Source organism: Sphingopyxis sp., from assembly GCF_041916015.1.
GTDB lineage: Bacteria > Pseudomonadota > Alphaproteobacteria > Sphingomonadales > Sphingomonadaceae > Sphingopyxis.
In genome coordinates this window covers 1-53,596 of record NZ_JAYSAH010000076.1, presented here as the reverse complement: position 1 = coordinate 53,596, position 53,596 = coordinate 1, and the positions used below count along the sequence as shown (strand labels likewise).

General features: G+C 65.7%; 58 protein-coding genes and 2 tRNA genes (1 of these 60 cut by a window edge). 37 read left to right on the top strand and 23 right to left on the bottom strand.

Translation table 11 applies throughout. From position 1 onward, the window contains the following. The 5 genes in view from glyA to ACE3SL_RS11105 are tightly spaced (at most 28 nt apart) and all read left to right on the top strand, a layout consistent with a single transcriptional unit that may run on beyond the window. A protein-coding gene (glyA, locus tag ACE3SL_RS11125; protein WP_374525804.1) for a serine hydroxymethyltransferase crosses the window boundary here: on the top strand, positions 1–1,301 show its 3' portion. It extends 7 nt beyond the left edge of the window; only the last 1,301 of its 1,308 coding nucleotides appear in the window; its start codon lies beyond the left edge, outside the window; its stop codon occupies positions 1,299–1,301. Between the two features lie 5 nt (positions 1,302–1,306). Continuing rightward, positions 1,307–1,525: a hypothetical protein gene (locus ACE3SL_RS11120; RefSeq protein WP_374525803.1), complete on the top strand. Its 219-nt coding sequence runs from the start codon at positions 1,307–1,309 to the stop codon at positions 1,523–1,525. 3 nt (positions 1,526–1,528) lie between these two features. Beyond that, positions 1,529–1,996, top strand: coding sequence for a transcriptional regulator NrdR (nrdR, locus tag ACE3SL_RS11115; RefSeq protein ID WP_374525802.1), 468 nt, complete (start codon positions 1,529–1,531; stop codon positions 1,994–1,996). Next, a complete protein-coding gene (locus ACE3SL_RS11110) occupies positions 1,993–2,721 on the top strand; it encodes an RNA methyltransferase (protein ID WP_374525801.1) in 729 nt (242 codons plus the stop codon). Before nrdR ends, ACE3SL_RS11110 begins: the two co-directional genes overlap by 4 nt. Before the next feature lie 28 nt (positions 2,722–2,749). Continuing rightward, positions 2,750–2,986 (top strand): hypothetical protein, encoded by a 237-nt coding sequence (locus tag ACE3SL_RS11105; protein ID WP_374525800.1) that lies wholly within the window; start codon positions 2,750–2,752, stop codon positions 2,984–2,986. 7 nt (positions 2,987–2,993) lie between these two features. Here the strand turns inward: ACE3SL_RS11105 and ACE3SL_RS11100 are convergent, their stop codons facing one another. Beyond that, complete coding sequence (locus tag ACE3SL_RS11100; RefSeq protein WP_374525799.1) at positions 2,994–3,302, bottom strand: chorismate mutase; 309 nt, start codon at positions 3,300–3,302, stop codon at positions 2,994–2,996. Between the two features lie 187 nt (positions 3,303–3,489). Here ACE3SL_RS11100 and rpsD point away from each other — a divergent pair, with 187 nt between their 5' ends. The 5 genes from rpsD (at position 3,490) to ACE3SL_RS11075 (ending at position 8,589) form a co-directional block, all read left to right on the top strand. Continuing rightward, a complete protein-coding gene (rpsD, locus tag ACE3SL_RS11095) occupies positions 3,490–4,101 on the top strand; it encodes a 30S ribosomal protein S4 (protein ID WP_374525798.1) in 612 nt (203 codons plus the stop codon). Positions 4,102–4,220: 119 nt separating this feature from the next. After that, on the top strand, positions 4,221–5,909 hold the full coding sequence (locus tag ACE3SL_RS11090; protein WP_374525797.1) for a M28 family metallopeptidase: 1,689 nt from the start codon (positions 4,221–4,223) through the stop codon (positions 5,907–5,909). Positions 5,910–6,030: 121 nt separating this feature from the next. Further along, positions 6,031–7,014 (top strand): agmatine deiminase family protein, encoded by a 984-nt coding sequence (locus ACE3SL_RS11085; protein WP_374525796.1) that lies wholly within the window; start codon positions 6,031–6,033, stop codon positions 7,012–7,014. Positions 7,015–7,073: 59 nt separating this feature from the next. Continuing rightward, positions 7,074–7,925, top strand: a complete 852-nt coding sequence (gene aguB, locus ACE3SL_RS11080) for an N-carbamoylputrescine amidase (RefSeq protein ID WP_374525795.1) — start codon at positions 7,074–7,076, stop codon at positions 7,923–7,925. A gap of 19 nt (positions 7,926–7,944) precedes the next feature. Further along, positions 7,945–8,589 (top strand): FABP family protein, encoded by a 645-nt coding sequence (locus ACE3SL_RS11075; RefSeq protein WP_374525794.1) that lies wholly within the window; start codon positions 7,945–7,947, stop codon positions 8,587–8,589. Between the two features lie 3 nt (positions 8,590–8,592). Here ACE3SL_RS11075 and ACE3SL_RS11070 read toward each other — a convergent pair whose 3' ends face one another. After that, positions 8,593–9,219, bottom strand: a complete 627-nt coding sequence (locus ACE3SL_RS11070) for a PilZ domain-containing protein (RefSeq protein WP_374525793.1) — start codon at positions 9,217–9,219, stop codon at positions 8,593–8,595. Between the two features lie 328 nt (positions 9,220–9,547). Between ACE3SL_RS11070 and ACE3SL_RS11065 the strand changes: the two genes are divergently transcribed. Together ACE3SL_RS11065 and ACE3SL_RS11060 are read left to right on the top strand one after the other, a co-directional pair. Next, positions 9,548–10,855, top strand: a complete 1,308-nt coding sequence (locus tag ACE3SL_RS11065) for a dicarboxylate/amino acid:cation symporter (RefSeq protein ID WP_374525907.1) — start codon at positions 9,548–9,550, stop codon at positions 10,853–10,855. Positions 10,856–11,008: 153 nt separating this feature from the next. Continuing rightward, positions 11,009–11,971 (top strand): patatin-like phospholipase family protein, encoded by a 963-nt coding sequence (locus tag ACE3SL_RS11060; RefSeq protein WP_374525792.1) that lies wholly within the window; start codon positions 11,009–11,011, stop codon positions 11,969–11,971. A 40-nt stretch (positions 11,972–12,011) separates the two neighbouring features. Here the strand turns inward: ACE3SL_RS11060 and ACE3SL_RS11055 are convergent, their stop codons facing one another. After that, a complete protein-coding gene (locus tag ACE3SL_RS11055) occupies positions 12,012–12,320 on the bottom strand; it encodes a hypothetical protein (RefSeq protein ID WP_374525791.1) in 309 nt (102 codons plus the stop codon). Between ACE3SL_RS11055 and ACE3SL_RS11050 the strand changes: the two genes are divergently transcribed. After that, entirely contained in the window at positions 12,307–12,528 is a 222-nt protein-coding gene (locus ACE3SL_RS11050; protein WP_374525790.1) for a hypothetical protein, read from the top strand. The genes ACE3SL_RS11055 and ACE3SL_RS11050 overlap by 14 nt on opposite strands. A 191-nt stretch (positions 12,529–12,719) precedes the next feature. Here the strand turns inward: ACE3SL_RS11050 and ACE3SL_RS11045 are convergent, their stop codons facing one another. After that, positions 12,720–14,174, bottom strand: a complete 1,455-nt coding sequence (locus tag ACE3SL_RS11045) for a coniferyl aldehyde dehydrogenase (protein ID WP_374525789.1) — start codon at positions 14,172–14,174, stop codon at positions 12,720–12,722. A gap of 87 nt (positions 14,175–14,261) precedes the next feature. Next, a complete protein-coding gene (locus tag ACE3SL_RS11040; protein WP_374525788.1) occupies positions 14,262–16,388 on the bottom strand; it encodes a TonB-dependent siderophore receptor in 2,127 nt (708 codons plus the stop codon). Between the two features lie 231 nt (positions 16,389–16,619). Between ACE3SL_RS11040 and ACE3SL_RS11035 the strand changes: the two genes are divergently transcribed. Together ACE3SL_RS11035 and ACE3SL_RS11030 are read left to right on the top strand one after the other, a co-directional pair. Further along, positions 16,620–17,807 (top strand): acetyl-CoA C-acyltransferase, encoded by a 1,188-nt coding sequence (locus ACE3SL_RS11035; protein WP_374525787.1) that lies wholly within the window; start codon positions 16,620–16,622, stop codon positions 17,805–17,807. Between the two features lie 303 nt (positions 17,808–18,110). After that, positions 18,111–18,578 carry an RcnB family protein gene (locus tag ACE3SL_RS11030; protein ID WP_374525786.1) on the top strand — a complete coding sequence of 156 codons (468 nt, stop codon included), beginning with the start codon at positions 18,111–18,113 and terminating at the stop codon, positions 18,576–18,578. Between the two features lie 52 nt (positions 18,579–18,630). Here the strand turns inward: ACE3SL_RS11030 and ACE3SL_RS11025 are convergent, their stop codons facing one another. Together ACE3SL_RS11025 and ACE3SL_RS11020 are read right to left on the bottom strand one after the other, a co-directional pair. Then, positions 18,631–19,620 carry a phosphatase PAP2 family protein gene (locus ACE3SL_RS11025; RefSeq protein ID WP_374525785.1) on the bottom strand — a complete coding sequence of 330 codons (990 nt, stop codon included), beginning with the start codon at positions 19,618–19,620 and terminating at the stop codon, positions 18,631–18,633. A 76-nt stretch (positions 19,621–19,696) separates the two neighbouring features. After that, positions 19,697–20,155, bottom strand: a complete 459-nt coding sequence (locus tag ACE3SL_RS11020) for an SH3 domain-containing protein (RefSeq protein WP_374525784.1) — start codon at positions 20,153–20,155, stop codon at positions 19,697–19,699. A 127-nt stretch (positions 20,156–20,282) separates the two neighbouring features. Here ACE3SL_RS11020 and ACE3SL_RS11015 point away from each other — a divergent pair, with 127 nt between their 5' ends. Further along, positions 20,283–21,281, top strand: coding sequence for a 2-hydroxyacid dehydrogenase (locus tag ACE3SL_RS11015; RefSeq protein ID WP_374525783.1), 999 nt, complete (start codon positions 20,283–20,285; stop codon positions 21,279–21,281). Between the two features lie 111 nt (positions 21,282–21,392). On the opposite strand, the gene ACE3SL_RS11010 is transcribed toward ACE3SL_RS11015, so the two are convergent. The 4 genes from ACE3SL_RS11010 to ACE3SL_RS10995 all read right to left on the bottom strand — a co-directional run bounded on the left by ACE3SL_RS11010 (position 21,393) and on the right by ACE3SL_RS10995 (position 25,345). Continuing rightward, complete coding sequence (locus tag ACE3SL_RS11010; protein ID WP_374525782.1) at positions 21,393–21,695, bottom strand: GIY-YIG nuclease family protein; 303 nt, start codon at positions 21,693–21,695, stop codon at positions 21,393–21,395. A 105-nt stretch (positions 21,696–21,800) separates the two neighbouring features. Further along, positions 21,801–23,204, bottom strand: coding sequence for an NAD(P)H-dependent flavin oxidoreductase (locus ACE3SL_RS11005; RefSeq protein WP_374525781.1), 1,404 nt, complete (start codon positions 23,202–23,204; stop codon positions 21,801–21,803). Positions 23,205–23,288: 84 nt separating this feature from the next. Next, positions 23,289–24,452 (bottom strand): glycosyltransferase family 4 protein, encoded by a 1,164-nt coding sequence (locus ACE3SL_RS11000; protein ID WP_374525780.1) that lies wholly within the window; start codon positions 24,450–24,452, stop codon positions 23,289–23,291. Next, positions 24,449–25,345, bottom strand: coding sequence for an alpha/beta fold hydrolase (locus ACE3SL_RS10995; RefSeq protein ID WP_374525906.1), 897 nt, complete (start codon positions 25,343–25,345; stop codon positions 24,449–24,451). Before ACE3SL_RS10995 ends, ACE3SL_RS11000 begins: the two co-directional genes overlap by 4 nt. 139 nt (positions 25,346–25,484) lie before the next feature. On the opposite strand from ACE3SL_RS10995, the gene astD reads away from it, so the two are divergent. The 6 genes from astD to ACE3SL_RS10965 all read left to right on the top strand — a co-directional run bounded on the left by astD (position 25,485) and on the right by ACE3SL_RS10965 (position 31,011). Next, entirely contained in the window at positions 25,485–26,930 is a 1,446-nt protein-coding gene (gene astD / locus ACE3SL_RS10990) for a succinylglutamate-semialdehyde dehydrogenase (RefSeq protein WP_374525905.1), read from the top strand. A gap of 170 nt (positions 26,931–27,100) precedes the next feature. After that, the gene (cobA, locus tag ACE3SL_RS10985; protein ID WP_374525779.1) at positions 27,101–27,898 is read left to right on the top strand and encodes a uroporphyrinogen-III C-methyltransferase; all 798 of its coding nucleotides are present in this window, start codon (positions 27,101–27,103) and stop codon (positions 27,896–27,898) included. Then, complete coding sequence (locus ACE3SL_RS10980; RefSeq protein ID WP_374525778.1) at positions 27,886–28,182, top strand: DUF2849 domain-containing protein; 297 nt, start codon at positions 27,886–27,888, stop codon at positions 28,180–28,182. The genes cobA and ACE3SL_RS10980 overlap by 13 nt, the downstream gene beginning before the upstream one ends. Position 28,183: 1 nt before the next feature. Beyond that, positions 28,184–29,818: a nitrite/sulfite reductase gene (locus ACE3SL_RS10975; RefSeq protein WP_374525777.1), complete on the top strand. Its 1,635-nt coding sequence runs from the start codon at positions 28,184–28,186 to the stop codon at positions 29,816–29,818. Beyond that, complete coding sequence (locus ACE3SL_RS10970) at positions 29,811–30,233, top strand: DUF934 domain-containing protein (protein ID WP_374525776.1); 423 nt, start codon at positions 29,811–29,813, stop codon at positions 30,231–30,233. Before ACE3SL_RS10975 ends, ACE3SL_RS10970 begins: the two co-directional genes overlap by 8 nt. After that, positions 30,226–31,011: a phosphoadenylyl-sulfate reductase gene (locus ACE3SL_RS10965; RefSeq protein WP_374525775.1), complete on the top strand. Its 786-nt coding sequence runs from the start codon at positions 30,226–30,228 to the stop codon at positions 31,009–31,011. The genes ACE3SL_RS10970 and ACE3SL_RS10965 overlap by 8 nt, the downstream gene beginning before the upstream one ends. 53 nt (positions 31,012–31,064) lie before the next feature. Here the strand turns inward: ACE3SL_RS10965 and ACE3SL_RS10960 are convergent, their stop codons facing one another. After that, the gene (locus tag ACE3SL_RS10960) at positions 31,065–32,576 is read right to left on the bottom strand and encodes a replicative DNA helicase (RefSeq protein ID WP_374525774.1); all 1,512 of its coding nucleotides are present in this window, start codon (positions 32,574–32,576) and stop codon (positions 31,065–31,067) included. Positions 32,577–32,706: 130 nt separating this feature from the next. Here ACE3SL_RS10960 and ACE3SL_RS10955 point away from each other — a divergent pair, with 130 nt between their 5' ends. The 7 genes from ACE3SL_RS10955 (at position 32,707) to ACE3SL_RS10925 (ending at position 37,915) form a co-directional block, all read left to right on the top strand. Then, the gene (locus ACE3SL_RS10955; RefSeq protein ID WP_374525773.1) at positions 32,707–33,204 is read left to right on the top strand and encodes a UPF0262 family protein; all 498 of its coding nucleotides are present in this window, start codon (positions 32,707–32,709) and stop codon (positions 33,202–33,204) included. Positions 33,205–33,206: 2 nt separating this feature from the next. Further along, positions 33,207–33,974 carry a glycoside hydrolase family 25 protein gene (locus tag ACE3SL_RS10950; protein WP_374525772.1) on the top strand — a complete coding sequence of 256 codons (768 nt, stop codon included), beginning with the start codon at positions 33,207–33,209 and terminating at the stop codon, positions 33,972–33,974. Beyond that, entirely contained in the window at positions 33,971–34,420 is a 450-nt protein-coding gene (locus tag ACE3SL_RS10945; RefSeq protein ID WP_374525771.1) for a cytidine deaminase, read from the top strand. Before ACE3SL_RS10950 ends, ACE3SL_RS10945 begins: the two co-directional genes overlap by 4 nt. 192 nt (positions 34,421–34,612) lie before the next feature. Further along, on the top strand, positions 34,613–35,167 hold the full coding sequence (gene dcd / locus ACE3SL_RS10940) for a dCTP deaminase (protein ID WP_374525770.1): 555 nt from the start codon (positions 34,613–34,615) through the stop codon (positions 35,165–35,167). A 72-nt stretch (positions 35,168–35,239) separates the two neighbouring features. Next, positions 35,240–35,731, top strand: coding sequence for a DoxX family protein (locus ACE3SL_RS10935; RefSeq protein WP_374525769.1), 492 nt, complete (start codon positions 35,240–35,242; stop codon positions 35,729–35,731). A gap of 70 nt (positions 35,732–35,801) precedes the next feature. After that, positions 35,802–36,971, top strand: coding sequence for a trans-acting enoyl reductase family protein (locus ACE3SL_RS10930; RefSeq protein ID WP_374525768.1), 1,170 nt, complete (start codon positions 35,802–35,804; stop codon positions 36,969–36,971). A 137-nt stretch (positions 36,972–37,108) separates the two neighbouring features. Then, on the top strand, positions 37,109–37,915 hold the full coding sequence (locus tag ACE3SL_RS10925; RefSeq protein WP_374525767.1) for an acyl-CoA thioesterase: 807 nt from the start codon (positions 37,109–37,111) through the stop codon (positions 37,913–37,915). Here the strand turns inward: ACE3SL_RS10925 and ACE3SL_RS10920 are convergent. The 4 genes from ACE3SL_RS10920 to ACE3SL_RS10905 form a co-directional block, all read right to left on the bottom strand. Further along, the gene (locus ACE3SL_RS10920; protein ID WP_374525766.1) at positions 37,906–39,243 is read right to left on the bottom strand and encodes a sensor histidine kinase; all 1,338 of its coding nucleotides are present in this window, start codon (positions 39,241–39,243) and stop codon (positions 37,906–37,908) included. The two genes, ACE3SL_RS10925 and ACE3SL_RS10920, sit on opposite strands and share 10 nt — an antisense overlap. Next, the gene (locus ACE3SL_RS10915) at positions 39,240–39,968 is read right to left on the bottom strand and encodes a response regulator (protein WP_374525765.1); all 729 of its coding nucleotides are present in this window, start codon (positions 39,966–39,968) and stop codon (positions 39,240–39,242) included. The genes ACE3SL_RS10920 and ACE3SL_RS10915 overlap by 4 nt, the downstream gene beginning before the upstream one ends. Positions 39,969–40,104: 136 nt before the next feature. Further along, positions 40,105–40,698, bottom strand: coding sequence for an EF-hand domain-containing protein (locus ACE3SL_RS10910; RefSeq protein WP_374525764.1), 594 nt, complete (start codon positions 40,696–40,698; stop codon positions 40,105–40,107). Between the two features lie 324 nt (positions 40,699–41,022). Further along, positions 41,023–41,196 (bottom strand): DUF1328 family protein, encoded by a 174-nt coding sequence (locus tag ACE3SL_RS10905; RefSeq protein WP_374525763.1) that lies wholly within the window; start codon positions 41,194–41,196, stop codon positions 41,023–41,025. 222 nt (positions 41,197–41,418) lie between these two features. Here ACE3SL_RS10905 and ACE3SL_RS10900 point away from each other — a divergent pair, with 222 nt between their 5' ends. After that, positions 41,419–42,666: an alpha/beta fold hydrolase gene (locus ACE3SL_RS10900; RefSeq protein WP_374525762.1), complete on the top strand. Its 1,248-nt coding sequence runs from the start codon at positions 41,419–41,421 to the stop codon at positions 42,664–42,666. Positions 42,667–42,678: 12 nt separating this feature from the next. Here ACE3SL_RS10900 and ACE3SL_RS10895 read toward each other — a convergent pair. Then, a tRNA-Gly gene (locus ACE3SL_RS10895) sits at positions 42,679–42,752 on the bottom strand. A gap of 88 nt (positions 42,753–42,840) precedes the next feature. Between ACE3SL_RS10895 and dinB the strand changes: the two genes are divergently transcribed. Beyond that, entirely contained in the window at positions 42,841–43,968 is a 1,128-nt protein-coding gene (dinB, locus tag ACE3SL_RS10890) for a DNA polymerase IV (RefSeq protein ID WP_374525761.1), read from the top strand. On the opposite strand, the gene ACE3SL_RS10885 is transcribed toward dinB, so the two are convergent. Then, on the bottom strand, positions 43,965–45,557 hold the full coding sequence (locus tag ACE3SL_RS10885) for a peptide chain release factor 3 (RefSeq protein WP_374525760.1): 1,593 nt from the start codon (positions 45,555–45,557) through the stop codon (positions 43,965–43,967). The genes dinB and ACE3SL_RS10885 overlap by 4 nt on opposite strands. Positions 45,558–45,634: 77 nt before the next feature. On the opposite strand from ACE3SL_RS10885, the gene ACE3SL_RS10880 reads away from it, so the two are divergent. Both ACE3SL_RS10880 and ACE3SL_RS10875 read left to right on the top strand, forming a co-directional pair. Continuing rightward, positions 45,635–46,276, top strand: a complete 642-nt coding sequence (locus tag ACE3SL_RS10880) for a hypothetical protein (RefSeq protein WP_374525759.1) — start codon at positions 45,635–45,637, stop codon at positions 46,274–46,276. Positions 46,277–46,658: 382 nt separating this feature from the next. Then, positions 46,659–47,462, top strand: a complete 804-nt coding sequence (locus ACE3SL_RS10875) for an enoyl-CoA hydratase-related protein (RefSeq protein WP_374525758.1) — start codon at positions 46,659–46,661, stop codon at positions 47,460–47,462. Between the two features lie 165 nt (positions 47,463–47,627). On the opposite strand, the gene ACE3SL_RS10870 is transcribed toward ACE3SL_RS10875, so the two are convergent. Genes ACE3SL_RS10870 through ACE3SL_RS10860 form a run of 3 tightly spaced genes read right to left on the bottom strand, consistent with a single transcriptional unit; the run spans position 47,628 to position 49,529 of the window. Further along, entirely contained in the window at positions 47,628–48,230 is a 603-nt protein-coding gene (locus tag ACE3SL_RS10870) for an HD domain-containing protein (protein ID WP_374525757.1), read from the bottom strand. A gap of 32 nt (positions 48,231–48,262) precedes the next feature. Next, positions 48,263–48,979: a hypothetical protein gene (locus tag ACE3SL_RS10865; RefSeq protein ID WP_374525756.1), complete on the bottom strand. Its 717-nt coding sequence runs from the start codon at positions 48,977–48,979 to the stop codon at positions 48,263–48,265. Next, positions 48,963–49,529: a hypothetical protein gene (locus ACE3SL_RS10860; RefSeq protein ID WP_374525755.1), complete on the bottom strand. Its 567-nt coding sequence runs from the start codon at positions 49,527–49,529 to the stop codon at positions 48,963–48,965. Before ACE3SL_RS10860 ends, ACE3SL_RS10865 begins: the two co-directional genes overlap by 17 nt. A gap of 150 nt (positions 49,530–49,679) precedes the next feature. Here ACE3SL_RS10860 and ACE3SL_RS10855 point away from each other — a divergent pair, with 150 nt between their 5' ends. Continuing rightward, positions 49,680–50,126 (top strand): Rrf2 family transcriptional regulator, encoded by a 447-nt coding sequence (locus ACE3SL_RS10855; RefSeq protein ID WP_374525754.1) that lies wholly within the window; start codon positions 49,680–49,682, stop codon positions 50,124–50,126. A 52-nt stretch (positions 50,127–50,178) separates the two neighbouring features. On the opposite strand, the gene ACE3SL_RS10850 is transcribed toward ACE3SL_RS10855, so the two are convergent. Beyond that, positions 50,179–50,254: transfer RNA gene (locus ACE3SL_RS10850), tRNA-Ala, on the bottom strand. A 145-nt stretch (positions 50,255–50,399) separates the two neighbouring features. Beyond that, a complete protein-coding gene (locus ACE3SL_RS10845) occupies positions 50,400–50,723 on the bottom strand; it encodes an FYDLN acid domain-containing protein (protein ID WP_374525753.1) in 324 nt (107 codons plus the stop codon). A 125-nt stretch (positions 50,724–50,848) separates the two neighbouring features. On the opposite strand from ACE3SL_RS10845, the gene aroA reads away from it, so the two are divergent. The 3 genes from aroA to ACE3SL_RS10830 form a co-directional block, all read left to right on the top strand. After that, positions 50,849–52,177 carry a 3-phosphoshikimate 1-carboxyvinyltransferase gene (aroA, locus tag ACE3SL_RS10840; protein WP_374525752.1) on the top strand — a complete coding sequence of 443 codons (1,329 nt, stop codon included), beginning with the start codon at positions 50,849–50,851 and terminating at the stop codon, positions 52,175–52,177. Then, positions 52,174–52,803, top strand: coding sequence for a d(CMP) kinase (locus tag ACE3SL_RS10835; protein ID WP_374525751.1), 630 nt, complete (start codon positions 52,174–52,176; stop codon positions 52,801–52,803). Before aroA ends, ACE3SL_RS10835 begins: the two co-directional genes overlap by 4 nt. Before the next feature lie 542 nt (positions 52,804–53,345). Next, on the top strand, positions 53,346–53,596 hold a 251-nt coding region (locus ACE3SL_RS10830), incomplete at its 3' end, for a S1 RNA-binding domain-containing protein (RefSeq protein ID WP_374525750.1).

Sequence of the window (53,596 nt, the reverse complement as noted above, 5' to 3'; positions counted from 1 at the left end):
CCGAAACGCTCGACAAGCCCATCAAATCGGCCGGCTATTTCACCGACGGCGTCGGCACGGCCGATCCTGCGGTCGCCGCGGCGATGAAGCATGAACTCGAACGCGAACAATATCAGATCGAACTGATCGCGTCGGAGAATATCGTCTCGAAGGCGGTGCTCGAAGCGCAGGGTTCGGTGTTCACCAACAAATATGCCGAAGGCTACCCCGGCCGCCGCTATTATCAGGGCTGCGCCCCGTCGGACGAGGTCGAGACGCTCGCGATCGACCGCGCGAAAAAGCTGTTCGACTGCAATTTCGCCAACGTCCAGCCGCATTCGGGCGCGCAGGCGAATGGCGCGGTGATGCTCGCGCTGACGAAGCCCGGCGCGACGATCCTCGGCATGAGCCTCGACGCGGGCGGCCACCTGACCCACGGCGCGGCGCCCGCCATGTCGGGCAAATGGTTCAACGCGGTGCAATATGGCGTGCGCGCCGACGACCATCTCGTCGATTTCGATCAGGTCGCGGCGCTGGCCAAGGAGCATCGCCCTGCCCTCATCATCGCGGGCGGCTCGGCCTATCCGCGCACGCTCGACTTCGCGCGCTTCCGCGCCATCGCCGATGACGTCGGCGCGCTGCTGATGGTCGATATGGCGCATTTCGCGGGCCTCGTCGCGGGCGGCGCGCACCCCTCGCCGATGGAGCATGCGCATGTCGTCACCACGACGACGCACAAGACGCTGCGCGGCCCGCGCGGCGGCATGATCCTGACCAATGACGAAGCGATCGCCAAGCGCATCAATTCGGCGGTCTTCCCCGGCCTGCAGGGCGGGCCGCTGATGCACGTCATCGCCGCCAAGGCGGTCGCCTTCGGCGAAGCGCTGCGCCCCGAGTTCAAGGATTACGCGAAGGCGACGATCGCCAACGCGCAGGCGCTCGCGAACCGGCTAAAGGCGCGCGGCGCCGACGTCGTTGCCGGGGGCACCGACACGCACCTCGCGCTGATCGACCTCCGTCCGCTCGGCATCACCGGCCGCGACGCCGACGAAGCGCTCGAGCGCAGCGCCATCACCTGCAACAAGAATGGTGTCCCCTTCGATCCGCTGCCGCCGGTCAAGACCAGCGGCATCCGCGTCGGCTCGCCCGCGGGCACGACGCGCGGCTTCGGCATCGCCGAGTTCGAGGAAATCGGCGATATGGTCGCCGACGTGCTCGAAGCGCTGCGCGACAAGGGCGAACATGGCGACGCCGATGTCGAGGCGGATGTTCGCGGCCGTGTCCGCGCGCTCTGCGAGCGCTTCCCCATCTATCAGGGATAAAGGCGATGGCGCGGCAGCATCCCGAGGAACCGACGCTGGTCGAACTGACGATCGAAGAGGTCAAGGCGATGGGCAAGCAAGGGATCGATCATCCCTCGACGCGCCCTGTCCTGACCGGCGGCGCCCTCGGCGCGATCGCCGGCGCGGTGCTGCCGGTCGTCACCTGGCCGGTCGGCCTGTTGGCGGGGGCAGCGATCGCGCTCTATTCGCGGGTGAAACGCTGACCAATGCGCTGCCCTTATTGCGGACATGAAGACAGCCAGGTCAAGGACAGCCGTCCGACCGAGGACGGCGCCGCGATCCGCCGCCGCCGCCAGTGCGAAGACTGCGGCGCGCGCTTCACCACTTTCGAACGTATCCAGCTTCGCGAGGTCGCGGTCCTCAAGGCGGACGGCGGGCGCGAGCCGTTCGACCGCGAGAAATTGATGCGCAGCGTCCAGATCGCGTGTCGCAAGCGCCCGATCGACGGCGCCCGGATCGAACGGCTCGTCTCGGGCATCCAGCGCCAGCTCGAAACTTCGGGCGACAATGAGGTGCAGGCGTCGCAGATCGGCGCGATGGTGATGGAGGCGCTGAAGGGCTTCGACAATGTCGCCTACATCCGCTTTGCCAGCGTCTATCGCGACTTCACCGAAGCCAAGGATTTCGAGGAATTCGCCTCGACCATTTCGGAGGCGGCACGGCCGAACAAATGACCGCGGCCGCCCCGCCCCCCGTCATCGTTCTGGTTCGACCGCAGCTTGGCGAGAATATCGGCAAGGCGGCGCGGGCGATGCTCAATTTCGGCCTGACCGAGTTGCGTCTGGTCGCCCCGCGCGACGGCTGGCCGAATCCCGACGCGGGTCCGGCGGCGTCGGGCGCCGATGTCGTACTTGCCGAAGCGGCGGTGTTCGACACGCTCGCCGAGGCGGTCGCCGATTGCACCACCATCTATGCGACGACCGTCCGCAAGCGCGGCGTGACGAAGCCGGTACTGACGCCCGAGGAGGCAGCGCGCGAGGTTCATGCGGATGCCGGCCGCTCGGCCTATGTCTTCGGGCCCGAACGCTCGGGGCTCGAAACCGACGATGTCGCGCTCGCACACAAGATCGTCACCGTTCCGATCAATCCCGAATTCGGCTCGCTCAATCTCGCGCAGGCGGTGATCCTGCTCGCCTATGAATGGTCGAAGGGCGTCGCGCTCTCAAGCCCGCCCGAAGTGCCGCTCGATCCGCCGGCACCGCATGGCGAGATGGAGCAGCTGATCCAGCATCTGATCCGCGACCTCGATACGGCAGGCTATTTCTTTCCCGCCGACCGCACCGAGGCAACGCTCCGCACCTTGCGAACCACGCTCACCAAAACCGGCTGGTCCTATAATGATATCAGGATGATGCACGGAATCATAACCATCCTTGGCAGGACACCCAGATCGCGATAACGGGACGTATCCCGATATGGAGTCCCTCATGTTTTCTCTTTTTCTTTCCCTGATGCTTGCCGTTGCGGCCCCCGAGGCCGCAACCGCCTCGGAGCAACCGGCAAGCACCGCCAAGCCGCCGAAGCCCAAGAAAATCTGCTATAATCAGGTCAACACCGGGTCGCGCATGAAACGCACGATCTGCAAAACCCAGCAGGAATGGGACGAACAGCCGGCCGACATGCGCACCGATTCGCGCTTCAACGGAACCGCCGGCCGCAACTAAAGCCCGTTCAGGCGCGGAGACGGTCCCACCGGATCGCCTCGTGCGCGATCGACTGCTCGACCAGTTCGTTCCACACCGCGCGAATGCGTTGCGGGTCGAGCCCGGACGCTTCGGCCTCGCGCGCAACATTGTCGAGTACCTCGGCCTTGCGCGCTTCGTCGCGCACGGTTCCCCGATCGGTCTTGATGCGCGCCGCGGCGTCCATGTAACCGAAACGGCGAACGAGCAGCGCGACAAGTTCGCGGTCGACCTGATCGACCCCGACACGCACTTCGGCCATGGTTTCGCATTGTTCGGGCAGTTTGGCGGATGTCATGCGCGCCGCCTTTAACGGCTTTTTCCGCGCTGTCGAGCTTGACTCAGCGGCAGCGTCCGTCTAACGGCGCGCCTTCGCAAATTGACCCCGCACCCCGGTGAAGCGGCGGTCGCACAGGACATCTTTCCTGTGGTGCGATCCGGGACACGCCGAAATCCCTCGGCACACAGCAAATTGGAGACGACATATGTCGAAGCGCCAGAGCGCCAAGTATAAACTCGACCGCCGGATGGGCGAGAACATCTGGGGTCGCCCGAAGAGCCCGGTCAACCGCCGCGAATATGGCCCCGGCCAGCACGGCCAGCGCCGCAAGGGCAAGATGTCGGACTTCGGCATCCAGCTTCGCGCCAAGCAGAAGCTGAAGGGCTATTACGGCGACATCACCGAGAAGCAGTTCAAGAAGAATTATTTCGAAGCGTCGCGCATGAAGGGCGATACCGGCCAGAACCTCATCGGCCTGCTCGAACGCCGCCTCGACGCGATCGTCTATCGCGCCAAGTTCGCGCCGACGATCTTCTCGGCGCGCCAGCTCGTCAGCCACGGCCACGTCTATGTGAACGGCGTGAAGTGCAACATCGCGAGCCGCCTCGTGAAGCCAGGCGACGAAGTCACCCTCGGCAAGAAGGCGCAGGAAATGGCGCTGGTCGCCGAAGCGCAGAGCCTGCCCGAGCGCGATCTGCCGGAATATCTGGCCCTCGACGGCACCAAGGCGACCTTCGTGCGCGTTCCGACGCTCGACGAAGTTCCCTATCCGGTGAAGATGGAACCGAATCTGGTCGTCGAATTCTATTCGCGCTGATCGGGTTTCCACCGAAACATGTTCAGAAGGGCGGTCCGAAAGGGCCGCCCTTCTTGCATCGGCGCCGCGCGACTGGCACAAGCCCGATCGTCGCAAACGAAACTTTCCAAGGAAATTCCATGCTTCGCTTCCCCCGATCCGCCGCGGCCTTCGCGGTCCTTCTGTCCGTTGCCGGGTGCAATGGCTCCGACAAGGCCGCCGGCCCCGATGCCGTGGCCATTCCCGACGTCCAGATTCCCGAGCTGTCGCTGGCAACGCTGCAGGAGGTGACCAAGGAATTGTCGTCGGACGCCTATGAAGGCCGCGCACCCGGCACCGCGGGCGAGGAAAAGACTATCGCCTATATCATCAAGAAATATCAGGAAGCGGGCCTGAAGCCCGGCAACAACGGCAAGTGGACGCAGGACGTCCCGCTGGTCGAGATCACCGCGAAAAACGCGACCCCGCTCAGCTTCACCGGCGGCAAGACGCCGGTCACCGCGCAATATGCGAAGGACTATGTCGCGTTCAGCTGGCGCGTGCAGCCGAAGACCGAGATCAAGGACAGCGACGTCGTCTTCGTCGGCTATGGCATCAACGCCCCCGAAAAGGGCTGGAACGACTATGCCGGGCTCGATGTGAAAGGGAAGACGGTCGTCGTCCTCGTCAACGATCCCGACTGGCAGACGAAGGAAGCCAAGGGCGAATTCAACGGCCGCGCGATGACCTATTATGGCCGCTGGTCGTATAAATATGAGGAAGCCGCGCGGCAGGGCGCCGCGGCGGTGCTGATCGTCCACGATACCGAACCCGCCGCCTATGGTTGGAACGTCGTCGAATCGAGCAACACCGGCACGCAATATCTTGCCGAAAGCAAGAATGGCGGCGCCGACCAGACCGTCGCCAACGGCTGGATTCAGCTTCCCAAGGCGAAGGAATTGTTCGCGAGCGCCGGGCAGGACTTCGACAAGCTGCGCGCCGCGGCGGGCCAGAAGGGCTTCAAGGCGGTCCCGCTGACCGGCGTGAAGGCGTCGCTGAGCTTCGACAACGAGATTTCGAAGAAGCTGTCGCACAATGTGATCGGCGTGCTGCCGGGGGCCAAGCGCCCCGACGAATATGTGCTCTATACGGGCCATTGGGACCATCTCGGCCGCTGCACGCCGGTGAAGGGCGACGACATCTGCAACGGCGCGGTCGATAATGCGAGCGGCATTGCCGGCCTCGTGACGCTGGCGCAGGCCTATCAAAAGGCGGGCGCGCCCGACCGCAGCGTCGTCTTCCTGGCGGTCACCGCCGAGGAATCGGGCCTGCTCGGCTCCAAATATTATGCCGATAATCCGGTCTTCCCGCTCGCCCAGACCGTCGGGGGCGTGAACATGGACGCGCTGAACGCGATCGGCCCGACGAAGGACATCGTGGTCGTCGGCCGCGGCAAGTCCGAGCTCGACGCCTATGTCGCCAAGCTCGCCCAGATGGACAAGCGCGTGATCAAGGACGAACCGACCCCCGAAAAGGGCTTCTACTATCGGTCGGACCATTTCAGCTTCGCCAAGCACGGCGTGCCGATGTTCAACTTCGGCAGCGGCGACGATCTGGTCGCAGGCGGGGTCGAGGCCGGCAAGAAGGCGGCGGAAGATTATGAAAAGAACCGCTACCACGCACCGGGTGACGAATATGAGGCGATCACCAACTGGGACGGCATGCTCGCCGACCTCCGCCTCTATTATGCCGCGGGGCGGATGCTGGCGATGACCGACGCCTGGCCGAACTGGGTCAAGGGCGACGAGTTCCGCGCCGCCCGCGACAAGTCGCGTCCGGCAGCAAAATAAGGCATCCTTCCCTCCGTTCGTGCTGAGCTTGTCGAAGCACCGTTCTTCTTCGACGCCCAAAGAAAGAACGGCCCTTCGACAGGCTCAGGGCAAACGGTTGGGGATGATTCAGGACAGGATCATGACGCTGAGAATGCCCGCCGAATGGGCGCCGCACGAAGCGGTGTGGATCGGCTTTCCGCACCTCGACGAGGAATGGGCCGGCCGGATCGACGCCGCGCGCGCCGACGTCGCCGCCTTTGCCAACGCCGTCCATGACGGCGGCCGCGGCGAAGAGGTGCGGCTGGTCGTCAACGACCTGGCGCAGGCGGAGATCGCCGCGGGACTCGTCGAGGCGGGCGTCCGCATCCTCGTCCAGCCGCTCGGCGATATCTGGCTGCGCGACACCGGGCCGATCATCGCGGGCACGGGTGCCGCACGCCGCGCGCGCAACTTCGAATTCAACTGGTGGGGCGAGAAATTCGTCATGCCGGGCGATCAGGAAGTCGGTGCCGCGCTCGCCGCGGCGAGCGGCCTGCCGGTCGACGACCAGGACTGGGTGCTCGAAGGCGGCGGCATCGACGTCGACGGCACCGGCCTCTGCGTCACCACCGAGGAGTGCCTGCTCAACCTCAACCGCAATCCGACGCTAACGCGTGAGGACATTGCGGTCAGGCTGCACCAGTCGCTCGGCATCGACCGGCTATTGTGGCTCGGTGACGGATTGATCGGCGATCACACCGACGGGCATGTCGATAATCTCGCGCGCTTCGCCGGTGAAGGGCGGCTTGCGCTGCCCGTCGCGGCGGGAAGCGACGACCCCAATGCCGAAATCTACGCTGACGCCCGCGCGCGCGCCGCAGCGTTCGGTGGGGTCGAGATCGTCGACCTCCCCTCGCCCGGCCGTGTCGAGATCGACGGCGAACTCGCGGCCGCGAGCTATATGAACTTCTACATCGGCAATACGGTGGTCGTCGTGCCGACCTATGGCGTTCCAAACGACCGGGCTGCGGTCGATACGCTCGCTGCGCTCTTCCCCGACCGCCGCACCGTTGGCGTTCCCGCGCGCGGGATCATCGTCGGCGGCGGCAGCTTCCATTGCTCGAGCCAGCAGCTTCCGGCCTAGCATCGGGCGCGAAGCCCCTTATATTCGGCCCCGAATCCTGCCCATCCCCGGACCATTCCATGACCCGCACCATCACAGTCGCCGCGCTGCAGCTTCCCCTGCCCGGCCCCGTTCAGCCCAATATCGAGGCCGTGACCGCGCTCGTCGAAGCGGCGGCGGCGAAGGGCGCGCAGGTCATTTTGCCGCCCGAACTGTTCGAGGGCCCCTATTTCTGTCAGGTCGAGGAAGAAGAACTCTTCGCGACCGCGCGCCCGACCACCGAACATCCCAGTGTCGTCGCGATGCAGGCGCTCGCCGCGAAGCTGAAGGTCGCGATCCCGACGAGCTTCTTCGAGAAGGACGGCCCGCATTATTACAACACGCTCGCCATGATCGGCCCCGACGGCGCGATCATGGGCACCTATCGCAAGAGCCATATCCCCGACGGCCCCGGCTATGAGGAAAAATATTATTTCCGCCCCGGCAACACGGGCTTCAAGGTCTGGGATGTCTTCGGCACGCGCATCGGGATCGGCGTCTGCTGGGACCAATGGTATCCCGAATGCGCGCGCGCGATGGCGCTGATGGGCGCCGAACTGCTCTTTTACCCGACCGCGATCGGCAGCGAGCCCTATGACGCCGATCTCGACACCAGCCGCATGTGGCGCCGCGCGATGCAGGGGCACAGCGTATCGAACTGCATGCCGGTGATCGCCGCGAACCGGATCGGGACCGAGGGCGACGCCAGTTTTTATGGCCACAGCTTCATCACCGACGAATGGGGCGATATGACGCAGGCGTTCGGCGCAAGCGAGACGGGCGTGCTGGTCGAGACGATCGACCTCGACCGCGCAGCGAAGCATCGCGCTGGCATGGGCTTTTTCCGCGACCGGCGGCCGCAGCTTTACGGCCGGCTGATCGAAGATATCTGACATGGCCAAGGGGGCGAGCATGGACATACCCGACGACATCTTCACCGAGCCCGAGAATGTCGATCCCGAGACGCTCGCCAACCTCGGCCCGCTCCGCCGTCTCGCCGGCATCTGGGAGGGGACACGCGGCGTCGACGTGAATCCCAAGGCCGACGGCCCCGAAACGCGCAAATATTATGAGCGGATCGAGATGCAGCCGATCGACCCGCAGGCGAATGGTCCGCAACTCTTTTACGGGCTGCGCTATCACGTCCATATCAACACGCGCGAGGAAGAGATCACCTTCCACGATCAGGTCGGTTACTGGCTGTACGAGGCCGCGACCGGGCTGATCCTCCAGACGCTCGCGATTCCGCGCGGTCAGATCGCGATCGCCGCGGGCCATGCGAAGCCGGGCGACAAGAAGCTGAACCTGCGGGCCGAGCGCGGGCAGACCGAATATGGCATTTGTTCGACAACCTTCCTCGACCTCGCCTTCCGCACCGACAGCTACGAGCTGACGGTCGATTTCCACGACGATGGATCGTGGAGCTATGTCCAGGACACGATGCTGATGGTGAAGGGCCAGCCGGAGCCCTTTCGCCACCGCGACCATAACAGGCTGGTGAAAATCGCCGAGCCCGATCTCAACCCCTGGGCGAAGATCGTGAAGGGCGCGGCCTAATCGTCAGTTTTGAAAGCGGCGGATGCTTTCGAGGTCGGCGCGGTCAAGCGGCTGCGTCAGCCACAATCCGCCGCGCCCGGCCTTCGACCAGCGGACGATCGCCTTGCGGCGGATGCCGCCGGCCAGCACCAGTTCGACTTCCTTGCCGACTTCCAGATGGCCGTCGTGGACATAGCCGGCACCGCTTTGCGACAGGTCGACAAGTTCGATCGCGCTCGTGCCCTCGTCGGTGACCAGTTCGGCGCGCGTATGCACCGGCAGGCGCGGCTGGCGATAGCCGCTCGCGCGCTGCTCGGACGCGAGCTGCTTCAGTACGGCGGCGACATCGACTTCCTCGTCGAATTCGACGCCGCAGCGCCCCCCTTCCGACCAGACGACCCTGCCCCGCACGATCACGGCATCCGAAAGCGCGATCTCGAGCGGCTCGCCGACCGTGATCGGTACGTCGGCGGCCAGCATCATGCCGCGATCGGACATATTGCGCACCCGCCATAGCCCGACATCGCCGTCGCGCTTCACCTTGGCGATGCGCCACACGGTGCGGTAGCGGTCGGAACCGCGACGGTCCGTCTCGGCGCCCAAATCGGCAGCCGGTTCAGGCGATGTCGTGGAGAGGAGCGGTTTCTTCATGCCATCCTCGTTCGAAGCAGCACCGGGGGAATGGGGAAATGTCATCACGATACTATGAACCACCTGGGCGCTGCCGCCGCACAATAGAGAAATTCCGTATATTATTCAACGATACTACGGGGCGTAGTTAACATAAGTGAAACGAATTGGTCTGGACCTTGGCAAACCATGGCTTCCGAATATGAATAAAATCCCATTTTGCAGATTTTAACGACGCCAAACTGGCAATATTAAAGGGCCGCCGGTTGCAGCGCTGCCCGCTGCGGCAAAGACCGCGTTCGGGAGGGGTGAACAAGTGGCCGCCATTACAATCGACGGGACCGGGCCGATGGCGCCGGAGCGAACGCCGCTATGGCGCCATCTGTATGTCCAGGTGCTCACCGCCATCCTGCTCGGCGTCGTCATCGGACATTTTTGGCCGGCGACGGGCGAAGCGCTGCGTCCGCTCGGCGACGGCTTCATCAAGCTCGTCAAGATGATCATCGCCCCGGTAATCTTCCTCACCCTCGTCACCGGCATCGCGGGGATGAGCGAACTGCGCTCGGTCGGGCGCGTCGCGGGAAAGGCCTTCGCCTATTTTCTCTTCTTCTCGACGCTGGCATTGATCGTCGGGCTGATCGTCGCCAACACGGTGCAGCCGGGCGCGGGCATGAACATCGACCCGGCGACGCTCGATGCCGGTGCGGTGAACGGCTATGTCGAAAAGGCGAAGCACAGCGGCCTCGTCGATTTCGTCATGGCTGCGATTCCGACGACGCTGGTTTCGGCGCTCACCGGAGACTCGCTGCTTCAGGTATTGCTCGTCTCGATCCTCTTCGGGGTTGCGATGTTGATGGTCGGCGAACCCGCCGCACCGGTACGCGACATGTTGGAGCGCATCGGGCTCGTCGTTTTCAAACTGGTAGGCCTATTGATGCGCGCGGCGCCAGTCGGCGCATTCGGCGCGATGGCGTTCACGATCGGAAAATACGGGGTCGGATCGCTCGCCAATCTCGCGAACCTGCTCGCGACCTTCTATCTCACCTCGGCGCTGTTCGTGATCGTCGTGCTCGGCATCGCGGCGCGGCTCGCAGGTTTTTCGATCTTCAAGCTGATCCACTATCTGCGCGCCGAGCTGCTGCTCGTGCTCGGCACCTCCTCGTCCGAAAGCGCGCTGCCGAGCCTGATGGAAAAGATGGAACGCGCGGGCTGCGCCAAATCGGTGGTCGGGCTCGTCGTCCCGACCGGCTACAGCTTCAACCTCGACGGCACCAACATCTATATGACGCTCGCCGCCCTGTTCATCGCGCAGGCGTGCAACGTCGATCTGCCGCTCGGCGACCAGCTCCTGCTGCTGCTCGTCGCGATGATCAGCTCGAAGGGCGCCGCGGGCGTCACCGGCGCCGGCTTCGTGACGCTCGCAGCGACGCTGTCGATCGTGCCGTCGGTCCCCGTCGCGGGGATGGCGCTGATCCTCGGCATCGACCGCTTCATGTCCGAATGCCGCAGCCTCACCAATTTCATCGGCAATGCGGTCGCGACGGTCGTCGTCGCCCGCTGGGACAATGCGCTCGACCGCGACCGGCTGCGAGCGGCGCTGGACGGCGGCGCGACGCCTCCGCTGGCGGCGGCGCCGATCGAGCAGGATATGGACTAGGACGACAAGGATTCGACCTTGATCGATCCGATAGGGCCCCGGGGCTATCATTCCATTCGCGCAGAGATGTCGGACGGATCGCTCGCGCTTTTGAGCGGCAGACGTGATGCCGAAATTCCTGTAGACTGCCCGCTGTCCTAAAGGAGAGGCGGCATGGCAGGCGGTCTTGCGATGGTGCTGAGCGGCGGCGGCGCCAAGGGTGCGTTCCAGGTTGGAGTCGTCCACGAACTCGTGGTCAACCGCGGCGTCCGGATCGACATCGTCGCCGGCGTTTCGACCGGGGCGATCCAGGCGCTGGGGATCGCGCAGGACGATGTGCCCGGACTGCTCGACGCGTGGCTCGGCATCAAGGGCAATGGCTCGATCTACAAGGAGCGCCCGCTCGGCGTCGTCGGTGGCATACTGGGTGAGGACGCGATCTACGACGCCGCGCCGCTGAAGCGCCTGCTCAAGGGCTTCGCCGATGAGGAGAAGTTGAGAGCGAGCGGACGCAAGCTGCTGCTCGGCGTCGTCAACCTCGGCACCGGCACCTATCGCAGCATCGACGAAAGCGTCCCCGGCATCCACAATTGGGTCTATGCAAGCTGCGCGATGCCGCTCTTCTTCGATCCCTTGAAGACCCGCGCCCGCGATGGGACCGAGGAGCAATGGGTCGACGGCGGCGTGCGCGACGTGACGCCGCTCAGCGCCGCGCTGGAGATGAACCCGCGCGGCGTCATCGCGGTGCGGGCCTCACCCGCGCCGCAGCCGGGCCAGATCCGTACCTTTGGCAATCTGATCAAGATCGGCCTGCGCGCAGTCGACATATTGCAATCCGAAGTCTCGGCCAACGACCTCGCCGGCGCCGCGCTGATCAACGATCTGATCGCGGCCCGCGAGGGACAGCTTCGCGCGCTGCAGGCGGAAGGCATCGGCGGTGCGCAGGCGGCGCGCATCCTGCGCCCGCTCGACGTCCAGATCGCGCGCTATCGCTTCGCGCCGATCCGGATCATCGAGCCCGAACAGGAGTATAGCGAGACGCTGGAATTCGCCCCTGCGAAGATCCGCGCCGCGATCGATGCCGGCCGCCGCGCGGTCGAGCATGAATGGGATGCTCTCGAACCGCTGCTGAGCTAGGCCCGTTGGGCCGAGCGAACGATCGGGCGACCGTACAGACTCACTCTGCCAACGAGCCGATCGCACCCTCGACCAAATGCTCGATGTCGCCGGCCTCCAGCGGCCGTCCCCTGAAGGTGACGTGATAGATGACGGCGCCGATCAGCGTATCGCACGCGAAGGCCAGGGCTCGCTCATCGGCAGCAGTCGCCAGGCGGCGCAATTCGCGCATATAATATTCCTGTTCCTCCGCTCCATAGCTTTGGGTTACCGCTGCCAGCTCGGGACAGACGGCGAAGGACGCCGGCGTCAGGTCGGACTGGCCGGTTGGGATCGGCGACGGCTGGATGCGGCTGATGACCTTCGACATGTCGGGCGAGGTTCCCGCCATCAAGGTTCGCACCTATTCCACACACTACAAGAAGCTCAGCGTCGATACGCCCGGATATGCGGCCTGGTACAAGGAGCACGAGCAGCCGCAGCTCAGCGACGAGGCCTATCACGGGATGGACGATTTCTCGATCGAACTGACCGATTTCCGCAAGCGTTTCGGCCCCGCCGGTCGCACGGGCCAATAGGCCGCTTCGCCGGAACCATATACCGATGGAGAAAGGCCGGGCTCCCCTGTCGGGCGCTCGGCCTTTCCTGGGTTTCAGGGATTTATGCGCCCGTGGCGCCGGTCAAAGGCTCGCAAGCACCGAAACGCGAAATTCGCGCACAGAGACCGCACCCGGCATCGCCGCGATGCGCCGCCCCTGCCCTTGCCACGCTATTTCTTGAGTTCCTTCGCCAGCGTCTTGGCGGTCGCCTTGCCATAGGGCGGCTTGAAGCCCGCGAGCCCCGCGACGTCGAGTTTGGGCTGGCGGTAGACGGCGCGCGGGTGGCTGAAGGTTCGGAAGCCATCGACCCCGTGGTAATTGCCCATTCCCGACGGCCCGACACCGCCGAAGGGCAGATCCTCCATCGCATTGTGGAACAATACGTCGTTGACCGTGACCCCGCCGGAGATGGTGCGCGTCAGCACGCGCTCCTCCTCGCTCTTGTCCTGCCCGAAATAATAGAGGCCGAGCGGACGGTCGTGGTCGTTCACATAGTCGATCGCTTCGTCGATCGTCTTGTAAGTCTTCACCGGCAGGATCGGGCCGAAGATTTCCTCCTGCATCACCTTCATCTCGTCGGTCGCGCCGCGAACGATATGAAGCGGCATCTTGTGGCCGTTGGCGCTCGCGAAATCCTCGCCCGCCGGATTGACCTCGATCACCTCGGCGCCCTTTTCGCGGGCGTCGGCCAGATAAGATTGCAGCCGGTCGAAATTCCGCCCGTTCACGACCGACGTATAGTCGTCGTTCTTGAGCAGCGTCGGATAGAGCGCCGCGACGCCCTTGCTGACGCTGTCGATCACCTCGCCTTCCTGATCCTCGGCGACAAGCAGATAATCGGGCGCGAGGCAGATCTGCCCCGCGTTCATCATCTTGCCGAGCGCGACGCGCTGGCCGACGAGATCCTTGTTGGCGCTGCGCCCGATGAAGGTCGGCGACTTGCCGCCCAGTTCGAGCGTCACGGGAACGAGATTATCGGCGGCGGCGCGCATGATATGCTTGCCGACGCCTGTCGCGCCGGTGAAGATCAAATGGTCGAAGGCGAGCTTCGAGAAGGCGATGCCCACCTCGGCGTCGCCGGTGAACACCGCCATTTCGCTCTCGTCGAAATAGTCGGGAACGAGCCGCGCCATCAGCGCCGAGACATTTTCGGTGAACTCGCTGGGCTTGATCATCGCGCGGTTGCCCGCGGCGAGGATGCCCGCCATCGGCACGAACACCATGCCCACCGGGAAATTCCACGGCGCGACGACGCCGACGACGCCCTTCGGCTGATAGACGACCTCGGCCTTCGCGCCGAGCAGGCCGAGCGGAAAGGTGGGCTTGCGCTTCTCGCCCTTCGACCAGCTCGCCATATGCTTTTTCGCATGTTTGAGCGCGCTGACCGACGGCATGATGTCAGTCATCAGCGTCTGGTCGCGGCTGCGGTGCCCGAAATCCTCGCTCACCGCCTTGGCGAAATCCTCGGCATGATCGACGAGCAGCGCGATCGCGCGGTCGAGCCGGTCGGTGCGCACCGCGAGGCTTTCGGGCATCGCGGCGGTGAAGCTCGCCCGCTGCGCCGCGAGCACCTCGTGCATGCGCGCCGTTTCGCCGGCGATGTCCTGCTTGATGGCGGTGGCCATGACCCGTCTCCCCTATGAATTGCGGGCGCTGTTTGATCACGCCGCGCAGCGGGTTGCAAGATGAAACCTGCTGCGCGGCCCGTCGCCCTAATATTCGAAGCGGATCGTCCCGATGACGCTCCGCGGCGCGGCATAATAGGCCTGTCCCCATTCGAGCGAGTTCAGATATTTCCGGTTGGTCACATTGCGGACATTCACCGTCGCCTCGACATGATCGGCGAGCCGGATGCCCGCCAGCAGGTCGAGCAGCGCGTAGGCCTTCTGGCTGATCGGAAGCCCGCCGCTGTCGTCGGTGCCGCTGATCTTCCCCTGATAGCGGAATTGGGCGCCGAGCTTCAGGTCGCGCCACTCCGGAACCTGGTAGGTGGCGGCGAGCTTGAAGGAATTGCGCGGGATGAAGGTCCGCGCGGGCTGGCCCAGATCGTCGCGGATCTTGAGGTGGGTGAAACCGCCGCTCAGCAGCCAGCGGTCGGCGACGCGGCCCGAAACCTCAACCTCGAACCCCTTGGCGGTCGTGTCCTGGCCTTCATAATAATCCACGCCGGTCGGACCGCCGAGGCCGTCGTCGGGATCGAAGGTTCCGACATAGCTCGCCAGGCCGCGCTGCTTCGCACGGAAGACCGCGGCCGAGGCATAGAGCCGGTCGTCGAGCCAGCTGCCTTTGATGCCCGCCTCGATGCTCGTACCCTTCGCGGGATCGAGCCGGCGGTTGGTGACATCGACCTGGTTCTGCGGCGCATAGATGTCGGTATAGCTGGTATAGAGCGTCAGGTTGCTGGTGATGTCGAACAGCAGGCCGGCATAGGGGCTGATCTTATGGTTGTTGCGGGCCAGATCCGAGCCATAGGAATCGCCCGACGTCTTCAGCCACACCGCGGAAACCCCCGCCACGCCTTTCAGCCGGTCGGTGAAATTGAGGTGAATCGCGCCATAGACGCGCGTCAGCCGGTCGCGCTCATGCCCCTGAACCTCGACATCGGGATAATCGGGCAACGGGGGAAAGAAGCTGGAAAGCTGGCGGATATCGCCATAGTCGATCTCCGCGTCCGAAAAGGCTTCAGCCTCGGTGCTGCGCAGCCAGCCCGTGGAAACGCCGAAGGCGAGCTGGTGCTGCCGGCCGAACAGATTGACGCTGCCCGAAGCATAGCCATCGAGCAGATATTGCCTGTTCCGCGAGGGATAGATACCGCTGACACCGACTACGCCGAGCCCCGTGTCGGGGTCGGGCGTACCATAAGCATAGAGCCGCCGCGCGTTGGTCTTCTGATCGTTATAGGTGAAGACCCCGCGCAGCGACCAGTCGCCACCGAGCCGGTAGGCCAATTCCGCAAAGGCGCTCTGATTGACGACGTTCGCATAGGTCCATGGCGCGGCGGTCGAGGCGGAGCGAGGATAGGGAATACGGCTGCCGTCGCTGAAGACCAGCGGCAAGGCGCCCCAGATAATCCCGTCGGCGCGATTGTCCTGCCGCGAATAGCCGACGGTGGCTGTCAGCGCCGGGGTGAGGTCCCAGGCAACGAGGGCCGCCACGACGTCGCGGTTGACCTTGTTGTAATCGAGATAGGAATCGCGCTCCTCATGTGCCCCGATCAGGCGCGCCCGCAGCGTGCCCGACGCGTTGACCGGACCCGAAACATCGCCTTCGACCCGCCAGTTTTCGAAAGACCCGGCATAGGCCGAAGCGTTGGCCTGCAGCTTGCGGGTCGGACGCTTGCGAAGATAATTGACCGTCGCCGAAGGATTGCCGACGCCGGTCATGATCGCGTTTGCGCCGCGCACGATCTCGACGCGTTCATACAGGATGGTGTCGAGATCGCCATCGATCGCGCCGAGCAGCGGCAGGCCGATCCCGTCGACTTGCAAATTGGTGACGGCGAAGCCGCGTGCGGTGAAGTCGGTGCGATCGGTCTCGTTCCGCTGCACGGTGATGCCGACCGCCTGTTCGAGCAGATCGTTGACGTTGGTCAGCGCGAAATCGTCGATCCGCTCGCGGTCGACCACCGTCACCGATTGCGGCGTCTCGCGAAGCGACAGATCGAGCCCGGTGGCGGACGCGCTTTCATTGAGGGCCGATTCCCGGGATTTCGCAGCGGTGACGATGATCTCGCTGCGCGAAGAGCCCCGATCCTCTCCCCCGTCTGCTTCCGCAGCGAAGGCCGGCGCGATCGCCAGTGCCGACACGGTGGTGGTGATCAGCAATCGCGTCAGTTTCATCTATCTGCTCCTCAAGGACGAGGGCGACATAGATTTGGCGCTATTGCAACGCAAGCGCAATAATTTCGCATTTATGGAGCGGCGGCCAGAGAAAGGTCATGTCAGGGCAAACCCTATGCAGACACCGCCCTGCATGGCACGCGACCCTTGAAATGCTCCGCCCCCTTTCGCAGTTGCAGCATTTCCGCTAACCCGTCCACCGAACCATTTTTCCTTACGGAGTCTTCCGCCATGACCGCCACCGATCCCGTCGTCTTCCTTTCCTATGCCCGCACCCCGATGGGCGGCATGCAGGGCGTGCTGTCGGACGCAAGCGCGACCGATCTCGGCGCCACCGCGGTCAAGGCGGCGGTCGAGCGCGCGGGGATCAAGGGCGACGACATCGAGCGCATCTATATGGGCTGCGTGCTGCCCGCGGGGCTCGGCCAGGCGCCGGCGCGGCAGGCCGCAATCAAGGCGGGGCTGCCCAAGTCGGTGCAGGCGACGACCGTCAACAAGGTATGCGGATCGGGCATGCAGACCGTCATCATGGGCGCCGAAGCGCTCGCCGCGGGCAGCATCGACCTTGTCGTCGCGGGCGGCATGGAGTCGATGACCAACGCCCCCTATCTGCTCAAGAAGCATCGTTCGGGCGCGCGCATCGGGCACGACACCGCCTATGACCATATGTTCCTCGATGGGCTGGAAGACGCCTATGAAGCGGGCCGCGCGATGGGCACCTTCGCGCAGGATACCGCCGACGCCTATCAGCTCAGCCGGCAGGCGCAGGACGATTATGCGATCGAATCGCTGAAGCGCGCGCAGGCCGCGGTCGCGGGCGGCGCCTTCGCGGCGGAGATCGCCCCGGTAACGCTGGCGACGCGCAAGGGCGAAGTCGTCGTCGATACCGACGAAGCGCCCGGCAAGGGCAATCCCGACAAGATCCCCACGCTGCGCCCCGCCTTCGCCAAGGACGGGACAATCACCGCCGCGACCAGCTCGTCGATTTCGGACGGCGCCGCCGCGGTCGTGCTGACGCGCCAGTCGGTCGCCGACGCCAAGGGCGCCAAGCCGGTCGCGAAGCTCGTCGCGCACGCCGCGCACGCGCAGGAGCCGAAGGACTTCACCGTCGCTCCGGTCGGCGCGATCAACAAGGTACTGGCGAAGGCCGGCTGGTCGATCGGCGACGTCGATCTGTTCGAGGTCAACGAGGCCTTCGCCTGCGTCGCGATGTTCGCGATGCACGACCTCGGCATCCCGCACGACAAGATCAACGTCCACGGCGGCGCGACCGCGCTCGGCCACCCGATCGGCGCCAGCGGCACGCGGATCATCACGACGCTGATCGCGGCGCTCCAGCGCCACGGCAAGACGCGCGGCATCGCCAGCCTCTGCATCGGCGGCGGCGAAGCGACGGCGGTTGCGGTCGAGCTGGTCTGATCCTGCCATAAACTCCGTCATTGCGACCCCGGCGAAAGCCGGAGGAAGCAATGCAGGGCGGTTTACACGGGCTCTGGATTGCCGCGCCCCCCGGATCAAGTCCGGGGTCCTCGCAATGACGAGGTAAAAGGTTGCATGGGTTGACCGCTTCCTCCCGCCGTCCCATCGCAATCCCGCGACAAATTGCGACACTAATGACCTGAAAATAAACGCCGCATTCCGCTTCGGTTCAAACCGGCGGGTCTAGACCATTCCCAGTCATCGGGCAGATCCCCTCCCCCTGACGTGCAAAGGAATGGCACCATGAAGAAGATCAAATTTCTCACCGCCGGCCTGATCGCCGCGATGATGGTCCCGGCTGCGGCGCAGGCCCAGACGAGCGAACTCCGCCGCGACCGTCAGGACATCCGCCAGGACCAGCGCGACCTGCGTAATGCGCAGCGCTATGGCGACCACCGCGACGTCCGCGATGCCCGCAAGGACGTGCGCGATTCCAAGCGCGAATATCGCGAGGACGTCCGCGACTGGCGCCGCGACGCGCGCTACCAGAATTATCGCGCGCCCTTCCGCTATCAGCAGTTCCGCGTCGGTTCGACGCTGCGCCCCAACTATTATGCCCCGGCCTATCGTCCGACCTGGGACAGCCGCTGGGGCGTGCCCCGCGCGGGCCGCGGCCTGACCTATGTCCGCCACTATAACGACCTGCTGCTGGTCAACACGCGGACCGGCAAGGTGGTGAAGGTCTACCGCAACGAGTTCCGCTGGCGCTAACCGGCGCGGGCGGACGAAGGGCCGGGCGTTCGCGTCCGGCCCTTTTCGATGATCAGGCTGGAAGAGTCGAAGGAACGGGCAGCGAAGCCTTGCCGCGGAAAATCTTCGCGATCGACCCAAGCCACGGGCGGCGCACCAGCCGGCCGGCCGCGGCGATTGCCGCCGAAGCAAGCGAGATTCCCGCAAGGACGTCGACCAGATAATGCCCGCCGTAGACCGGCGTTGCCATCAGCATCAGGCTCGCCCATAGCATGCCGGGCCACCCTACGCGGCCCATCTGCGCAAACCCCCAGATGAAGATCGCGCCGAGGGCTGAGTGATAACTGGGAAAGACGATGATACCTTCAAGCTTCGCCAGTTCGATCAGGCGCAGGCTACCATCGCGCGCGCCCGAGAAATCGACATATTGTGCGAAAGTTGCGGCTGCCGCCGATTGAAGGTTCGGCAGATCGCCGGGACCCAGATGCAGGTGGATATAATTGCCGACCGCCGGGGTCAGACCCGAAAGCAGCACGGCCGCCAATCCCGCCAGGATCGCGGCGCATATCGCGACCCGCATCTCGCGCAGCCGGTTCGTGGCGGTCAGCACGAGCACCAGCACCAGAAGCTGCGGCGTCATGGTGACATAGGCCCAGCGATAGAGGGTCGCGAGCGCCGGATGGCCGTTGACCCAGCGCGCATAGCCGAGCCAGTCGAAGCCGAGGGCCCGGTCCCAGCGCTCGAGGCGTGCATCCCAGAGCGCCCCGCCATGCGCGGCCACCAGATAGCTCAGAATCCCGCCGGCGATCGAGAAGAGGATGATCAGCATCGCCGACGTGATCAGCGCCGCAAAGGCCGGCCGCACGCGATAGCGGGTATAGAAGCGGCTGGCGGCCCACAGCATGCCGATCATCGCGGCCGGCCCGGCAAAGCCGCTCGCCGCAAAGGCGAAAGGCGCGGCAAGCTGGAAAAGGATCAGGAACAGCAGACAGAGCCCGACGAGCAGCCAGGATGCATCGTCGAAACCCTGCGATTCCGGTTCACGATGGGAGGATGCGCGCATGGCCGCCTGTTAGCGGCGCGCGCATAAGATTCGATTAATGGCGGCTCCGATCGGTCGCGCCCCACGCCGCCCGCGCTCAGTCGCCCCAGATATGGTCCACTTCGATCCAGCCCTTGCGGCCGCCGACATCGAGCCGGCACCAGCCCTCCTTGCAGTCGGTGATGCGTCCGACGACGCCGGGCTCGGCGCGATAGGCGACCGCGGCCGAGACATTCGGCGCCTCGCGCATCGGGCGGATGCCGCCGGTGACGATCGCGGTGCGCGTCCGGCTGAGCAGGCGCGCCGCCATCCAGCCCTGTGTCCCGTCGGGGTCCTCGATCTTGCGCCACGTCTCGAAGCGCGCGATCACCCTGACCGGCAGATCCTTGCGCCGATATTCCCACGTGACGGGAACGTCTGGAGACGGCCCCTTGCGCATCCGCGCCTCGTCGACGCTGATCGACGCCCAATAGGGCAATTCTACGTCGGACTGCGCGGCGGCCGGCCCCACGGCGGCGAGCAGCGCGGCTGCGGCTAAGATCTGGCGGCTGGTCATCGCTCTGCCTTGTCAAACTCGGGATCGCATTTCAACCGCTCGCCGCGGAAAAGGCTGCATTCATCCCCGGACTTTTTCCGCCGCGCCCCTCTTGACCCCCGCGCCCGCGCGCGCTCTACCCGCGGCCATGCCCGATTCATCCCGCCCGAAACGCCCGCGCGTCATCGTCACCCGCCAGCTGATGCCGCATGTCGAGGCGCGCATGGCCGAATTGTTCGACGTCGCTCTGTCGGCCCACGATCACGCCTATAGCCGCGACGAGCTGAAAGCCGCGGTTGCCGACTGCGACGTGCTGGTGCCGACGGTGACCGACGAGATCGACGCCGAGATCATCGACGCCGCGGGCGAACGGCTGAAGCTGATCGCCAATTTCGGCGCCGGGGTCGATCATATCGACCTGTCCGCCGCGCGCGCGAAGGGCATCATGGTCGCGAATACGCCGGGTGTCTTCACCGAGGACACCGCCGACATGACGATGGCGCTGATCCTGTCGGTGCCGCGCCGCCTGGCCGAGGGCGAGAAGCTAATGCGGTCGGGCAAGTGGCAGGGTTGGGCCCCCAGCACGATGCTGGGCCACCGCGTCGGCGGCAAGCTGCTCGGCATCATCGGCATGGGCCGCATCGGGCTGGCGGTCGCGCAGCGCGCGCGCGCCTTCGGCCTGTCGATCCACTACCACAACCGCCGCCGCCTGCCGGCCGCGATCGAGGAAGAACTGGGCGCGAGCTATCACGCCAGCGTCGACACGCTGCTCAGGATCAGCGACATCGTCTCGATCCACTGCCCGCACACGTCGGAGACGCACGAACTGGTGAACGCCGCGCGCATCGCGGCGATGAAGCCGACTGCCTATCTGATCAACACCGCGCGCGGCGAGATCGTCGACGAAAAGGCGCTGATCGCCGCGCTCAAGAGCCGGCGTATCGCGGGCGCCGGGCTCGACGTCTATGCGCAGGAACCCGTCGTCGATCCCGACCTGCTCGCGCTCGACAATGCGGTGCTGCTCCCCCACCTCGCCTCGGCGACGATCGAGGGGCGCGAGGCATCGGGCGAAAAGGTCATCGCGAACATCCGCGCCTGGTGCGACGGGCATCGGCCGCCCGATCAGGTGCTGGAGGGGTGGGCCTGAATCGCTGACATTGCGCTGGGCCGCTCTGGATTGCTTCGCTTTACTCACAATGACAGTGCATATGAGAGCTTCGTCATTGCGAGGAGCGCAGCGACGAAGCAATCCAGAGTGTCATTCACTGCCGTCGAGAATGTCGGGCCACAGATCGCGCCAGAGCGGATTTTCCGCCTCGATCAGCGCGAGTTTCTTTGCGCGACTGCCAGCCTTGATCTGCTTTTCCCTTACAATCGCTGTTTCCATCGTCGCGTGCATTTCGAACCAGACGAGTATCTTGCAATCGTAGCGCGTGGAGAACCCACCCAGCCCTTCTCTATGCTGCCACATGCGCTGGATCAGATTTGAAGTCACGCCGGTGTATAGCGTCCCGTTGCGCCGGCTCGCCATGATATAGACCGCCGGCTGACGCTCGCGCATGGCCTCTACCCCCAAAAACCTCGTCATTGCGAGCGCAGCGAAGCAATCCAGAGCAGCGTAAACCGCCCTGGATTGCTTCGCTGCGCTCGCAATGACGAAGTGTATTTAATCCCCCGTCAGAATCCGGTCGACCAGCTGCTTCACCGTCGGGGTGAAGTTGTTCGAATAGAAGGGGTCGGTCTTGAAGTTGAACGCGGCGTGGCCCGCGAACATCAGATTCTGTTCGACGTCGCCGCCGTGCGCGATGTCCTGCAGCGTCTTCTGGATGCAGAAGCTGCGCGGGTCGGCGAGGTAGCCGGTGGTGTAATCGTCATGGTCCTTCCACGCCGAGAATCCGCAGTGCGACAGGCAGCCCATGCAGTCGGCCTGATCCTTGCGGATGATCGCCTTGTCGCTTTCGGTCACATAGACGACCGTATTGTCCGGCGTCTTGAGCGCAGTGGTATAGCCTTCGGCAACCCAATCGCGCGCGCGGTCGCGGTCGTGCGGCGTCACCCAGAAATTCCGCCCCTTCACGCCCGCGTCGAGCTGCGCGACATGGTCGCCCGCTTCCTGCTTCGAGTAGGGAATCTGACGCTCCGAGCGTGCCTCGAGATCGCGCAGGAAGGGGTTGCGCACCGCGCTGGAATAAAAGCCGGTCGGCGAGAAGCGGTGGAGCAGCACGTCGCCCTCGTCGAGGGTGCGGAGGCGGTCCTTCCACTCCTGCGGGATCGGGCTTTCCTCGGTCAGCAGCGGGCGCGTGCCGTACTGGAAGACGATCTGGCCGAGCTCGGGATTGTCGATCCAATGCTCCCAGTCGCGCAAGTACCAGACGCCGCCCGCCATCACGATCGGCACCTCGTCCGAAATGCCCTCGGCCCGCATCGTGTCGCGCAGCGCCTTGACGCGCGGATAGGGGTCCTCGGGCTTCAGCGGGTCCTCGGCGTTCGACAGGCCGTTGTGCCCGCCCGCGAGCCACGGGTCCTCGTAAACCACCGCCGCCATCAGATCGGCGACCTTGTGATAGGCGCGCTTCCACAGCGCGCGGAAGGCGCGCGCCGAAGAGATGATCGGGAGATAGTTGACGTTGTGTTTCGCCGCGATCTCGCTGAGCTTGTAGGGCATCCCCGCGCCGCAGGTCACGCCGGTGACGAGCCCGCGCGTCTTTTCGAGCACGCCTTCGAGCACCTGCTGCGCGCCACCCATTTCCCACAGGACGTTGATATTGATCGCGCCCTTGCCGCTCGCAATGTCGTAAGCGCGCCTGACCTGCTCGACCGCGCCGTCGATCGCGTACTGGATCAGCTCCTCATGGCGTTCCTTGCGGGTCAGCGCGCGATAGATTTGGGGAATGATCTTGCCTTCGGCGTCATAGCTGTCGGCGTTGACCGCCGACACGGTGCCGATCCCGCCCGCCGCGGCCCAGGCGCCGCTCGACATATGGTTGGTCGCCGAAACCCCCTTGCCTCCCTCGACGAGCGGCCAGACTTCACGACCGCCGTAAAGGATGGGCTTCAAACCTTTGAACACTATGGACCTCTTTCTCTCCACCGCCGGCGTACATGCCCGCGGCCCCCTGTTGCCCTTTCCGTAAGCGGAAAACGGCGGCTTTTGTCAATCGATGCCGATCCAGCGGCCGCTGAACGGGCCATACCCACCAAGCCCGCGAGCATAGAGCTTTTCATAGGCTCCGACCATCGTTGATTCGTCGAAGCGTTCGGCGGCTACCCGGCGGTTCGCGGCGCCGATTTCGGTGCGCAGCGCAGGGTTGCCTGCAAGCTCGGCGAGCGCCGCGCGGAAGGCCGCCTCGTCGCTCGCGACGAAGCGCCGGTTCGCATCGGACACCATCGCCGCGACATCGCCGACATCGGGGCTGACGACCGGAAGTCCCGCCGCCATCGCCTCGACGACAGCGATCGGCATCTGCTCGCTGCGCGACGACAGCGCGAGCAGGTCGAAATGGCCGATCCAGCGCGCGGGCCCGGCCATGAAGCCGGGGAGGACAAGACGGTCCGCCATGCCGCAGGCCGCGGCCTCGGCGGCAATCGCCTCGCGCTCCGGCCCCTCGCCGACGATCACGAGCCGGGCGTTGGCCGGCAGCGCCGCGACCGCGCGGACGAGGCGCGGCAGGTCCTTGACCTTGCGCAGCCCCGCGACGGTGCCGATCACGACCTCGCCCTCGCGCCGCTCGAAGCCGGGGATCGGGGTGGCGCGAGCGTGGCCATAGGCCGCGACGTCGATGCCGTTGCGGATGAGGTGAACAGGGTCCGCCCGCCACTCCCCGGCCGCGATGCGCTGGAGCGAGGTCGAGGGCACCACGACGCCGAGCGCATGCTTCAGCGCGGCGCGGCGGAAGAGATTGCGTTTCCAGTTGCGCCGGACGCTCTCGTCCTCGTTGAAGCCGTCCTCGTGATGGATGAGGCTGGGCAGCCCGCGCCGATGGAGCCGGTGCGCCATCACCCCGTCCATCGCCCCCCAATTATAGCTCAGCACCAGCTCGAAATTGAGCATATAGCGGGCGAGCGCGCGGTAACGCGGCAGCGATGGCTTGCCGTACAGTGGCGGCGCATCGCCGGGGAAATCGACGCGGATCGCGGGGTCGATCGCTTCGCGGGCGCCGAGCGCTTCGGGCATCGCCGACAGGATCGTGTGATGCGCCCGGTCCCCCATCAGGTTCATCAGCCGCACCGCGCGTGCCTCCTTCCCGCCGAGCGAAAAGCTCGAATGAAGGTGCAAGATGCGGACCGGCCAGGGTGCCTCGGGTTCCGCGTCGCTCACGCCGCGGGAAGCTCCGCGATCCAGGCGTCGATCGCGGCGCGCGCGCCGGCCTCGTCCATCGTCGGGGCATGGCCGACGCCCGGAACCTCGACGAGGCGGGCGTGCGGCAGGCCATCGACCATCTTCGCGCCGGCCGCCGCCGACAATATGTCGGACAAGGCACCGCGCAGGATCAGCACCGGCACATCGCCGAGCGCACGATAGACGGGCCAGAGATCGGGGGCGGCATCGCCCCCGTTCGGGACGCGGAGCGGCGCCGCGATCTGCTTGTCATAGTCGGTGACGATCCGCCCCTCGGGCGTCAGCCGGTGCGTCCGCTTGGTGACCCGCAGCCAGTCTTCGATGCCATAGGCGGGATAGACGGCGGCGTTGAGTTCGGCATAGGCGCGCGCCGCATGAATCCAGGTCGGCTGGCTTCCGCCTGCGCCGATATAGTCGCGGATGCGTTCGAGCCCCGCCGTTTCGAGTTCGGGCCCGACATCGTTGAGCACTGCGCCGGTGATCCGCCCCGGCTGCGTCGCGGCGAGCAGCATCGACACCAGCCCGCCGAGCGAAGTGCCGACGGTCGCGAAACGCTCGACCTTCATCTCGTCGAACAAGGCGATGATGTCCTGCGCATAGGTGAGCGGAACATAGGTCATCGGGTCCTTGGCATAGGCGCTTTCGCCGCGGCCCCGGAATTCGGCGACGATCACGCGGCGCTTTGCGGCCATATGCGGTGCCAGCCCCTCGAAATCGCGCGCATTGCGCGCGAGGCCGGGCAAGCAGAGGATCGGCGGCGCACCCTCGCTTCCATCAGGGCCCGGATAGATGCGCGCGTGCAGGCGGACGCCATCGGACGACCACCAATAATGATCGTCCCAATCCCGCTTGATGTCCTGCCGTGCCGAAATTGCCGCTTCCCCTCATTCCCTGCCCGCTGGTGATCTTCGCCGTCTATCGCCAACAGCGCGGGCGGCGCAAGCGATCCGTCACCGAAATGGGCCGGATCGGTTGCCGCCACCCGCTTTCGCCGATATGAGGCGCAAGACCATGAGCGAAGAGTTGATTTCCTTTGAGCCCGCGACCGGCGACGAGCTGTGGCGCGGCGCGGTCAGCGATGTCGATCAGGAGGTCGCGGCGGCACGGGCCGCCTGGCCAGGATGGGCCGCAAAGGCCGTCGCCTTCCGCTCCGAAACGCTCCGCCGCTTCGCCGACCGGGTCAAGGCCGAAGCCGACACGCTCGCCGACCTGATCGCGCGCGAGACCGGCAAGCCCTTGTGGGAAGCGCGGACCGAGGTCGAATCGGTCGCGAACAAGGTCGATATTTCGATCAAGGCCTATGCCGAACGCACCCCCAACCGCCGTATCGAGGGCGCGATGGGGCTGCGCAACGCGGTGCGGCACAAACCGCACGGCACGCTGGCGGTGCTCGGCCCCTATAATTTTCCCGCGCACCTGCCGAACGGCCATATCGTGCCGGCGCTGCTCGCGGGCAATTCGGTGGTGTTCAAGCCGTCCGAAAAGACTCCCGCGGTCGGCGCGAAACTCGTCGAATTGTTCCACAGCGCCGGGGTTCCGCAGGAGGTGCTGCGCCTCGTCATCGGCGGTCCCGATACCGGCAAGGCGCTTGCTGGCCATCAAGGCATCGACGGGCTGCTCTTCACCGGATCGGCGCGCACCGGCATCGCGATCAATCGCCAGTTCGCCGACCAGCCGGGCAAGATCGTCGCGCTCGAAATGGGCGGCAACAACCCGATCGTCGTCTGGGACACGGCCGACATCGCGACCGCCGCGATCCTGGTGATCCAATCGGCGTTCCTCAGCGCCGGACAGCGGTGCAGCAACGCGCGACGCCTGATCGTCAAGGACAGCCTCGCCGACCGCCTGCTGGGCGAGGTGAAGACGCTCGCGAACCGGCTGATCGTCGATCATCCGCATGCCGATCCCGCCCCCTATATGGGGCCTGTGATCGACAATGAGGCGGCCGACGGCCTGACCGAAAGCTTCCTGATCCTGATGTCCAACGGCGGTCAGGTGATCCGCCATATGTCGCGCCCGATCGAGGGCCGCCCCTTCCTGACTCCCGGCATCATCGACGTGACCGCGATGCCCGAACGCCCCGATATCGAGCTGTTCGGCCCGCTGCTTCAGGTGATCCGCGTCGACAGCTTCGAGGCGGCGATCGCCGAGGCGAACAATACCGCCTTCGGCCTGTCGGCCTCACTGATCGGCGGCACGCCGCAGCTTTACGATCAATTCTGGGCCAACGCCCGGGCGGGGGTGATCAACTGGAACCGCCCGACCAACGGCGCGTCGTCGGCCGCCCCCTTTGGCGGCATCGGCCTGTCGGGCAACCACCGGCCGAGCGCCTTTTACGCCGCCGACTATTGCGCCTATCCGGTGGCGAGCGCCGAAAGCGACGCGATGCGCGCCTCGATCGGAGTTGGCCTGCGCGATCCGGAAGGGTCGCAGCTGGTGACGAAGAAATATCTTTAGTCGATCGTCATTGCGAGCGAAGCGAAGCAATCCAGAGCGGCAAGAACCGCTCTGGATTGCTTCGCTTCGCTCGCAATGACGGATGATGGAAATCGACGGGCAATTTTAGCTTCACCGCCGTCAAAAAACCCTGCTTTGCGATTTGGGCGCCCCAAAGCCATCTACCCTGCATGGAAAAGAACCTTCCCTCTGCGGGCAAGCTGTGGCTCGTCGGCGCCGGTCCCGGTGATCCCGACCTGTTGACGCTGCGCGCCGCGCGGCTGCTTGCGAGTGCCGATCTCGTCGTCCATGACGGGCTCGTCGGCGAGGGCGTGATCGCGCTGATCCCGCCGCATGTCGAACGGATCAGCGTCGCCAAGCAGCGCAGCCGCCACACGATGAAGCAGGACCTCATCAACGAACTGATCGTTCGCGAAGCGCGCGCCGGCAAGCAGGTCGTGCGGCTGAAGGGCGGCGATCCGTTCATCTTCGGACGCGGCGGCGAGGAACTCGACGCGGCGCGCGCGGCGGGCGTCGCGTGCGAAGTCGTCCCCGGCATCACCGCCGCCGCGGGCTGCGCCGCGCAGGCGGGCCTCCCCCTCACCCACCGCGAGGATGCGAGCGCGGTCAGCTTCGTCGCCGGCCAGTGCAAGGACCTGACCGATCAGGATTGGTCGGGGCTCGCGGGTCATGGCCGCACGCTCGTCATCTACATGGGCCTCGCGACCGCGAGCGCCATCGCCGACAAGCTGATCGCCGACGGCGTGTCGCCCGGCCTGCCGGTCGCGGTGGTCGAGCGCGGCACCACCGCCGACGCCCGCGTCCTCCGTACTTTGCTCACCGATCTCGGCGATCTCGTCGCGCGCGAGAAAGTCGCCAGCCCGGCGCTGATCATCGTCGGCAAGGTCGCGGCGCGCGCCGACGCGCTCGACTGCCTCGGCGCGCCGGGCGTCGCCAACTCTCTGAAGGATATTGCATGCGAATCTTGACCGGCAACGACCTGAAATCGGGCGCCGTCATCTGGTGGACCGGGCGCGACTGGTCGCTCCACGTCGAGGACGCCGCCGACGTCGGCGAGCATGGCGAGGCGGTGCTCGCGGCCGAGGATGGCGCCCGGCGCGTCAACGGCGGCTACATCGTCGATGCCGAGGCGACCCCCGAAGGGCCGCGCCCCGCGCATATCAAGGACCGCATCCGCGCGCTCGGCCCGACCGTGCGCCCCGACCTGACACTGAAACCCGCCGATCCGACGGCCGGCGACTGGGTGATCTGACATGTATAAATATGACCAATATGACCAGGCAATGGTCGATGCCCGCGTCGAGGAATTTCGCGACCAGACGCGCCGCCGCATCGCGGGCGACATCAACGACGACCAGTTCAAGCCGCTGCGGCTGAAGAACGGTCTCTACCTCCAGCTCCACGCCTATATGCTGCGCGTCGCCATTCCCTATGGCACCTTCAATTCGGAGCAGATGCGCAAGCTCGCGCATATCGCGCGCACCTATGACCGCGGCTATGGCCATTTCACCACGCGTCAGAATATCCAGTATAACTGGATCAAGCTGGAAGAGGCGCCCGACATTCTCGCCGAGCTGGCGACGGTCGAGATGCACGCGATCCAGACGAGCGGCGAGAGCATCCGCAACATCTCCGCCGACCAATATGCCGGCGCCGCCGCCGACGAGATTTGCGACCCGCGCCCGTGGGCCGAATTGATCCGTCAGGCGACGACCTTCCACCCCGAATTCAGCTATCTGCCGCGCAAGTTCAAGATCGCCGTCATCTCCGCGGCCGAGGATCGCGCGGCGCTCCGCTGGCACGACTGCGCGCTCCGCATCGTCCGCAACGACGCGGGCGAGGAAGGCTTCGAGGTCTATGCCGGCGGCGGCATGGGACGCACGCCGTTCATCGCCTACAAGATCCACGACTTCCTGCCCGCGGCGCAGATTTTCTCCTATCTGCAAGCGATCCTGCGCGTCTGGAATCTCCATGCGCGGCGCGACAATATCCATAAGCAGCGGATGAAAATTCTCGTCCACGAGCTCGGCGAGGAAGAATTCCGCCGCCAGGTCGAGGAGGAATTCCAGACCTTCCTCGCGCTCGGCACCGATTTCCCGCAGGCCGAATATGACCGCATCGCGGCCTATTTCACGCCGCCGCCGTTCGAGACCGGCCTGTCCGACGCGATCGACCGCAGCGACCCCGATTTCGCGCTGTGGGTCGATCGGCAGGTCATCGCGCACAAGGCGCCGGGCTATGCGATCGCCAACATCAGCCTGAAACCCGTCGGCGGCATCCCAGGCGACATTTCGGCCGAGCAGATGGAGATCGTCGCCGACCTCGCCGAGCGCTACAGCTTCGACGAGATCCGCGCGACCCACGCGCAGAACCTCGTCCTGCCGCACGTCCGCAAGGCCGATCTCTACGCGGTCTGGCAGGCGCTCGACGCTGCGGGGCTCGCGAACGTCAATCTCGACCTCGTCACCGACATCATCGCCTGCCCCGGCCTCGATTATTGCAGCCTCGCCAATGCGCGCTCGATCCCGGTCGCGCAGAAGATCGCCGAACGCTTCGCCGACATGGAGCGCCAGCTCGACATCGGCGAGCTCAAGATCAAGATTTCGGGCTGCATCAACGCCTGCGGTCATCACCACGCCGGCCAGATCGGCATCCTCGGCGTCGACCGCAAAGGGACCGAGAATTACCAGCTCCTGCTGGGCGGTTCGGGCGCCGAAGATACGTCGCAGGCGAAGATCACCGGCCCGGGCTTCGACGAAGCCGGCATCGTCGATGCGGTCGAGCGCACCGTCGAGCGCTACCGCGAGCTTCGCGAGCCCGGCGAACGCTTCCTCGATACCTATCGCCGCGTCGGCCTCGACCCCTTCAAGGAGGCCATCTATGGCTAATTTCCGTTACCGCGACGACCAGCCGCACGAAGAGCCGGCGGTTACGCTCGACGCCTTCCTCGAACAGCCCGACGCGACCGCGGTGCGGCTCGAGGCGGGCGAGGATGCACGGCGGCTGATCCCCTATCTCGACCGGCTGCAGCTCATCGAAATCTCCTTCCCGCGCTTTCGCGACGGGCGCGGCTTTTCGAGCGCGCGCATCCTGCGCGAAGCGGGCTACACGGGTGAACTCCGTGCCGAGGGCGATGTGCTGATCGACCTGCTCTTCTTCATGCGCCGCTGCGGGTTCGACAGCTTCGCCTCGCAGCATTCGCTCAACCCCGCCGATGTCGAGGCGGCGCTCCATCGTTATCGCCATGTCTATCAGAATGCGACCGACGACGCGGTGCCGATCTGGAAGCTGAGGCATGGCTGAGGTGACAGCCGAACCCCGTTCGCGCGACCGGATCGACGTCGCCCCGCGTTTCACGCAGGCCGACGTCATCCGCCTCAACAACCTGTTCCGCGGTCAGGACGCGGCCGAGGTCGTCGCGAGCGTGATCGGCGCGGGCCTGCTCGGCGAGAGCGCGATCGTGTCGAGCTTCGGCGCCGAAAGCGCGGTGCTGCTCCATCTGGTGACGCGCGCGGCGCCCGGCATGCCGGTGCTGTTCCTCGATACGGGCAAGCATTTTCCCGAAACGCTCGCCTATCGCGACGAGCTGGCGGCCAAGCTCGGGCTGAACCTGATCAACGTCACGCCCGACGCCGAAGAACTCGCCGCCAAGGACGCGACCGAGCTTCGCTGGTCCTACGACCCCGACGGCTGCTGCGAAATCCGCAAGGTGAAGCCGCTCGAAAAGGCGCTCACCGATTTCGACACATCGATCACCGGCCGCAAGGGCTTCCAGTCCTCGACGCGCACCGGCCTCGCCCGCTTCGAGCTCGACGGCACCACCGGCCGGCTGAAGTTCAACCCGCTCGCCAACTGGACCCGCGAAGAGCTCGACGCCTATTTCGACGCGCACGACCTGCCGCGCCACCCGCTCGAGGCCGAGGGTTATCCCTCGATCGGCTGCTCGCCGTGCACCTCGAAGGTGCAGGCAGGCGAAGACCCGCGCTCGGGCCGCTGGCGCGGCTGGGACAAGACCGAATGCGGCATCCACACCGCAGTGACGCCGATCGACAACGATCCGGCCAACGACCCGGCGTTTTGACAGACGCAAGCCGTGCCCCTGCGAAGGCAGGGGCACGCACGGCGTGCGGCTAGTTATTCATAATCCGCATAGGCCTGACTGTCGTCGGCCAGATCGCTGAACTTCGTCGTCTTCGCCTCGAAGTGGAGGCGGACCTTGCCGGTCGAACCGTGACGCGATTTGGCGACGATGACTTCGGCGAGGCCAAAGACGCGCTCCATCTCGGCCGCCCATTCCTCATGCGCGGCGTGGACCTTCACATCGTCGCCCTCGACGGGGCGCTTGGGCTCGCGCGCCGCGACATAATAATCCTCGCGGAACACGAACAGCACCATGTCGGCGTCCTGCTCGATCGACCCCGATTCGCGAAGGTCGGAAAGCTGCGGCCGCTTGTCCTCGCGGCTTTCGACCTGACGGCTGAGCTGCGACAGCGCCATCACCGGGACGTTAAGTTCCTTCGCCAGCGTCTTGAGGCCGCGCGAAATTTCCGAAATTTCCTGCACGCGGTTGTCACCGCTCTTCGACGAGCCCTGCAACAACTGCAGATAGTCGACGACGATGAAGCCGATGCCGTGCCGGCGCTGCAGCCGCCGCGCCCGGGTGCGCAGGCCCGCGATCGTCAGGCCGGGCGTGTCGTCGATGAACAAGGGCAAGGTCTGCAGCGCCTGCGCGGCACGCGACAGCTGCTGAAACTGCTCCTTGCTGATCTTGCCCATGCGGAGCGCCTCGCCCGACACCCCCGACTGTTCGGCCAGCACGCGCGTCGCGAGCTGGTCGGCCGACATTTCGAGGCTGAAGAAGGCGACCTTCGCGCCCATATTCTTCTCGGGCGGAATGCCGTCTTCCTCGTCGCGGCGCCAGCGCTCGGCGGCGTTATAGGCGATGTTGGTGGCGAACGAGGTCTTGCCCATGCCGGGACGGCCGGCGAGGATCATCAGGTCCGAATTATGCATGCCGCCGATCTTGGCATTCATGCTCGCGATCCCCGTCGTGATACCCGACAGATGCCCGCCCGAATTGAGCGCGCGCTCGGCCGCTTGCAGCGCGGTGAGGCTCGCGGCGTTGAAGCTCTTGACCGATCCCATTTCGGCCTCGCCGCCCGCGACGCGGTAGAGCGCGGTTTCGGCCTCCTCGATCTGCGCCTGCGGATCGACGCTCTCGCTCGTGTCGAGCGCGCTGTCGACAAGGGTGCGCCCGACGCCGACCAGTTCGCGGAGCAAGGCGAGGTCGAAAATCTGCCGCGCGAAGTCGCGCGCGCCGATGAGCCCCGCGCCGCTGCCGGTGAGCTGCGCGAGATAGCCGACCCCGCCGACCGCCTTCATCGCCTCGTCGGCCTCGAAGAAGGGCTTGAGGGTGACGGGTGTCGCGATGCTGTTGCGCTCGATCAGCGCCATCGTCTGCTGAAAAATGCGGCCGTGCAGCGGCTCGAAGAAATGCGCGGCACCCAGCTGCACCGGGAGATCCTCGACGACTCGGTTGTCGATCAGGATCGCGCCGAGAAAGGCGGCTTCGGCCTCGATATTGCGAGGTAATTGGCGCTCATCCCCGGCGGGCGCCGGGGTCGGAAACAGGGCTAGTTCGGGCATGGCGACCTTCATGCGTCGAGGCTCGAAGCGGCGCAACCGACGATATCGCTCGGCATATCATAACTGTGGAATGCTGTGAATAAGTCGCCCCCTTGCCCTTCGCCGTGCGACCAGTAGAAGCACGAACAACATGTCCGACGCCGATCCCTCCCAGCAACGCATCATTTCGATCGACCTCGACGAGGGTTCGATCATCTGGCGCAATCCCGATGTCGAGCAGGAACGGCGGGTCGCGATCTTCGACATTCTCGAAGACAATAAGTTCGTGCCGCAGCGCGGGCATCCCGATGGCTATGCCGGCCCCTACCGCCTGCGGCTGCGCGTCGAGGACGGGCGGCTGATCTTCGAGATCAGCCGCGAGGATCATTCGCCGCTCGAGGCGATCATCCTCGGGCTCGGGCGTTTCCGGCGCCCGATCCGCGATTATTTCGCGATCTGCGACAGCTATTATCAGGCGATCAAGACCGCGACCGCGCAGCAGATCGAGACCGTCGATATGGCGCGCCGCGGCCTCCATAATGAAGCGGCCGAAATGCTGATGGACCGGCTCGACGGCAAGATCGCGGTCGATTTCGACACCGCGCGGCGGCTGTTCACGCTCATCTGCGTGCTCCACATCAAGGGCTGACGATGGCGACGGGGGCGAAAAGCAGGGGCAAGACGGCAAGGCCCGCCGCTCGGAGCGCGCGCGACTGGCGCGGCGCGATCGCGCGCTTCCTGCGCCGCGCCGGCGGCGGTCTTGCGCTGTTGCTGCTGCTCTTGGGGTTGGCGCTCTGGTGGGCGGCACGCTGGACCCCCGACCGCAGCCTCTTCCCGCTTCAGGGCGTGACGATCGACGCTGGCAACGGCGCCGTCCATTGGGGTTCGATCAAGGCCGCGGGCGCCGACTTCGCTTATGTCGCGGCGACCGACGGCAGCGCCGGGCTCGACCCGATGTTCGCGCGCAACTTCGCCGGCGCGCGCGAAGTCGGGGTGCAGGTCGGCGCGATCCATCGCTACAGCCTCTGCCAGCTCGCGACCGATCAGGCAGCGAACTTCATCCGCCACGTGCCGCGCCGCGCCGACGCGCTGCCCGCGGTCGTCTGGCTCGACTATGACGACCGCTGCCCCGACCGGCCGACGCGCGCGCTGCTTCTGTCGGAGCTCGCGACCTTTCTGGCGCAGATCGAGGCGCACACCGGCAAGCGCAGCCTGATCGCCCCCGGCCCCGCGTTCGAGGCCGATTACAAAGTGACGCAGGGCATCGCGCGCACGACCTGGCTGCGCCGCGATTTCTTCGAGCCCGATTATGGCGCGCACCCCTGGGCGATGTGGCAGGCCAATGACTATGTGCGGCTGTCCGGCGCCGACGGCACCGTCGGCTGGAACGTCGTCCGAGCGCAAGGAGATACGCCATGAGCGACACCCGCGACGCCCTGATCGCCGCCGCGCGCGATGCCGCGAGCCGCGCCTATGCGCCCTACTCGGGCTTTCACGTCGGCGCCGCGCTGCTGCTCAGGAACGGCGATGTCGTGACCGGCGCCAATGTCGAAAATGCAAGCTACGGCCTCACCCTCTGCGCCGAGACTGCGGCAGTCGCGAAGATCGCCAACGAAGGCTGGATCGGCGAGCTCGCCGAGGTCGCGATCGTCGGCGGGCGCCCCGAAGGCGAAGCGCTGATCGGCAGCGATCCGGTCAACCCGTGCGGACGCTGCCGCCAGATACTGAACGAGGCGGCCGAACGATCGAAGGTCGATGTGCTGGTGCATTGCGCATCGGGTGACGGCTCGACCGTCGCGACCTACAGGCTCAGCGAATTGCTGCCGGCCGCCTTCGGGCCGAAGGATCTGGGGATGATTGACTGAAACAAGGGCTATTTTCTCTCGTCATGCTGAACTCGTTTCAGCATCCATGGCCTGTCATCTCGTTTGACGCTGCGCTTTGAGAGAGGATCGGCCATGGACCCTGAAACAAGTTCAGGGTGACGATCGGTTGGATATCCTCGTGCGAGACACTGACCGCTTGCGCGAAGCGCGGCTCCCCGACAAGACAGCCGCATGAGCATTCTTTCCGACAAATGGATTCGCGAAGCCGCCCGAACGCAGGGCATGATCGAGCCCTTCGTGGAAGCGCAGCGCCGCGACGGCTGCATCAGCTACGGCCTCTCTTCCTACGGCTATGACGCGCGCGTCGCGCCCGAATTCAAGATCTTCACCAATGTCGACAGCGCCGTCGTCGACCCCAAGGACTTCGCCTCGAACAGCTTCGTCGATCGCGAAACCGACGTCTGCATCATCCCTCCGAACAGCTTCGCGCTCGCCCGCACGGTCGAATATTTCAGGATTCCCCGCGACGTGCTCGTCATCTGTCTCGGCAAATCGACCTATGCGCGCTGCGGGATCATCGTGAACGTCACCCCGCTCGAGCCGGGTTGGGAAGGGCATGTGACGCTCGAATTTTCCAATACCACTCCCCTGCCCGCGAAAATCTATGCCAACGAGGGCGCGTGCCAGTTCCTCTTCCTGCAGGGCAATGAGCCGTGCGAGACAAGCTACGCCGACCGCGCGGGCAAATATATGGGGCAAAAGGGCGTCACGCTGCCCAAGCTCTGAGCCACGGAACCGCTTCCCCCCTTCGCGCGTCCTTTCCGTACAAGCGGACGGGGCCGTGCTGGAGGATGCCTTATGTCGATGATCGCCGTCTTCATCGGCCGCCTGTTCATCGCCCTGATCTTTGTCGTGTCGGGGATCAACAAGCTGATCCACGTGACCGACACCGGCGCGATGATGTCCGCCGCCGGGGTCCCCGGCTGGCTTGCAATCCCGACCGGACTGTTCGAACTGATCGCGGGCGCCTGCATCGCGCTCGGCATCTATGCGCGGCTCTTCTCGCTGCTCCTCGCGGGGTTCGTGCTGCTCACGATCCTTTTCTTCCACCGCGACTTTACCGACCCGGCGCAAGCCATGATGGCGATGAAGAATCTCGCCATCGCGGGCGGTCTTCTGTGCCTCTTCGGCTATGGCAACACGCGCTGGAGCTATGACGCGCTGCGCCGTAAACGCCGCGACGAGATCGATGCGCACAACGCCGAACTTCGCGCCGCGCGCGCCGAGGGTCGCGCCGAAGCCGCCGGCGCTCCCATCGTCGTCGAAAAGCGCCCATGGTGGCGCTTCTGACGCTTCGCGCTTGGCATTGCGCTTCGCCTGCGCTAGCCTTCACTTAACGTTTACGTAAAGGGAGGGTTTTATGGCGTCCCGCGATCTCGACATCGTCATCTATGGTGCAACCGGCTTTACCGGCCGCCTCGTCGCCGAATATTTCGCGCATCATTACAAGGGCCGCAAGGATGCGCCCAAATGGGCGATGGCGGGGCGCAGCCTCGCCAAGCTCGCCGAGGTGCGCGACCTGATCGGCGCCGACGAGGAAACCCCGCTGATCGTCGCCGACGCGAGCGATCCGGCGAGCCTCGACAAGATGGCGGCGAGTACGAAGGTCGTGCTGACCACCGTCGGCCCGTATCAGCTTTACGGCAACGAACTCGTCGCCGCCTGCGTCCGCGCGGGCACCGCCTACGCCGACCTTTGCGGCGAGCCCGGCTGGATGCGCGAGATGATCGACGAGCATGAAGCCGCCGCCAAGGCCTCGGGCGCGCGGATCACCTTCTCGTGCGGTTTCGACTCGATCCCCTTCGACCTCGGCGTCCATTTCCTGCAGGCCGAGGCGATCAGGCGCCACGGCAAGCCCGCGCCGCGGGTCAAGGGCCGCGTTCGCAAGATGCAGGGCGGCGCATCGGGCGGCACGATCGCGAGCCTGACCGAAACGCTGAAGGCGATCGCGAAGCAGCCGTCGCTCGCGCTGCTGCTCAAGTCGAGCTTCGCGCTCACGCCCGGCTTCGAGGGACCGTCGCAGCCGACCGGCCTCGTCCCCGAATATGATGCCGCGACCGGCACATGGACCGCGCCCTTCGTGATGGCGCCGATCAACACCAAGAATGTCCACCGCACCAATTATCTGCTCGGTCATAAGTGGGGCGAGGAACTCGTCTATGACGAGATGGTGATGACGACGATCGGCGATGCGGGCAAGGCGATGGCCGAGGCGATGGCGAAAGCGAACCCCTTCGGCGACTCCAGGCTGCAGCCCGGCGAGGGACCAAGCAAGGAGGAACGCGAGAACGGCTTCTACGACATCCTCTTCATCGGCGAATACCCCGACGGCTCGACCATTCGCGCCTCGGTGCAGGGCGACCGCGATCCCGGCTATGGTTCAACGTCGAAGATGCTGGCCGAAACGGGCATGGCGCTGCTCGAGACCAAGGGCGACGGCGGCGTCTGGACGCCGGGAGCCCTGCTCGGCGATGCGCTGATTGAGCGCTTGACCGCAAACGCGGGACTGACCTTCCAGATCGAAGAGTAGATATTTGAGTCGTCAGTGCGAGCGAAGCGAGGCAATCCAGAGCGGGTTACGCATACTCTGGATTGCTTCGCTTCGCTCGCAATGACGATGCGGCCTCGTTCCGCCTGTGTTGGGCGGAGCCAACGAATGGACAACGGATGACGGAAACGACGACGATCAGCCCCCTAGACACCCTCCTCGACACCCTCCGCATCGACGGCGATACCGCGACCGCGCATATCGACGAAGGATGGATGCAGGGGCGCACCGCCTATGGCGGGATCAGCTCGGCGGTCGCGCTGGCGGGCACGATGCGGCTTCACCCGACCGAAACGCCGCTGCGCTATGCCCAGATCAGCTTCGTCGGCCCGGTCGGCGGCGACTGCACCGTGAACACCCGCGTGCTCCGCCAGTCGAAATCGAGCCTGTTCGTCGACGCCGGCGTATCGAGCGATCAGGGCTTCGGCACCGCCGCGGTCTTCGCCTTTTCGGGCGACCGTGCGAGCCATCTCGACCACAACCGGCTGACGATGCCCGACGTGCCCGCGCCCGAAACGCTGCAGCCGGTGCCCGAACACAAGGTACGCCCGACCTTCACCAGACATTTCGACATGCGGCCGGTGAACGGCCCGCGCTTCGCGTGGAAGAGCGACAGCGGCGAATATCTGACGTGGGTCCGCTTCGCCGAGCAGCCTGCCTGTCACCCGGCAATCGCGCTGCTTGCGCTCGGCGATGCGCTGCCGCCCGCGGCGATGGCACTGTTCACCGAATTCGGCCCGATCAGCTCGATGAACTGGACCGTCAACATGCTGACCGGCGCCCCCGCGACCGAAGACGGCTGGTGGCTGCTCTCGGCCAAGACCGGCTATGCACGCGGCGGCTTTTCGGTGCAGGACATGATGCTGTGGAACCGCGCGGGCGAGCCCGTGCTGAGCGGCAGCCAGGGGATCGCGATCTACGCCTGAACGGGCAATGCGATCACCGCGTCGAGCCCGCCGCCCGCACGGCTTGCCAGCACCAGCGTGCCGCCCTCCCCCTCTGCAATCTCGCGCGCGATCGACAGGCCGAGGCCGGCGCCGCCGGTTGCCCGGTTGCGCGATTGCTCGCCGCGCGCGAAGGGCTCGACCAGCGCGGCGATCTGCTCCGCGCTGAGACCGGGGCCGTCGTCGGACACGATGATCCGCGCCTTGCGCCCCTCGACCGCGACCGACAGGCGTGCGCGCAAACCATAGGCAACGGCGTTGTCGATCAAATTGCGCAGCGCGCGCCGAAGCAGCATCGGCCGCGCCGATACGGCGGCGTCATCGACCGCCGCGAGGCTCACATCCTTGCCCTGCTCGCGATAGTCGGCGGCCAGCTCGGTCACGAGCGCACCGAGGCCGATCCGCTCGGGCACCTCGGTCCCAGCCCCCGACCGTGCGAGCGCCAATATGTCGGCGAGCATCGCGGTCATTTCCTCGATCGAGGCGATCATCTTGTCGCGCAGCCGGTCGTCCTCGACCCCCTCGACGCGGACGCGGAGGCTGGCAAGCGGCGTGCGAAGATCGTGCCCGACCGCGCCGAGCATCCGGTCCTTGTCCGACAGCATCGCCGCGATGCGCGCACGGTAGGCGTTGAAGGCGGCGATCAGGTCGCGAACGTCCGACGGCCCTTCCTCCTCGAGCGGCGCGGCGTCGCGCAGCGCGGGATTGGCGCGCGCGGCGCGCGTCAGGTCGCGGAGCGGCGCCGCGGCGCGCCATGCGATGATCATGATCGGGATGAGCAGCAGCAGATAAAGCGACAGCGTCTGCCAGATGAGAAAGCCCTGCAGGCGGTTGCCGCCGCTCGCAATGCGCGTTCGCACCGCGAAATAGCGGTCGCCGATCTTCGCGCTGACGGCGACCGACCGCGGCAAGCCGGGCCGCTGCACACGCTGGCGCTGCGGGAGAACCCAGGCATCGACGCTGGCGGCCCGAACGTCGGCCTCGACAAGCAGCCCCGCGACATAATTTGCAAGGTCGGGCATCGGCACCGCGCCCGGCGGCAAGGGCGGCGGCCGGTCGGAGATGATCAGCCTCTGCGGACGGTCGCGGGCGTCCCTCTCGTCCGGAGGCCGGCGAAAATCGCCGCGCCGGTCGCGTTCGACCGCGTCGATGATCCGCCCCACGGCCATGCCGCCGCCGTGCGCGAGCGTCTGCTGCCTGAGCCCGCGCGACAGCAGCACGAAATTCACCGCCTGCGCGACGAACAGCATCACCGCGACCGCAAAGACGAGCTGGCCGACGAGGCTGCGGGGCCAGAGGCGCAGTTTCACGCCGCGGGCCCCATGCGCCTGACCTCGCACGCCAGCGTATAGCCGCCGCCCCACACGGTCTTGACGATCTGCGGATGCGCAGGGTCGTCCTCGATCTTCTTGCGCAGGCGGCTGACCAGATTGTCGATCGCGCGGTCGAAGATGTCGGCCTCACGCCCGCGCACCAGATCGAGCAGCCGGTCACGGCTCATCACCTGGCGCGGATGGCGGAGCAGCGCCTGCAGCAGATGATATTCGCCCGACGACAGCGCGACCTCGGTGCCGTCCTCATCGACCAGCACTCGCTCGACCTCGCGGAGCACCCAGCGGCCGAAGGCATAGCTCGTCCCGCTGCTGTCGAGCGAGCGCCCGCCCGCCTGCGTCCGGCGCAGCACGGTGCGGATGCGCGCAACCAGCTCGCGCGGGTTGAAGGGTTTGACGACATAATCGTCGGCGCCGATCTCCAGCCCGATGATCCGTTCGGTATCCTCGGCACGCGCGGTCAGCAGGATGACCGGGATGCTGCTCGTCTCGCGCAAATGGCGGGTCAGCGACAGGCCGTCCTCGCCGGGCATCATGATGTCGCTGACGACCAGATCGACCGATTGCGCGCGCAGCACCGACCGCGCCTCGGCGGCATTCGCCGCATCGGTCACGGCGAAGCCCTGCGCTTCCAGATATTCCGAAAGCGGTTCGCGGATCGAAGGCTCGTCGTCGATCAGCAGGATGCGCGGCGTATCGGTCATCGTTCGTCCATCAGACATATAGTTCGCCCACCGATCGCATGGGATCGGTGGGCGATAGCTGGCAGGGACGGCACGCAAAGGCAATGCCAGGGAGGGGGAGATGGGCTGCTCGTTACAGGCCGCCCCTGCCAAATGCTTATTCGCCGGTCGGCGCCGCTGGCTGGGCACCGCGCTTCGCGCGCCATTCGCCGGCCTTCGCCTTCCACGCCTCACGCTGCGCCGTGCGTTCTGCGGCGGTCACCTGACCATCCTTGTTCGCGTCGGCGGCATCGAAGCGCGCAAGCGCCGCGGTCTGGAATTCGGCGAGGCTGATCGCCTTGTCGCCGTCGGTGTCGGCGCGGCCCATCATCATGCCGCCATGGCCGCCGCGGCCGCCGTGGTGACCGCGCATGCCGCGCTTGCCGTCACCCGCATCGGCGCGCTTTTCACCGCGCTTCGCGGCGCGATCGGCGCTGTGCTGGTCCCATTCGGCCTTGCTGATGCTGCCGTCCTTGTTCGCGTCGAGACGGTCGAACATCTTGGCCTGCATCTCGGCGTGCCGCGCGGCGCGATCGCTCGCATCGAGCTTGCCGTCCTTGTTCGCATCCATTTTCGCGAATCGTTCGGCGGCATGCGCCTGCGCCTCGGCGCGGGTCTGCGTGGCGTTGCGGTCGGCAGAGCCGGGCGCTGCAAGCACGGGGACGGCGATCAGCGCCGCACCCAGGGTCAGAAATATGAGCTTCTTCTTCACGTAACGAACTCCTCGTCAGGGGACAGCGAAGTGTCCCGATGAGGGTGGTTCTAGGCACGATTTGTCCCATGCCGTTGCCGGATGGACGAAAAATTGTCGCAAAATGTCGCAAAAACGCCGCGTCGTTCATATTGACGCAAGCGAAACGCCGGTTGGTGGGCCGGAAAAAAGTAAGCCCCGTCGCATTTCTGCGGCGGGGCTCCCTGGCTTCCGTCCGAAGACAGGAAGCAAATTCTACCTTCTCTTTCGATCGAGTAGACCAATGAAACGCCGGCGCCGGCCAAAGGTTCCCGCGAATCGCGAAAATCTTTTGCCGGCCTGCGACTATACGACCTTGCGGCCCGCCGCGGCGCCGAGCACCAGGAACAGCACCACGAGCGCCAGCCCCACGAAGAACAGAATCTTGGCGATACCCGCTGCCGCACCGGCAACGCCGCCGAAACCCAGAACCGCTGCAAGCAAGGCGATCACGGCAAAGATCAGAGCCCATTTGAACATTCGATTTCTCCTTCCTCGACAGACGCGCGGCGCCATCCCGCCGGAGCGCGGACACGCTTTCCGGCAGAAAGGGCGATCTCCGATCGCGCCGCATTTTTCCGCATATTGAACACGCTGGTTAAACGGGCCGGCCCGATGAAAGTTCCGGTTGGACAATCGGCACGCTACGCCTGACGATCATGCCGGCGCGGGCCGGAGTCGGCGCACGATCGGGAGGAAGCCATGGTCACGCAGCCGTTTCATTTCGCGGGCGCCTCAGGCAAGCGCCTGTCGGGACGGATGGAAATGCCCGGCGGCCGCGTCCGCGGCTGGGCGATCTTCGCGCATTGCTTCACCTGCGGAAAGGACAATCGCGCCGCGGTCCGCATCGCGCGCCTGCTTGCGCGACAGGGGATTGGAGTGCTCCGCTTCGATTTCGCTGGGCTCGGCGACAGCGAGGGCGATTTCGCCGACAGCGGTTTTTCGGTCGATGTCCAGGACCTGCAAGCGGCGGCGCGCGCGATGGCCGATGACGGCAAGACGCCGTCGCTGCTGATCGGGCATAGCCTCGGCGGCGCGGCGGCGATCGCGGCGGCGACCGGCCTGCCGGAGATTCGCGCGGTCGCCACGATCAACGCACCCTTCGACGTCGCGCACACGCTCCACCAGTTCGATCCCGCCGCGCTCGCCGTCATCGATGCCGAGGGCGCCGCCGATGTCTTGCTGGGCGGGCGGCGCTTCCGCGTCGGGCGCGGGCTGATCGACGACTTGCGGCAACAGGATCAGGGCGCGCGCATCGCGGCGCTGCGCCGCCCGCTGCTCGTCATGCACGCCCCGCGCGACGACACCGTCGGGATCGAGAATGCGACCAAAATCTATGTCGCGGCGCGCCATCCCAAAAGCTTCCTGTCGCTCGACGACGCCGATCATCTGCTCAGCCGACCGCAGGATGCCGAACGCGTCGGATCGATGATCGCCGCCTGGGCGGCGCCCTATCTGGTCGCCCCGGCGGACACCCCTGCCCCGACGGTCGATGCCGAAGCCGAGGAAACGCGCGAGGGCAAATTCCAGGTCGCGATCAGCTCGGGCGACCATGTCTTCCTCGCCGACGAGCCCGCAAGCGTCGGCGGCCTCGGATCGGGGCCGAGCCCCTTCGACCTGCTCTCCGCCGCCCTCGCCGCCTGCACGACGATGACGCTGCGCCTCTATGCCGACGGCAAGGCGCTGCCGGTCACGCGGATCCGCACTGCGGTCGGCCATGATAAGCAGGTCGGCGATCCCATCCCCGACCTTTTCAACATCCGCGTCGCGATCGAAGGCGCGCTCGATCCTGAGCAGCGGGCACGGATGATGGAGATCGCCGAACGCTGCCCCGTTCACCGCACGCTCGAACGCGGATCGCGCTTCACCACGACCGAAGGCGACCCACCCGCCCCCTGCGAGCCGCCCGAGGCGCACAGCGAGGCGATGGAGAAGGCCGCCGACATTTGATGGGGGAAGGTCTGGAGCGGGTAGCGGGAATCGAACCCGCCTAGCTAGCTTGGAAGGCTAGAGCATTACCACTATGCTATACCCGCATATCCAAGGCTGGCGCGATTGCCATCTTGGTCGCGCGCCGTCAAGCGCGCCGTTGAGAACATGTTGGCAACCCGCTATGTTGCCACCGTGGAAGATGGCGAAGACCCCGACGACAGCCCGCCAGCCGCGGATGCTCCAGTCCGGAAGATCATCCATGTCGACATGGACGCCTTCTACGCCTCGGTCGAGCAGCGCGACAATCCGGCCCTGCGCGGCAGGCCCGTCGCGGTCGGCGGATCGTCGCGGCGTGGGGTCGTCGCCGCCGCCTCCTATGAAGCGCGCAAGTTCGGCGTCCGCTCGGCGATGCCCAGCATCACCGCGAAGCGCCAGTGCCCCGACCTCATTTTCGTGCCGCCGCGCTTCGAGGCCTATCGCGACATTTCGCACCAGATCCGCGCGATCTTCCGCGACTATGCCGACGAGGTCGAGCCGCTGTCGCTCGACGAAGCCTATCTCGACGTCAGCCGCGACAAGGCGGGGCTCGGCAGCGCGACCGCGACCGCGAAGCTGATCCGCAGGCGCATCCGCGAGGAAACGGGGCTCACCGCCTCGGCGGGCGTTTCCTACAACAAGTTCATCGCCAAGCTGGGGTCGGACCAGAACAAGCCCGACGGGATCACCATCATCCCGCCCGGCAAGGGCGCCGCCTTCGTCCAGACGCTGTCGATTCGCCGTTTTCACGGCATCGGCCCGGTCACCGCGGCGAAGATGGAAGGGCTCGGCGTCTTTTCGGGCGCCGATCTCGCAGCAAAGGAGATGGCGTGGCTCTCCGGGCACTTCGGCAACAGCGCGGAGTGGCTCCATAATCTGGCGCGCGGGATCGACCATCGACGCGTCCGGTCGAACCGGCCGCTCAAGTCGCTCGGCGGCGAGCGCACCTTCTTCAACGACCTGATCGCCGATACCGAGATCCGCGAGGCGCTCGCGCATGTCTGCACCGTCGTCTGGGATCGCGCGGCGAAGAAGGGCGCTCGCGGTCGCACCGTGACGCTCAAGCTGCGCTACGCCGATTTCCGGACGATCACGCGGGCCAAGTCGGTGCCGTTCGCGATTCCCGACGGGGCGGGCCTGCTCGCGGTGGGCGAAGCGATCCTCGCGCCACTGCTGCCGGTCGAACAGGGCATCAGATTGCTCGGCGTGACGCTGAGCAAGTTCGAGGGGGAAGAAGATAGCGGGGAAGCGGCGGGGCCGGTGGACCTCCTCAGCCTGATCTAGTCGGCCGTCGCGAACCGCCGCTCCTTGGTCGCGGTGAAGCGGATCGCGGGATGGCGCTGGGTCACATAGCCGACTTCCCACGCATCCTTCGCCATGAACACCGGCGCGCCGTCGCGGTCGGATGCGCTCGCGCCGCGGTGGTCGGCCTGGAACGCCTTCAGCGCCGCGGGATCGTCGCTCGCGATCCAGCGCGCGGTGTCCCAGGGTGAGGCTTCGAGCTTCGCCTCGACCTTATACTCGGCCTCGAGCCGGCTGATCAGCACCTCAAGCTGCAACTGGCCGACGACGCCGACGATCATGTTCGCCCCGATTTCGGGATAGAAGACCTGGATGATCCCCTCCTCCGCCATGTCGTCGAGCGCTTTGCGAAGCTGCTTGGTCTTGGTCGGATCGACCAGCGCGACGCGGCGCAGGATTTCGGGCGCGAAGTTCGGCAGGCCGGTGATCGTGATGTCGGTGCGCTCGGACAGCGTATCGCCGACGCGCAAGGTGCCGTGGTTCGGAATGCCGATGATGTCGCCGGGATAGGCCTCCTCGGCCATTTCGCGGTCCTGCGCAAGGAACAGCATCGGGCGGCTGATCGCGATCGCCTTCCCCGTCCCGCCCTGTGTCAGCCGCATCCCGCGCTCGAACTTGCCCGAGCAGAGGCGCATGAAGGCGATGCGGTCGCGGTGCGCCGGGTTCATATTCGCCTGCACCTTGAAGACGAAGCCGGTGACAGCCGCGTCATCGGGCTGAACCGGCGCGGGTTCGGCGGGCTGCGCGCCCGGCCCCGGCGCATGGCTCGCGAGCGCATTCAGCAGATCAACAACGCCAAATTCCTTCAGCGCCGATCCGAAATAGACCGGGGTCAGGTCGCCGTTGCGGTAGGCCGCAGCGTCAAACGGCGCGTAGCAGGCCGACGCCAGCTCGGTCTCTTCCTTAAGGTGCGCGAGCGCGTCGGCACTGAGCTGAGCGGCGAGCGCCGCATCATCGAGCCCCCCGACGCCGACGCGATCACCTTCATACATGCGCGAGGCATCACCGCCGGGCTTCATAATCGCGGGATCGACAAGGTCATAGATGCCCTCGAACTGCCCGCCCATCCCGGCCGGCCAGTTCATCGGGCAGACGTCGAGCGCGAGGCGGTCGGCGACCTCGTCGAGCAGTTCGAACGGCGGCAGACCTTCGCGGTCGACCTTGTTGACGAAGGTGATGATCGGCACCGAACGCAGGCGGCAGACCTCGAACAGCTTCAGCGTCTGCGGCTCGATACCCTTGGCGGCGTCGATCACCATCACCGCGCTGTCGACCGCGGTGAGCGTGCGATAGGTATCCTCGCTGAAATCCTCGTGGCCCGGCGTGTCGAGCAGGTTGAAGACAAGGCCCGCATGCTCGAAGGTCATCACCGACGAGGTGACCGAGATGCCGCGCTGCTGCTCGATCTTCATCCAGTCGGACCGCGCGCGCCGCGCCTGACCGCGTGCCTTGACCTCGCCCGCCATATGGATCGCGCCGCCCGCGACGAGCAGCTTTTCGGTCAGCGTCGTCTTGCCCGCGTCAGGGTGCGAGATGATGGCGAAGGTGCGGCGGTCGGGATGCTTGGACATGGCGCGGGCGCCTAGCAGGTGGCGGCTCAAGTGGAAAGGGGCTGGCATCGGCGGCGCGGCGGACGCATGATCGAAGGATGCGGACCTTCCTTCTCATCCCCTTCGCCCTCGCCGCCTCCCCCGCCGCTGCGCAGAATTCGCCCCTCGTCGGCGAATATCGCATCGCCGAGGGCCTCGATGTCGGCGGCGGGCTGCTGATCGGCAGGGATGGCCGCTTCCAATATATGCTCGCCGCGGGCGCGCTCGACGAACGCGCCGAGGGGCGCTGGGAAGCACGCGGCGAGAGCGTCTGCCTGACCACCCAGCCCAAGCCGGTGCCACCCACCATGTCGAAAGGCACCCCCGGCGAAATCGACGGCGCGGTCCCCACCATCGTCGTCACCTGGGCGAACGGCGGGACGGTCGCGGGCGTCGATTTCACCATCGGCTTCGACAGCGGCGCGCCGATCGAAAGCTATACCCAATATGACGGCTGGACGATGCCCGAGGACGACCCGCGCGTGCCGCGCTGGGTCGAGGTGCGCGAGCCGATCTACGGCATCACCGCACCGCGCTTCGACCTGACCGAGGCCGACGGCGGCAAGCTGCACGTGATCATCGAGCCGAACGACATCGGCGTCGTCGATTTCGAGGGGGCGTGTCTGGAAAAGGCCGGGCGCGGCGTGGTCCTGCACCGTGCCGAGGGCGATATGCGGTTCGTGCGGGCTGACGGGGAATAGCGTTGGCTCGACCGCTTTGGGGTGGGTAGCAGACGCTCCCCTTTCTTTACTTCGTCATCCCCGCGAAAGCGGGGACCCAGAGCGTCCGTCCGCTTACCCATCCCTGGGTTCCCGCTTTCGCGGGAATGACGAAGGGAGAGAGTGCGGCAACTCTCCGCTCGCTTCCAGACCTTCGTCATTCCGGACTCGATCCGGAATCCACGCGTCCAGCGCCGCGGAAATGGCCCCCGGATCAAATCCGGCGTGACGATGAAGAATTGGCCGCCTTCGCTCGAAAGCGAACGCCGCGCCTCATCCACCCTGCCCCCTTGCGCTTGACCTCCAAATGCGCCAATCTTTACGTAAACGTAAAGGTAAAGCACCCGCGAGAGGATTCTTCCCCATGACCGACACCCCCAGCTTCGACACGATCAGGTTCGAGGTCGCCGACACTGTCGCGACGATCACGCTCAACCGCCCGGAGCGGCTCAATTCGATGCCGCCGGCGATGGCCGACGACATCCGCGCCGCGCTCGATTACCTGCCGGTGCTGGGCGCCCGCGCGCTGCTGATCACGGGCGAGGGCCGCGGTTTCTGTTCAGGGGCGGACCTTGCAGGCGACCGCAGCGGCTCGGCCGTCGGCGGCGGCGCGAACAGCCGCAAGGCGCTGCGCAACCATTATAATCCGATGCTCCTCGCGCTCGCCAATCTCGACATCCCGGTGGTCGTCGCGGTGAACGGCCCCGCCGCGGGCGTCGGGTGCAGCTTCGGCCTGTCGGGCGACTTCACCATCGCGGGCAAGAGCGCCTATTTTCTCCAGGCCTTCGTCAACATCGGCCTCGTCCCCGACGGCGGCTCGTCGTGGATACTGCCGCGCCTGATCGGCCTGCCGCGCGCGGCGCAGATGATGATGCTCGGCGAAAAGATCGGCGCCGAGCAGGCCGCCGACTGGGGCCTGATCTATAAATGCGTCGAGGATGCCGAACTGATGAGCGAGGCAAAAGCGCTCGCCGCCCGTCTTGCCAACGGCCCGACCGTTGCGCTCGGCACGATGCGCAAGGTGCTGCGCGAAGGCCTGTCGCAGAGCTATGCCGACACGCTCGATGCCGAAGCGCGGGGCCAGTTCATCGCGGGCAACAGCGCCGACGCGATGGAAGGCATATTGGCCTTCCAGCAAAAGCGCAAAACCGAATTCAAGGGGAAATAGGCCCGCCCCCAACCCCGAACCCGTTCGTGCTGAACCTGTCGAAGCACCGTTCTTCTCTTTGACGCCGCCAGAGGAAAGAACGACCCCCTTCGACTGCCTTGCAGGCGCTCAGGACAGGCTTCGACAGGCTCAGGGCGAACGGAATTGGGGTAGGTTTTTGAGGCCCTACTCCGCCGCTTCCTCGATCATCACCTTCTTGTAGATGCTCGTGCGCGGATAGGAGCAGAGGCGCATCACCATCGGCTCGAAGAATTCGAGCGGCTCGCTCTTGTAATCGGGGTCGAACGCCGGCGCGTCATATTTCTCGCAGAATTCGGCGCAGGCCGCATAGTAAGGATGATCGCGGAACTGGTCGCGCATGTCGCGGTCGAGGCCGAGATAGTGGAAGAAATAATGGCCCTGGAAGATGCCGTGATGCTGCACGATCCAGAGATTCTCTTCTGACAGGAACGGCTTCAGGATTGCCGCCGCGACGTCGGGATGGTTGAACGCCCCCAGCGTGTCGCCGATGTCGTGGAGCAGCGCCATCACGACATATTCCTCGTCGCGCCCGTCGCGGTGCGCGCGTGTCGCGGTCTGCAGGCAATGTTCGAGCCGGTCGACCGGAAAGCCGCCATAATCGCCCCCGAGCAGCTTCAGATGATCGAGGATGCGCTTGCCGTTACCCGGTGCGAACTCCTTCTGCTCGCGCGCGATGATGTCCCAGTCTTCCTGCGTTCCGTCGATCATCGACCGGAATGTCGCATGGTCATGCGTCATGTCGTTCATGGCAGCCTCTCCTTGTCGGCTACCAGCCTATCCTATTCGTTGTTATTTGCAACGTTATAGGTCTTGACCTCCGCCTGCGTCAGGCAGCGGCGCGTCGACTTGTCCTCGGCATTGGCGAGCGCCTTTTGCTGGTACATCACCTCGGTCAGCAGCTTGCGCGACACCCCCATGCGGATGAGGAAATCATTGTCTTCGCTCGCGAGCAGCGCGGCGTCCTGTTCGATGTCGCCGATCAGCTCCTTGGTCGCGTCGGTCCCCATCGCGACGCTCATGTCGATCGCGTTGCGGTCGCCGGTGCGGGTGAACATGTGGACGATGAACAGCCCGCCGGGATCGATCACGCGCGGCTGGCCGCCCATGAAGACGAAATTGCACGCGCTGAAGCAGGCCCAGCCTGCGGGGATGCGCGTGACGAGACCGAAGTTCGAGCGGATGATCCGCCCCGCGGCATTGCCCGCGCGCGCGTCGCCGCCCGGCGAGCGCAGCCAGATCTCGCTGACGTCGGGATTGGCGGCAAGCGCAGCCTTCAGCCGGTCGGGAAGCCCCGCATCGATCCGCCCCTCGGCCAGCAGCACTTTCGCCCCGCCCTTCTGGACCGGGGTGAGCTGCATCGTCGCGTTCGCCGACCAGTCGGGGTTCAGCGGGCAGGTCGGGTTCGCGGGGTCCATCTTGACCTTCGCCGCGCCGGTCAGGCTGGCGAGTGCCGCGGCCGCCAGCAACAGGCGACCGAACTTATGCGGCGAGAGCATAGCGCGCTTCGCCCGGCCGCTTGCACATCTTCTTGCTGACGCGCGTTTCCTCGCCCTCGACGATCACGATGTCGGTGACGTTCATGCAGCTCGTGCCGTCGGCGAGCTTGTTCTTCGACGCGACGGTCGACGATCCACTGACATTCTCGCGCGTTTCGCTCGTCCAGTTCGCGGTCGCGCCCACTTGTTCGCCGCGCGTGATCTCCTCGGTCGCCTTGGCGGCCTGCACCTGTTCGGCCGGATCGAGGCGGCAGGCGATCGCATCGGTCAGCGTACCGCTGACCTCCGAGATGGGCACATAGCTGTAGACGCCGGCCTTGCTCGCGGCGTCACCGACCGCGTCGCGGATCACCCCGCCCAAAATGCCGCGCCCGACGCTGCTGCCCTTCTTGCCCTTCGGGCAACCGCCACTGCCCTCGTCGCCGCTCGGGCTCGGGGCCGGAGTCGGCGAGGCAACTTTGCGGAATATGCTGCCGAACTGCGCTTCGGCGGGCGTTACCGCCAGCAGGCACGCCGCGAGAACCGCCGGGGCACTCCATAAAATACGCATATCGATCAAATCCTCATCGCGCCCGTTCACGGGCTACAACGCGACCCATTGGCATCGTTTCATGCCATCGGCTGTGATTTTCATCAACAGCGCAAGATTTGTCATCCAGACAGGTTGAATTAAGGCTGAATATGTCACACTAACCTTGCCATGCTTTCGCAGAAGACCCGCTATACGATCCGCGCCTTTCAGCATCTTGCCGACCATTGGGGCAAGGGGCAGGTGCAGCTTGCGGATATTGCCGAGGCGCAGAATATTCCGCCCAAGTTCCTGACCGTGATCCTGTCCGAAATGGCGCGCGAGGGGCTGCTCATTTCGCAGCGCGGGCGCGACGGCGGCTATCAGCTGGCTTTGCCCCCGATCGACATCAGCTATGGCGACCTCGTCCGGCTGACGCGCGGCTCGCTCGCGCTCGTCCCGTGCGCGGCGCGCAACGCGCACGAGCAGTGCAAGAATTGCCTGCCCGAGGCCGAATGCCGGATGCGCAGCCTGATGCTCAAGGTCCGCGATGATACCGCCTCCATCCTCGACCGCATCAGCCTGGCCGACCCGATCAAGATGGAACCCTTGTTCGAAAAGGAGGAAGCCGCCGAATAGGCGGCCCGCGACGCAAAAAAAGGCCCGCTTTCGCGGGCCTTTTTTGTTGAAATGGTGGAGCCTAGCGGGATCGAACCGCTGACCTCTACAATGCCATTGTAGCGCTCTCCCAGCTGAGCTAAGGCCCCGTGCCATTTCAAGCGGCCGCCCCTGACCAATGTCCTTGGCTGCTGCGACCGGGACGCCGCCTTTACCAGCGCGCGCCCTATATGCAAGGGGCCAAATGCATCCAGCGATGCTTTTTTGGCCCCCCGTAACCCGAGAGCCGGAAAATCAGCCCTCTTCGTCCTCGTCGTCGCCGGTCGCGACGCCCAGATCGTCGTCGCCGCCCAGGTCGACGTCGTTGTCGGGCGAATCGCTGTCCTCATCGACATCGACGTCCAGATCCAGATCCTCATCGACGCCTTCTTCCTTCGGCGTCTTGCCGGGCTTCTCGGCTTCCTCGAACGGCATCGGCTGCTTCGATTTCAGCACCGATTCCGGCAGCCAGGCATAGCCGCAGTTGATGCAGGTGATCGGATCATCCTTGGTCAGATCATAGAATCGCGTCGCGCATTTCGCGCAGCTACGCTTCGCGCCCCATTCAGCTTTAATCATATAAGCCTCGTAATCCTTTGGAAACAGGATAAAAATATCGGAAGAGCGACGGTATCTGAATAGCTATCCGTCAAATCGGCGTGCGCCTTGCCAGATTGCAAGGCCGCTGTCAAAAGCCGCACGCCATGACCGATCGAACCGCCACGCCGCGCAGCTTTTCCGCTTCCGCTCCGCTCCAAGGTAGGATCGCGATTCCCGGCGACAAGAGCATCTCGCACCGATCGCTGATGCTGTCGGCGCTCGCGGTCGGCGAAAGCCGGGTGACAGGCCTGCTCGAAGGGCATGACGTGCTGGCAACGGCGTCCGCGATGCGTGCGATGGGCGCGGTGATCGAGCGCCGCGACGACGGCGAATGGCGCATCCACGGTGTTGGGGTCGGCGGGCTGCTCCAGCCGCGCGAAGCGCTCGACATGGGCAACAGCGGCACCTCGACACGGCTGCTGATGGGGCTCGTCGCGAGCCATCCGATCACCACGACCTTCATCGGCGACGCCAGCCTGTCGGGCCGCCCGATGGGGCGCGTCATCGACCCCCTGTCGCAGATGGGCGCCGACGTCAGCGCCTCGCCCGGCGGCCGGTTGCCGCTGATGGTGCGCGGTCTCGCCCCCGCCATCCCCCTTTCCTACCGCCTGCCGATGGCCTCGGCGCAGGTGAAGAGCGCGGTGCTGCTCGCGGGGCTTAATACGCCGGGGATCACCGAGGTGATCGAGCCGGTGCCGACCCGCGACCATAGCGAGCGGATGCTGCGCGGCTTCGGCGCCGACCTGACCGTCGAGACCGACGCCGGCGGCACGCGCCATATCCGCCTGCGCGGCGAGGCCGAATTGAAGCCGCAGACGATCGTCGTGCCCGGCGACCCCTCGTCGGCCGCCTTCTTCATTGTCGCGGCGCTGGTCGTGCCCGGATCGGACGTCCTCATCGCGAATGTCGGGCTCAATCCCACGCGCGCAGGGCTCGTCGAGGTGCTGACGGCGATGGGCGGCGACATCGAACTGCAAGACGCCCGCGAGGTCGGCGGTGAACCCGTCGCCGACCTCCGCGTCCGCCACAGCATGCTCAAAGGCATTGAGGTCGATCCCGCGGTCGCGCCGAGCATGATCGACGAATATCCGATCCTCTTCGTCGCCGCGGCGCTCGCCGAGGGCCGCACCGTGACGACCGGGCTCGACGAGCTGCGCGTCAAGGAAAGCGACCGCCTCGCGGTCATGGCGGCGGGTCTCGCGGCGATCGGCGTGCGGGTCGAAGAGAGCGAGGACGGCCTTATCATCGACGGTAGCGGCGGCGACCCGCTGCCGGGCGGCGCGACGATCGCGGGCCACCTCGATCATCGCATCTGCATGAGCTTCGCTATCGCCGGGCTCGTCAGCAAGGCGCCGGTGACGATCGACGACATGGCGCCGGTCGCGACGAGCTTCCCCAATTTCGAGGCGCTGCTCGGCGCGTTGCAGCCATGATCATCGCCGTCGATGGGCCGACCGCATCGGGCAAGGGCACGATCGCGCGCGCGCTCGCGGCGCATTTCGGACTGCCCGTGCTCGACACCGGACTGCTCTATCGCGCGGTCGGCTACCAGACGCAGTTGGGGCACGGCGACCCCGATAATGCCACCGACGCGCTCGCGGCGTGCGATTTTCCGGACAGCCTGCTCGATGATCCGGCGCTGCGCTACGAAAGCACGGGCAGCCTCGCGAGCCGCGCATCGATCCATCCCGCCGTCCGCAAGGCGCTGTTCCAGCGGCAAGTCGATTTCGCGAACCAGCCCGGCGGCGCGGTGCTCGACGGGCGCGACATCGGCACGGTGATCGCGCCGCACGCCGACGCCAAGCTGTTCGTCACCGCCTCGCCCGAGGAACGCGCGCGGCGCCGCCACGCCGAGATGCTGGGGCGCGGAGTCGATGTCACCTATGATGCCGTGCTCGCCGACATCCACGCCCGCGACGCGCGCGACACCGGCCGCACCGCCGCGCCGCTGATGCGCGCCGACGACGCGCTGCTGCTCGACAATACGGCGCTGGCCCCGGATGCGGCGATCACGGCTGCGATCGCCTTCGTCGAGGGCAAGATTCCGAAGCGCGGCTGAAGGAAGATGTTCGCGTAGAGGCGCGGAGATCGCAGAGAATTCTGGTTCACGCGGAGACGCGGAGGCGCGGAGAGATGGCGCCTGCCGCGAAGCGGCTTTCTCTTGCCGCGGTATCTGCGATCACGAGGGGCCGAGGTGTGAGGAGGCCTATCGGCCCGAGCCATAATCTCCGCGCCTCCGCGTCTCCGCGTGAATCCTGTTCCCTTTCCCTATGCGATCTCTGCGCGAATCCCATCCGCCCCGTCGTCAAAAGGCATCGCCCGTGAACACGGCCTTTTCTCTTGCCGAAAGCCCCTTCCCCGCCTATATGCGCGCCGTCCGACGGGTGTTTTGCCGGTCGAGGCACGGGTGAACCGCCGCTCCCCATCGGAGCGTCGGGCGTGATGGGGTGGCCTCATCGCGCCCTTTTTGCTTTGCCCGTGGCTCGTCTTTAAAGCGCCCCGACGATGTCCCGTTCCGCATTCGGCGGGCAGGACGGTTCGGCCACAAGACCAGCGGACCCAACCGCTTGGCCGGAAACAAATGAAGTAAGGAAACCATCTATGGCCTCTACGGCTTTTCCGACGCGCGACGATTTCGCCGCGATGCTCGATGAATCGCTGGGCGGCGCCGACGGCGGCTTTGAAGGCCGTGTCGTCAAGGGCACCGTGACCGCGATCGAAAACGACCTGGCAGTGATCGACATCGGCCTGAAGAGCGAAGGCCGCGTGGCGCTTCGCGAATTCGCGATGCCCGGCCAGAAGGCCGACCTCAAGGTCGGCGACGAAGTCGAAGTCTATGTCGACCGCGTCGA

Excerpts from the sequence above, each read along its gene's own strand:
- ACE3SL_RS10950 (WP_374525772.1), top strand. The coding sequence starts at position 33,207 with ATGGCGACGGGGGCGAAAAGCAGGGGCAAGACGGCAAGGCCCGCCGCT.
- ACE3SL_RS10930 (WP_374525768.1), top strand. The coding sequence starts at position 35,802 with ATGGCGTCCCGCGATCTCGACATCGTCATCTATGGTGCAACCGGCTTT.
- ACE3SL_RS11030 (WP_374525786.1), top strand. The coding sequence starts at position 18,111 with ATGAAGAAGATCAAATTTCTCACCGCCGGCCTGATCGCCGCGATGATG.
- ACE3SL_RS10970 (WP_374525776.1), top strand. The coding sequence starts at position 29,811 with ATGGCTAATTTCCGTTACCGCGACGACCAGCCGCACGAAGAGCCGGCG.
- ACE3SL_RS11065 (WP_374525907.1), top strand. The coding sequence starts at position 9,548 with ATGGCGCCGGAGCGAACGCCGCTATGGCGCCATCTGTATGTCCAGGTG.
- ACE3SL_RS10955 (WP_374525773.1), top strand. The coding sequence starts at position 32,707 with ATGTCCGACGCCGATCCCTCCCAGCAACGCATCATTTCGATCGACCTC.
- ACE3SL_RS11025 (WP_374525785.1), bottom strand. The coding sequence starts at position 19,620 with ATGCGCGCATCCTCCCATCGTGAACCGGAATCGCAGGGTTTCGACGAT.
- ACE3SL_RS10905 (WP_374525763.1), bottom strand. The coding sequence starts at position 41,196 with ATGTTCAAATGGGCTCTGATCTTTGCCGTGATCGCCTTGCTTGCAGCG.
- astD (WP_374525905.1), top strand. The coding sequence starts at position 25,485 with ATGAGCGAAGAGTTGATTTCCTTTGAGCCCGCGACCGGCGACGAGCTG.
- ACE3SL_RS11085 (WP_374525796.1), top strand. The coding sequence starts at position 6,031 with ATGACGCTGAGAATGCCCGCCGAATGGGCGCCGCACGAAGCGGTGTGG.
- ACE3SL_RS10880 (WP_374525759.1), top strand. The coding sequence starts at position 45,635 with ATGCGGACCTTCCTTCTCATCCCCTTCGCCCTCGCCGCCTCCCCCGCC.
- ACE3SL_RS10835 (WP_374525751.1), top strand. The coding sequence starts at position 52,174 with ATGATCATCGCCGTCGATGGGCCGACCGCATCGGGCAAGGGCACGATC.
- ACE3SL_RS10965 (WP_374525775.1), top strand. The coding sequence starts at position 30,226 with ATGGCTGAGGTGACAGCCGAACCCCGTTCGCGCGACCGGATCGACGTC.
- nrdR (WP_374525802.1), top strand. The coding sequence starts at position 1,529 with ATGCGCTGCCCTTATTGCGGACATGAAGACAGCCAGGTCAAGGACAGC.
- ACE3SL_RS10855 (WP_374525754.1), top strand. The coding sequence starts at position 49,680 with ATGCTTTCGCAGAAGACCCGCTATACGATCCGCGCCTTTCAGCATCTT.
- ACE3SL_RS10975 (WP_374525777.1), top strand. The coding sequence starts at position 28,184 with ATGTATAAATATGACCAATATGACCAGGCAATGGTCGATGCCCGCGTC.
- ACE3SL_RS10900 (WP_374525762.1), top strand. The coding sequence starts at position 41,419 with ATGGTCACGCAGCCGTTTCATTTCGCGGGCGCCTCAGGCAAGCGCCTG.
- ACE3SL_RS11040 (WP_374525788.1), bottom strand. The coding sequence starts at position 16,388 with ATGAAACTGACGCGATTGCTGATCACCACCACCGTGTCGGCACTGGCG.
- cobA (WP_374525779.1), top strand. The coding sequence starts at position 27,101 with ATGGAAAAGAACCTTCCCTCTGCGGGCAAGCTGTGGCTCGTCGGCGCC.
- ACE3SL_RS10945 (WP_374525771.1), top strand. The coding sequence starts at position 33,971 with ATGAGCGACACCCGCGACGCCCTGATCGCCGCCGCGCGCGATGCCGCG.
- ACE3SL_RS10845 (WP_374525753.1), bottom strand. The coding sequence starts at position 50,723 with ATGATTAAAGCTGAATGGGGCGCGAAGCGTAGCTGCGCGAAATGCGCG.
- ACE3SL_RS11055 (WP_374525791.1), bottom strand. The coding sequence starts at position 12,320 with ATGTCGAAGGTCATCAGCCGCATCCAGCCGTCGCCGATCCCAACCGGC.
- ACE3SL_RS10870 (WP_374525757.1), bottom strand. The coding sequence starts at position 48,230 with ATGAACGACATGACGCATGACCATGCGACATTCCGGTCGATGATCGAC.
- ACE3SL_RS10925 (WP_374525767.1), top strand. The coding sequence starts at position 37,109 with ATGACGGAAACGACGACGATCAGCCCCCTAGACACCCTCCTCGACACC.
- ACE3SL_RS10915 (WP_374525765.1), bottom strand. The coding sequence starts at position 39,968 with ATGACCGATACGCCGCGCATCCTGCTGATCGACGACGAGCCTTCGATC.
- ACE3SL_RS10860 (WP_374525755.1), bottom strand. The coding sequence starts at position 49,529 with ATGCGTATTTTATGGAGTGCCCCGGCGGTTCTCGCGGCGTGCCTGCTG.
- ACE3SL_RS11010 (WP_374525782.1), bottom strand. The coding sequence starts at position 21,695 with ATGCGCGAGCGTCAGCCGGCGGTCTATATCATGGCGAGCCGGCGCAAC.
- ACE3SL_RS11050 (WP_374525790.1), top strand. The coding sequence starts at position 12,307 with ATGACCTTCGACATGTCGGGCGAGGTTCCCGCCATCAAGGTTCGCACC.
- ACE3SL_RS11020 (WP_374525784.1), bottom strand. The coding sequence starts at position 20,155 with ATGACCAGCCGCCAGATCTTAGCCGCAGCCGCGCTGCTCGCCGCCGTG.
- aguB (WP_374525795.1), top strand. The coding sequence starts at position 7,074 with ATGACCCGCACCATCACAGTCGCCGCGCTGCAGCTTCCCCTGCCCGGC.
- ACE3SL_RS11075 (WP_374525794.1), top strand. The coding sequence starts at position 7,945 with ATGGACATACCCGACGACATCTTCACCGAGCCCGAGAATGTCGATCCC.
- aroA (WP_374525752.1), top strand. The coding sequence starts at position 50,849 with ATGACCGATCGAACCGCCACGCCGCGCAGCTTTTCCGCTTCCGCTCCG.
- ACE3SL_RS11045 (WP_374525789.1), bottom strand. The coding sequence starts at position 14,174 with ATGGCCACCGCCATCAAGCAGGACATCGCCGGCGAAACGGCGCGCATG.
- dcd (WP_374525770.1), top strand. The coding sequence starts at position 34,613 with ATGAGCATTCTTTCCGACAAATGGATTCGCGAAGCCGCCCGAACGCAG.
- ACE3SL_RS10875 (WP_374525758.1), top strand. The coding sequence starts at position 46,659 with ATGACCGACACCCCCAGCTTCGACACGATCAGGTTCGAGGTCGCCGAC.
- ACE3SL_RS11035 (WP_374525787.1), top strand. The coding sequence starts at position 16,620 with ATGACCGCCACCGATCCCGTCGTCTTCCTTTCCTATGCCCGCACCCCG.
- ACE3SL_RS11070 (WP_374525793.1), bottom strand. The coding sequence starts at position 9,219 with ATGAAGAAACCGCTCCTCTCCACGACATCGCCTGAACCGGCTGCCGAT.
- ACE3SL_RS11060 (WP_374525792.1), top strand. The coding sequence starts at position 11,009 with ATGGCAGGCGGTCTTGCGATGGTGCTGAGCGGCGGCGGCGCCAAGGGT.
- ACE3SL_RS10865 (WP_374525756.1), bottom strand. The coding sequence starts at position 48,979 with ATGCTCTCGCCGCATAAGTTCGGTCGCCTGTTGCTGGCGGCCGCGGCA.
- ACE3SL_RS11120 (WP_374525803.1), top strand. The coding sequence starts at position 1,307 with ATGGCGCGGCAGCATCCCGAGGAACCGACGCTGGTCGAACTGACGATC.
- ACE3SL_RS10885 (WP_374525760.1), bottom strand. The coding sequence starts at position 45,557 with ATGTCCAAGCATCCCGACCGCCGCACCTTCGCCATCATCTCGCACCCT.
- rpsD (WP_374525798.1), top strand. The coding sequence starts at position 3,490 with ATGTCGAAGCGCCAGAGCGCCAAGTATAAACTCGACCGCCGGATGGGC.
- ACE3SL_RS11090 (WP_374525797.1), top strand. The coding sequence starts at position 4,221 with ATGCTTCGCTTCCCCCGATCCGCCGCGGCCTTCGCGGTCCTTCTGTCC.
- ACE3SL_RS11015 (WP_374525783.1), top strand. The coding sequence starts at position 20,283 with ATGCCCGATTCATCCCGCCCGAAACGCCCGCGCGTCATCGTCACCCGC.
- ACE3SL_RS11105 (WP_374525800.1), top strand. The coding sequence starts at position 2,750 with ATGTTTTCTCTTTTTCTTTCCCTGATGCTTGCCGTTGCGGCCCCCGAG.
- ACE3SL_RS10935 (WP_374525769.1), top strand. The coding sequence starts at position 35,240 with ATGTCGATGATCGCCGTCTTCATCGGCCGCCTGTTCATCGCCCTGATC.
- ACE3SL_RS10980 (WP_374525778.1), top strand. The coding sequence starts at position 27,886 with ATGCGAATCTTGACCGGCAACGACCTGAAATCGGGCGCCGTCATCTGG.
- ACE3SL_RS10960 (WP_374525774.1), bottom strand. The coding sequence starts at position 32,576 with ATGCCCGAACTAGCCCTGTTTCCGACCCCGGCGCCCGCCGGGGATGAG.
- ACE3SL_RS11100 (WP_374525799.1), bottom strand. The coding sequence starts at position 3,302 with ATGACATCCGCCAAACTGCCCGAACAATGCGAAACCATGGCCGAAGTG.
- ACE3SL_RS11110 (WP_374525801.1), top strand. The coding sequence starts at position 1,993 with ATGACCGCGGCCGCCCCGCCCCCCGTCATCGTTCTGGTTCGACCGCAG.